This window comes from Paenibacillus sp. T2-29, from assembly GCF_052921365.1.
The window spans coordinates 55,445-111,252 of the sequence record NZ_JBREVE010000005.1 but is presented as its reverse complement, the minus strand read 5'-3'; the positions used below and the strand labels follow the sequence as shown (position 1 = coordinate 111,252).

At 40.4% G+C, this 55,808-nt stretch carries 64 protein-coding genes, 2 pseudogenes and 1 riboswitch (2 of these 67 running past the window's edge); of the genes and pseudogenes, 18 read left to right on the top strand and 48 right to left on the bottom strand.

Features of this window, described 5'->3' with window-relative positions; translation table 11 throughout:
• From ACU1JV_RS15820 to metH, 13 genes are all read right to left on the bottom strand, one after another.
• Window positions 1–728, bottom strand: partial view of a hypothetical protein gene (locus ACU1JV_RS15820; RefSeq protein ID WP_058829638.1) — the 5' portion only. 130 nt of this gene lie to the left of the window's left edge; 728 of the gene's 858 nt are visible here — the first part of the coding sequence; its start codon is at window positions 726–728; the stop codon falls past the left edge of the window.
• Window positions 725–1,438 carry a hypothetical protein gene (locus ACU1JV_RS15815; protein ID WP_058829639.1) on the bottom strand — a complete coding sequence of 238 codons (714 nt, stop codon included), beginning with the start codon at window positions 1,436–1,438 and terminating at the stop codon, window positions 725–727. Before ACU1JV_RS15815 ends, ACU1JV_RS15820 begins: the two co-directional genes overlap by 4 nt.
• 22 nt (window positions 1,439–1,460) lie before the next feature.
• A complete protein-coding gene (locus ACU1JV_RS15810) occupies window positions 1,461–2,438 on the bottom strand; it encodes an SAF domain-containing protein (RefSeq protein ID WP_025675960.1) in 978 nt (325 codons plus the stop codon).
• A 45-nt stretch (window positions 2,439–2,483) separates the two neighbouring features.
• The gene (locus ACU1JV_RS15805) at window positions 2,484–3,977 is read right to left on the bottom strand and encodes a serine/threonine protein kinase (protein WP_165080731.1); all 1,494 of its coding nucleotides are present in this window, start codon (window positions 3,975–3,977) and stop codon (window positions 2,484–2,486) included.
• Window positions 3,978–4,157: 180 nt separating this feature from the next.
• Entirely contained in the window at window positions 4,158–5,216 is a 1,059-nt protein-coding gene (locus tag ACU1JV_RS15800) for an SAM-dependent methyltransferase (RefSeq protein ID WP_090739187.1), read from the bottom strand.
• Between the two features lie 22 nt (window positions 5,217–5,238).
• A complete protein-coding gene (locus ACU1JV_RS15795; protein ID WP_025675962.1) occupies window positions 5,239–6,012 on the bottom strand; it encodes an ABC transporter ATP-binding protein in 774 nt (257 codons plus the stop codon).
• Window positions 6,009–6,323, bottom strand: coding sequence for a thioredoxin family protein (locus tag ACU1JV_RS15790; protein WP_058829641.1), 315 nt, complete (start codon window positions 6,321–6,323; stop codon window positions 6,009–6,011). The genes ACU1JV_RS15795 and ACU1JV_RS15790 overlap by 4 nt, the downstream gene beginning before the upstream one ends.
• Window positions 6,320–6,658 carry a cyclic-phosphate processing receiver domain-containing protein gene (locus tag ACU1JV_RS15785; protein WP_058829642.1) on the bottom strand — a complete coding sequence of 113 codons (339 nt, stop codon included), beginning with the start codon at window positions 6,656–6,658 and terminating at the stop codon, window positions 6,320–6,322. The genes ACU1JV_RS15790 and ACU1JV_RS15785 overlap by 4 nt, the downstream gene beginning before the upstream one ends.
• A 75-nt stretch (window positions 6,659–6,733) precedes the next feature.
• A complete protein-coding gene (locus tag ACU1JV_RS15780) occupies window positions 6,734–7,582 on the bottom strand; it encodes a deoxyribonuclease IV (RefSeq protein ID WP_172800008.1) in 849 nt (282 codons plus the stop codon).
• Complete coding sequence (locus ACU1JV_RS15775; protein WP_058829644.1) at window positions 7,572–8,390, bottom strand: Fpg/Nei family DNA glycosylase; 819 nt, start codon at window positions 8,388–8,390, stop codon at window positions 7,572–7,574. Before ACU1JV_RS15775 ends, ACU1JV_RS15780 begins: the two co-directional genes overlap by 11 nt.
• 67 nt (window positions 8,391–8,457) lie before the next feature.
• A complete protein-coding gene (locus ACU1JV_RS15770; RefSeq protein ID WP_058712056.1) occupies window positions 8,458–9,285 on the bottom strand; it encodes a TIGR01457 family HAD-type hydrolase in 828 nt (275 codons plus the stop codon).
• A 485-nt stretch (window positions 9,286–9,770) separates the two neighbouring features.
• Window positions 9,771–10,703 (bottom strand): ribonuclease Z, encoded by a 933-nt coding sequence (gene rnz, locus ACU1JV_RS15765; protein ID WP_040103578.1) that lies wholly within the window; start codon window positions 10,701–10,703, stop codon window positions 9,771–9,773.
• Window positions 10,704–10,782: 79 nt separating this feature from the next.
• The gene (gene metH / locus ACU1JV_RS15760) at window positions 10,783–14,223 is read right to left on the bottom strand and encodes a methionine synthase (protein WP_040103577.1); all 3,441 of its coding nucleotides are present in this window, start codon (window positions 14,221–14,223) and stop codon (window positions 10,783–10,785) included.
• A gap of 281 nt (window positions 14,224–14,504) precedes the next feature.
• Between metH and ACU1JV_RS15755 the strand changes: the two genes are divergently transcribed.
• Window positions 14,505–15,047: a 1,2-dihydroxy-3-keto-5-methylthiopentene dioxygenase gene (locus tag ACU1JV_RS15755; RefSeq protein WP_013371490.1), complete on the top strand. Its 543-nt coding sequence runs from the start codon at window positions 14,505–14,507 to the stop codon at window positions 15,045–15,047.
• 99 nt (window positions 15,048–15,146) lie between these two features.
• Here ACU1JV_RS15755 and ACU1JV_RS15750 read toward each other — a convergent pair whose 3' ends face one another.
• The 4 genes from ACU1JV_RS15750 to ACU1JV_RS15735 form a co-directional block, all read right to left on the bottom strand.
• Window positions 15,147–15,941, bottom strand: coding sequence for an HAD family hydrolase (locus ACU1JV_RS15750; RefSeq protein WP_172800014.1), 795 nt, complete (start codon window positions 15,939–15,941; stop codon window positions 15,147–15,149).
• Window positions 15,942–16,098: 157 nt separating this feature from the next.
• Window positions 16,099–16,608 (bottom strand): hypothetical protein, encoded by a 510-nt coding sequence (locus ACU1JV_RS15745; protein WP_413986237.1) that lies wholly within the window; start codon window positions 16,606–16,608, stop codon window positions 16,099–16,101.
• A gap of 112 nt (window positions 16,609–16,720) precedes the next feature.
• Window positions 16,721–16,927 carry a DUF896 domain-containing protein gene (locus tag ACU1JV_RS15740; RefSeq protein ID WP_413986238.1) on the bottom strand — a complete coding sequence of 69 codons (207 nt, stop codon included), beginning with the start codon at window positions 16,925–16,927 and terminating at the stop codon, window positions 16,721–16,723.
• Between the two features lie 108 nt (window positions 16,928–17,035).
• Window positions 17,036–17,404: a LysM peptidoglycan-binding domain-containing protein gene (locus tag ACU1JV_RS15735; RefSeq protein WP_264215612.1), complete on the bottom strand. Its 369-nt coding sequence runs from the start codon at window positions 17,402–17,404 to the stop codon at window positions 17,036–17,038.
• A gap of 191 nt (window positions 17,405–17,595) precedes the next feature.
• Here ACU1JV_RS15735 and lexA point away from each other — a divergent pair, with 191 nt between their 5' ends.
• The 3 genes from lexA (at window position 17,596) to ACU1JV_RS15720 (ending at window position 18,987) form a co-directional block, all read left to right on the top strand.
• A complete protein-coding gene (gene lexA / locus ACU1JV_RS15730) occupies window positions 17,596–18,222 on the top strand; it encodes a transcriptional repressor LexA (RefSeq protein ID WP_013310545.1) in 627 nt (208 codons plus the stop codon).
• 418 nt (window positions 18,223–18,640) lie between these two features.
• Window positions 18,641–18,805: a hypothetical protein gene (locus ACU1JV_RS15725; RefSeq protein WP_016821950.1), complete on the top strand. Its 165-nt coding sequence runs from the start codon at window positions 18,641–18,643 to the stop codon at window positions 18,803–18,805.
• Window positions 18,806–18,846: 41 nt separating this feature from the next.
• A complete protein-coding gene (locus ACU1JV_RS15720; RefSeq protein ID WP_013371496.1) occupies window positions 18,847–18,987 on the top strand; it encodes a hypothetical protein in 141 nt (46 codons plus the stop codon).
• 93 nt (window positions 18,988–19,080) lie between these two features.
• Here the strand turns inward: ACU1JV_RS15720 and ACU1JV_RS15715 are convergent, their stop codons facing one another.
• On the bottom strand, window positions 19,081–19,578 hold the full coding sequence (locus tag ACU1JV_RS15715) for a DUF2798 domain-containing protein (protein ID WP_413986239.1): 498 nt from the start codon (window positions 19,576–19,578) through the stop codon (window positions 19,081–19,083).
• Window positions 19,579–19,819: 241 nt separating this feature from the next.
• Between ACU1JV_RS15715 and ACU1JV_RS15710 the strand changes: the two genes are divergently transcribed.
• Window positions 19,820–20,308: a PLAT/LH2 domain-containing protein gene (locus ACU1JV_RS15710; RefSeq protein ID WP_413986240.1), complete on the top strand. Its 489-nt coding sequence runs from the start codon at window positions 19,820–19,822 to the stop codon at window positions 20,306–20,308.
• Window positions 20,309–20,458: 150 nt separating this feature from the next.
• Here the strand turns inward: ACU1JV_RS15710 and ACU1JV_RS15705 are convergent, their stop codons facing one another.
• Together ACU1JV_RS15705 and ACU1JV_RS15700 are read right to left on the bottom strand one after the other, a co-directional pair.
• Window positions 20,459–20,935, bottom strand: coding sequence for a hypothetical protein (locus ACU1JV_RS15705; RefSeq protein ID WP_337683535.1), 477 nt, complete (start codon window positions 20,933–20,935; stop codon window positions 20,459–20,461).
• A 490-nt stretch (window positions 20,936–21,425) separates the two neighbouring features.
• Window positions 21,426–21,881, bottom strand: a complete 456-nt coding sequence (locus ACU1JV_RS15700; RefSeq protein ID WP_413986241.1) for a MarR family winged helix-turn-helix transcriptional regulator — start codon at window positions 21,879–21,881, stop codon at window positions 21,426–21,428.
• A gap of 156 nt (window positions 21,882–22,037) precedes the next feature.
• On the opposite strand from ACU1JV_RS15700, the gene ACU1JV_RS15695 reads away from it, so the two are divergent.
• Window positions 22,038–22,916: an SDR family NAD(P)-dependent oxidoreductase gene (locus ACU1JV_RS15695; protein ID WP_413986242.1), complete on the top strand. Its 879-nt coding sequence runs from the start codon at window positions 22,038–22,040 to the stop codon at window positions 22,914–22,916.
• Window positions 22,917–23,311: 395 nt separating this feature from the next.
• Here ACU1JV_RS15695 and ACU1JV_RS15690 read toward each other — a convergent pair whose 3' ends face one another.
• From ACU1JV_RS15690 to ACU1JV_RS15670, 5 genes are all read right to left on the bottom strand, one after another.
• Window positions 23,312–23,692, bottom strand: a complete 381-nt coding sequence (locus tag ACU1JV_RS15690; protein WP_264215618.1) for a hypothetical protein — start codon at window positions 23,690–23,692, stop codon at window positions 23,312–23,314.
• Window positions 23,693–24,038: 346 nt separating this feature from the next.
• A complete protein-coding gene (locus ACU1JV_RS15685) occupies window positions 24,039–24,254 on the bottom strand; it encodes a hypothetical protein (RefSeq protein WP_225683649.1) in 216 nt (71 codons plus the stop codon).
• A 262-nt stretch (window positions 24,255–24,516) separates the two neighbouring features.
• Window positions 24,517–25,935 (bottom strand): transcriptional regulator, encoded by a 1,419-nt coding sequence (locus ACU1JV_RS15680; protein WP_413986243.1) that lies wholly within the window; start codon window positions 25,933–25,935, stop codon window positions 24,517–24,519.
• Window positions 25,936–26,287: 352 nt separating this feature from the next.
• Entirely contained in the window at window positions 26,288–26,389 is a 102-nt protein-coding gene (locus ACU1JV_RS15675; RefSeq protein ID WP_080683377.1) for a sporulation protein YjcZ, read from the bottom strand.
• A gap of 192 nt (window positions 26,390–26,581) precedes the next feature.
• Complete coding sequence (locus tag ACU1JV_RS15670; RefSeq protein ID WP_413986244.1) at window positions 26,582–27,463, bottom strand: glycosyltransferase family 2 protein; 882 nt, start codon at window positions 27,461–27,463, stop codon at window positions 26,582–26,584.
• A gap of 607 nt (window positions 27,464–28,070) precedes the next feature.
• On the opposite strand from ACU1JV_RS15670, the gene ACU1JV_RS15665 reads away from it, so the two are divergent.
• Entirely contained in the window at window positions 28,071–29,531 is a 1,461-nt protein-coding gene (locus ACU1JV_RS15665; protein ID WP_253806494.1) for an FAD-binding protein, read from the top strand.
• Window positions 29,532–29,735: 204 nt separating this feature from the next.
• Here ACU1JV_RS15665 and ACU1JV_RS15660 read toward each other — a convergent pair whose 3' ends face one another.
• Together ACU1JV_RS15660 and ACU1JV_RS15655 are read right to left on the bottom strand one after the other, a co-directional pair.
• A complete protein-coding gene (locus ACU1JV_RS15660; protein ID WP_016821960.1) occupies window positions 29,736–29,843 on the bottom strand; it encodes a hypothetical protein in 108 nt (35 codons plus the stop codon).
• A gap of 385 nt (window positions 29,844–30,228) precedes the next feature.
• The gene (locus ACU1JV_RS15655; RefSeq protein ID WP_225683653.1) at window positions 30,229–30,321 is read right to left on the bottom strand and encodes a YjcZ family sporulation protein; all 93 of its coding nucleotides are present in this window, start codon (window positions 30,319–30,321) and stop codon (window positions 30,229–30,231) included.
• A gap of 223 nt (window positions 30,322–30,544) precedes the next feature.
• A riboswitch (guanidine-I (ykkC/yxkD leader) is annotated at window positions 30,545–30,645 on the top strand.
• A gap of 86 nt (window positions 30,646–30,731) precedes the next feature.
• Here ACU1JV_RS15655 and ACU1JV_RS15650 point away from each other — a divergent pair.
• Complete coding sequence (locus ACU1JV_RS15650) at window positions 30,732–31,070, top strand: DMT family transporter (RefSeq protein ID WP_040103567.1); 339 nt, start codon at window positions 30,732–30,734, stop codon at window positions 31,068–31,070.
• Complete coding sequence (locus ACU1JV_RS15645; protein WP_040103566.1) at window positions 31,067–31,381, top strand: DMT family transporter; 315 nt, start codon at window positions 31,067–31,069, stop codon at window positions 31,379–31,381. Before ACU1JV_RS15650 ends, ACU1JV_RS15645 begins: the two co-directional genes overlap by 4 nt.
• 1,084 nt (window positions 31,382–32,465) lie before the next feature.
• On the opposite strand, the gene ACU1JV_RS15640 is transcribed toward ACU1JV_RS15645, so the two are convergent.
• Both ACU1JV_RS15640 and ACU1JV_RS15635 read right to left on the bottom strand, forming a co-directional pair.
• Window positions 32,466–32,864 carry a hypothetical protein gene (locus ACU1JV_RS15640; RefSeq protein ID WP_413986245.1) on the bottom strand — a complete coding sequence of 133 codons (399 nt, stop codon included), beginning with the start codon at window positions 32,862–32,864 and terminating at the stop codon, window positions 32,466–32,468.
• Window positions 32,827–33,276 (bottom strand): hypothetical protein, encoded by a 450-nt coding sequence (locus tag ACU1JV_RS15635; RefSeq protein WP_413986246.1) that lies wholly within the window; start codon window positions 33,274–33,276, stop codon window positions 32,827–32,829. The genes ACU1JV_RS15640 and ACU1JV_RS15635 overlap by 38 nt, the downstream gene beginning before the upstream one ends.
• Before the next feature lie 1,177 nt (window positions 33,277–34,453).
• On the opposite strand from ACU1JV_RS15635, the gene ACU1JV_RS15630 reads away from it, so the two are divergent.
• Window positions 34,454–34,774 carry a hypothetical protein gene (locus ACU1JV_RS15630; protein WP_413986247.1) on the top strand — a complete coding sequence of 107 codons (321 nt, stop codon included), beginning with the start codon at window positions 34,454–34,456 and terminating at the stop codon, window positions 34,772–34,774.
• Between the two features lie 57 nt (window positions 34,775–34,831).
• On the opposite strand, the gene ACU1JV_RS15625 is transcribed toward ACU1JV_RS15630, so the two are convergent.
• Both ACU1JV_RS15625 and ACU1JV_RS15620 read right to left on the bottom strand, forming a co-directional pair.
• On the bottom strand, window positions 34,832–35,641 hold the full coding sequence (locus ACU1JV_RS15625; RefSeq protein ID WP_165080745.1) for a discoidin domain-containing protein: 810 nt from the start codon (window positions 35,639–35,641) through the stop codon (window positions 34,832–34,834).
• Between the two features lie 170 nt (window positions 35,642–35,811).
• Window positions 35,812–36,066 (bottom strand): annotated as a pseudogene (locus ACU1JV_RS15620) (NucA/NucB deoxyribonuclease domain-containing protein); the annotation flags it as partial.
• A gap of 741 nt (window positions 36,067–36,807) precedes the next feature.
• Between ACU1JV_RS15620 and ACU1JV_RS15615 the strand changes: the two are divergent.
• Window positions 36,808–37,062 (top strand): annotated as a pseudogene (locus ACU1JV_RS15615) (hypothetical protein); the annotation flags it as partial.
• 177 nt (window positions 37,063–37,239) lie between these two features.
• On the opposite strand, the gene ACU1JV_RS15610 reads toward ACU1JV_RS15615, so the two are convergent.
• From ACU1JV_RS15610 to ACU1JV_RS15600, 3 genes are all read right to left on the bottom strand, one after another.
• Window positions 37,240–37,662 carry a hypothetical protein gene (locus tag ACU1JV_RS15610; protein ID WP_043885989.1) on the bottom strand — a complete coding sequence of 141 codons (423 nt, stop codon included), beginning with the start codon at window positions 37,660–37,662 and terminating at the stop codon, window positions 37,240–37,242.
• 87 nt (window positions 37,663–37,749) lie between these two features.
• The gene (locus tag ACU1JV_RS15605) at window positions 37,750–37,938 is read right to left on the bottom strand and encodes a hypothetical protein (protein WP_058829656.1); all 189 of its coding nucleotides are present in this window, start codon (window positions 37,936–37,938) and stop codon (window positions 37,750–37,752) included.
• A 151-nt stretch (window positions 37,939–38,089) separates the two neighbouring features.
• Window positions 38,090–39,505, bottom strand: coding sequence for a transcriptional regulator (locus tag ACU1JV_RS15600; RefSeq protein ID WP_413986248.1), 1,416 nt, complete (start codon window positions 39,503–39,505; stop codon window positions 38,090–38,092).
• Between the two features lie 283 nt (window positions 39,506–39,788).
• Here ACU1JV_RS15600 and ACU1JV_RS15595 point away from each other — a divergent pair, with 283 nt between their 5' ends.
• Both ACU1JV_RS15595 and ACU1JV_RS15590 read left to right on the top strand, forming a co-directional pair.
• Complete coding sequence (locus ACU1JV_RS15595; RefSeq protein WP_231124646.1) at window positions 39,789–40,604, top strand: hypothetical protein; 816 nt, start codon at window positions 39,789–39,791, stop codon at window positions 40,602–40,604.
• A 106-nt stretch (window positions 40,605–40,710) separates the two neighbouring features.
• Entirely contained in the window at window positions 40,711–41,790 is a 1,080-nt protein-coding gene (locus tag ACU1JV_RS15590) for a hypothetical protein (RefSeq protein ID WP_058829658.1), read from the top strand.
• Window positions 41,791–41,894: 104 nt separating this feature from the next.
• On the opposite strand, the gene ACU1JV_RS15585 is transcribed toward ACU1JV_RS15590, so the two are convergent.
• The 5 genes from ACU1JV_RS15585 to ACU1JV_RS15565 form a co-directional block, all read right to left on the bottom strand.
• Window positions 41,895–42,449 carry a phage holin, LLH family gene (locus tag ACU1JV_RS15585; protein ID WP_058829659.1) on the bottom strand — a complete coding sequence of 185 codons (555 nt, stop codon included), beginning with the start codon at window positions 42,447–42,449 and terminating at the stop codon, window positions 41,895–41,897.
• A gap of 36 nt (window positions 42,450–42,485) precedes the next feature.
• Window positions 42,486–42,692 (bottom strand): stalk domain-containing protein, encoded by a 207-nt coding sequence (locus tag ACU1JV_RS15580; RefSeq protein ID WP_058829660.1) that lies wholly within the window; start codon window positions 42,690–42,692, stop codon window positions 42,486–42,488.
• Entirely contained in the window at window positions 42,619–42,810 is a 192-nt protein-coding gene (locus ACU1JV_RS15575; protein WP_231124654.1) for a GH25 family lysozyme, read from the bottom strand. The genes ACU1JV_RS15580 and ACU1JV_RS15575 overlap by 74 nt, the downstream gene beginning before the upstream one ends.
• A gap of 67 nt (window positions 42,811–42,877) precedes the next feature.
• Window positions 42,878–43,381: a phage holin family protein gene (locus tag ACU1JV_RS15570; RefSeq protein ID WP_058829661.1), complete on the bottom strand. Its 504-nt coding sequence runs from the start codon at window positions 43,379–43,381 to the stop codon at window positions 42,878–42,880.
• The gene (locus ACU1JV_RS15565; protein ID WP_013371526.1) at window positions 43,356–43,577 is read right to left on the bottom strand and encodes a hypothetical protein; all 222 of its coding nucleotides are present in this window, start codon (window positions 43,575–43,577) and stop codon (window positions 43,356–43,358) included. Before ACU1JV_RS15565 ends, ACU1JV_RS15570 begins: the two co-directional genes overlap by 26 nt.
• A gap of 451 nt (window positions 43,578–44,028) precedes the next feature.
• Here ACU1JV_RS15565 and ACU1JV_RS15560 point away from each other — a divergent pair, with 451 nt between their 5' ends.
• Together ACU1JV_RS15560 and ACU1JV_RS15555 are read left to right on the top strand one after the other, a co-directional pair.
• On the top strand, window positions 44,029–44,667 hold the full coding sequence (locus tag ACU1JV_RS15560) for a hypothetical protein (RefSeq protein ID WP_165080749.1): 639 nt from the start codon (window positions 44,029–44,031) through the stop codon (window positions 44,665–44,667).
• A gap of 186 nt (window positions 44,668–44,853) precedes the next feature.
• Window positions 44,854–45,309, top strand: a complete 456-nt coding sequence (locus ACU1JV_RS15555; protein WP_081317847.1) for an AraC family transcriptional regulator — start codon at window positions 44,854–44,856, stop codon at window positions 45,307–45,309.
• Here the strand turns inward: ACU1JV_RS15555 and ACU1JV_RS15550 are convergent.
• Window positions 45,223–45,777 carry a hypothetical protein gene (locus ACU1JV_RS15550; RefSeq protein WP_058829663.1) on the bottom strand — a complete coding sequence of 185 codons (555 nt, stop codon included), beginning with the start codon at window positions 45,775–45,777 and terminating at the stop codon, window positions 45,223–45,225. The two genes, ACU1JV_RS15555 and ACU1JV_RS15550, sit on opposite strands and share 87 nt — an antisense overlap.
• The gene (locus tag ACU1JV_RS15545; RefSeq protein ID WP_165080753.1) at window positions 45,749–46,153 is read right to left on the bottom strand and encodes a hypothetical protein; all 405 of its coding nucleotides are present in this window, start codon (window positions 46,151–46,153) and stop codon (window positions 45,749–45,751) included. The genes ACU1JV_RS15550 and ACU1JV_RS15545 overlap by 29 nt, the downstream gene beginning before the upstream one ends.
• 466 nt (window positions 46,154–46,619) lie before the next feature.
• Between ACU1JV_RS15545 and abc-f the strand changes: the two genes are divergently transcribed.
• Complete coding sequence (abc-f, locus tag ACU1JV_RS15540; RefSeq protein ID WP_165080755.1) at window positions 46,620–48,107, top strand: ribosomal protection-like ABC-F family protein; 1,488 nt, start codon at window positions 46,620–46,622, stop codon at window positions 48,105–48,107.
• Window positions 48,108–49,292: 1,185 nt separating this feature from the next.
• Here the strand turns inward: abc-f and ACU1JV_RS15535 are convergent.
• The 3 genes from ACU1JV_RS15535 to ACU1JV_RS15525 form a co-directional block, all read right to left on the bottom strand.
• Window positions 49,293–50,111, bottom strand: a complete 819-nt coding sequence (locus ACU1JV_RS15535) for an alpha/beta fold hydrolase (RefSeq protein WP_413986249.1) — start codon at window positions 50,109–50,111, stop codon at window positions 49,293–49,295.
• Window positions 50,112–50,380: 269 nt separating this feature from the next.
• Window positions 50,381–50,644 (bottom strand): hypothetical protein, encoded by a 264-nt coding sequence (locus tag ACU1JV_RS15530; RefSeq protein ID WP_013371533.1) that lies wholly within the window; start codon window positions 50,642–50,644, stop codon window positions 50,381–50,383.
• A 273-nt stretch (window positions 50,645–50,917) separates the two neighbouring features.
• Window positions 50,918–51,835, bottom strand: coding sequence for a hypothetical protein (locus ACU1JV_RS15525; RefSeq protein WP_413986250.1), 918 nt, complete (start codon window positions 51,833–51,835; stop codon window positions 50,918–50,920).
• Between the two features lie 1,244 nt (window positions 51,836–53,079).
• Here ACU1JV_RS15525 and ACU1JV_RS15520 point away from each other — a divergent pair.
• On the top strand, window positions 53,080–53,271 hold the full coding sequence (locus tag ACU1JV_RS15520; protein ID WP_228392861.1) for a hypothetical protein: 192 nt from the start codon (window positions 53,080–53,082) through the stop codon (window positions 53,269–53,271).
• Between the two features lie 235 nt (window positions 53,272–53,506).
• On the top strand, window positions 53,507–53,728 hold the full coding sequence (locus ACU1JV_RS15515; RefSeq protein WP_064964227.1) for a DUF6199 family natural product biosynthesis protein: 222 nt from the start codon (window positions 53,507–53,509) through the stop codon (window positions 53,726–53,728).
• A gap of 646 nt (window positions 53,729–54,374) precedes the next feature.
• Here ACU1JV_RS15515 and ACU1JV_RS15510 read toward each other — a convergent pair.
• The 4 genes from ACU1JV_RS15510 to ACU1JV_RS15495 all read right to left on the bottom strand — a co-directional run.
• Window positions 54,375–54,578 (bottom strand): hypothetical protein, encoded by a 204-nt coding sequence (locus ACU1JV_RS15510; protein ID WP_071558640.1) that lies wholly within the window; start codon window positions 54,576–54,578, stop codon window positions 54,375–54,377.
• A 437-nt stretch (window positions 54,579–55,015) separates the two neighbouring features.
• Entirely contained in the window at window positions 55,016–55,411 is a 396-nt protein-coding gene (locus ACU1JV_RS15505) for a LytTR family transcriptional regulator DNA-binding domain-containing protein (protein ID WP_413986251.1), read from the bottom strand.
• A 15-nt stretch (window positions 55,412–55,426) separates the two neighbouring features.
• The gene (locus ACU1JV_RS15500) at window positions 55,427–55,573 is read right to left on the bottom strand and encodes a cyclic lactone autoinducer peptide (RefSeq protein WP_071558638.1); all 147 of its coding nucleotides are present in this window, start codon (window positions 55,571–55,573) and stop codon (window positions 55,427–55,429) included.
• Window positions 55,551–55,808, bottom strand: the 3' end of a protein-coding gene (locus tag ACU1JV_RS15495; RefSeq protein WP_071558637.1) for an accessory gene regulator B family protein. Its footprint extends 297 nt past the window's final position; only the last 258 of its 555 coding nucleotides appear in the window; the start codon falls outside the window, past its right edge; its stop codon occupies window positions 55,551–55,553. Before ACU1JV_RS15495 ends, ACU1JV_RS15500 begins: the two co-directional genes overlap by 23 nt.

Genomic DNA, 55,808 nt, shown 5'->3' with positions numbered 1-55,808 from the left:
CTTCGCACCTCGCGCTGCACATGGCCAATCACATCCCTGCGGTTCCATGCGTCCATAAATTCGGTGCTATAAGGAACTGTATACAAAGTACCCTTGTAGCCATATCTCCTGCGTATGTTCGCTTCATTCGCTTGTGAATGCACATCATATTTTCCAAGGACAATTAATAAGGGTAATGACGAATATGTGGATAACGGAGACACAGATTCAAAATAAGCGTCCAACTCACGCATATTCTGAGTGAGCGAAAGAACAGCCAGTTTGGCTCGTGCACATGCTTCATGCTGTACAGCCCCCCAGCCTCCCCCACTCCCTGCATCAATCAGCGTTAAATCATAATATTGATTCGCTGTATCAATTACCACCCTTACAAGATCAGGGGAAAGTAGCGGCGGTGCAGCTCCAAAGCCGGAGGTTCCCTCAAGTACATCCAGAGTGTGTTCTAACACAGGTATTGTATAGTTACGAATATTTTCTCTAGACAGCGTCCCTCTCAGAACTAAACGTGAAACAGCCTCCCAGCCCCCTTCCTGAATCTGTAGACTCGGATCGTCCATGGCGTACTCCTGTATAGGAAATCCTGATTCAATACCGGTATGCCTACGGCCTAAATGAGTCAATAATAGTCTTCCTCTATATAAATTACCTATGGTAATTGCTATTGCTGCCGCTAAAGAGCTACTCCCACTCGCTCCCTTAATTGGACTCCAAAATAAAATGGTGCTCATGCTCTCCTCCTTTCCGCACGCTTTAGCGCACGACGACTCTCTTTTATCTCCCAACTCATCCATTCTCCAATGCAACGGCACAATTCTCTCTTATATATTCTGGATAGAGGTTTTAGCAGAAGCTGTTTTTTATGCTCATTTTCCAGCTTTAGAGCAAGCTGACCCTCATCCCATGGCAGTACATACGGCTCTTGCTGCCATAAGGCAGGAAAGTGGTTCATGTATTCCCACAAATACGCTTCCTCTACACCACAATCCACTGCATGTATAAATAGCTTGTGAAATACAAGATCTTTGGGGAATCCAGCTTGGTCAAACAAATGCTCAAGCCAATTCTGTCCGTTGTGCATTAACATGTGGCTATAATCACTGACCCAAACTCGCAGTTCTGCCGTTTTCCAAACAGAAATTGGACAAAAATCAGGCAGCTCTACATCCAAAATAACAATGTCATAAGTCTGTTCTTCATTTTGATCAGCCAGCATATCGATATGCAGATCTTCCCATGCTGTAAATCCAATTGCCACATCGAATCCACAAAACTGCGTAATGGGTAGTGGTTTATCAAGCATTCCTATGCTATACCGATACCGTCCCCGCAGTGTAGCGTCCACAAGCAGTACCTGTTGACCGGAAGCTGCCAATACGCTGCTGATGTATAATAAGGTATCGCTTTTGTCACAAAGACCGGCAAATATCCATGTTTTCATACTTCCGTTCCTTTTCTCTCATTTATTTGGCATACGGGTCAGAGCTGCCGCCCTGCGTTAGAATCTTCGTTTGTTCTTTGTGATCCTGTTCCTCACTCCCTGTATCATCAATTCCGCTTGCTGCATCTTCAATAGCTGTGCCCGCATGCTGAGCTGCAACCTCCTCACTTAGAACTCTTTCCACAGGTGTTGAAATCACATTGTTTGATGAACCAATCGCATTTTCTAGAGAATCTCGTAGCTGCTTGGACAGTTTTTGTTCAGCAACACGGACTAAATTCGGATCACTATTCATTAACGCTAACACCTGCGCATTTGGCGGATAGGTCGGGATTGCCTTGGGCTGAAATTGGGGATCTACATATGTCAGAGCATAGATGGATGCTTTATGCAGATAGGCATCTACAATAGCACTCGAAAGCGATAGTATTTCCTGCTCATTCATAGTAACCCATACGATTGGGCCTTCCAGTCGGGAAATCTTCTTTTTGGATAATAGAATGTAATCCTGACCTGTTGGAAATTGAATGCGGATATCTACTTCGTCCCCTGACTTCAGGCTGCTGGGCAGTACCACCACTTTTAACTCACGGTTGCGTAGATCCTTAGGTGTCGGTTCATTAGCAGTAATCATAGCCGATGTAAGCACAGATCCTTTTTTTAGTTCTATCTTGGCTGTAGTGCCGGAAACTTCATTTTTATTTGCCAATAAATTAGACGGGGCTTGAGAACCAGGAACCTTAATTCCCTTCAAATCATTAGATGTAATCTGCTCGCCTGGTGAAATGTCACGAACAACCGCCCAGCCTGTTTTGGCGGTCCGTTGCTCTTGTTCATACAGTTTCCATTTCTGCTCTGCCTCCACCTCTGCCTGTTTCCTGATCTCACTCATTTGATGGGTATTCAGTATAAGGTAGCTCACAAAGATCATGCCTACAATTCCCGCGCCAATACAACCTGCGGATAGTTTTTGTTTGCTGCTTTTTCTTAGCTTGGACACACAGCTTCTCCCCTACCTCTTTTTGATATATACATGTCTATTTATTTAGTGCTGCCGTTTAAGGAATCCGAAACGTTTTTTCCGGGTGTCTGTAATGACTCCACGAAAAAGCTCATCCAATACCTGATCCATTTCATCATCCTGTTCGAAGGGGTCTGAGTGGAACGGCAGCGCAAATACTTTATCGTGTTCTAGCTCCTTTCGTAACCTGCGGACAGCCTCCGAGGATGCCAATGGCAAGCAGTAATTCCATTTGTGTTGCGGATGACGCTGAAGAGATCGGGCTAAGCCCGTTATATCCTGAACTCTCCATTCGGCTCCTGAGCCAACAACTAGCGGGTAATCAGCTCTCAGAAATTCTTCCAGTCGTTCATTGTCCTGCCCATTCCCCAAGTCCAGTACGATAAATCTGTAGGAGCCGCCCAGCAAAGAAATGACATCCGCACGAGATGTTTGCCGCCAATAATGGACTCCATCGACTTCAAAACGCCGACTTGAACTCGCTTGTCCAACAGGTATGCCTTCCACGACTTCTTGCAGTCGGGCGAATGCCTTAGCTGTACTATGTAGCTCAACCAAGGCTACAGAGTGGGTCCTTCGAGCCAAGTAGTGGCTCACCGCAATTGCTGTGTGCGTAGCACCGGAGCCGGAAGACACGCCCAGCACAGCCACTACCCTTGTTCCAGCATAATCCATTGAAGCATTACTCATAGATTTTCCTGGTTGAGCAGACTGAAAATCAGCACTGCGCCTCAGTTCTCCAATGACCTCCTCAGCAGACTGAAATCGTTCCTCAGGATGATGCCGCAGCAGCTTTCGAATTATCGGAATCAAATGTCGAGGCAATTCCCCACGAATATACCCTTCAACTCCTGCAGTCCACTCGCTATATTTACCACCTGTACATAGATACAATAGTAACGCCCCCAGACTGTACAAGTCCGAACGAGCATCCGTCTGTCCTGTTCCATATTGCTCTGGGGCAGCGAAGCCTACTGTGCCCAGCTTTATCGTATCCTGATCCAGCTCGGACTTATAACTCCTCGCTATCCCAAAATCGATCAGCTTAAATTCCATTTCTGGTGTCAGCATAATATTCGCCGGCTTGAGGTCCCGATAAATGACTGGTAATTGACGGGTATGCAAATAATCAAGTACATCCAATACCTGCAGAGCGAGTGGAATGATTTGTTCCTGTGGTATATAGCCTTGGTATCCCCTCATGTATGCTTCCAGCGTAATTCCTTCGATGTAGTCCATAACCAGATATACCGCACCAGATGAAGGATACTCAAAAAAATCAACAATTCTCGGTAAACGTGGATGGCTTAGCGAAATCAACATTTCGGCTTCCGTCCGTACAATCTTCATTATTTTTGGATCGGCAATCGACTCCTTCACCGCCCAATGCTTGCCCGGCAGCTTTAAATCTTCGGCCATGAACACGCGGCTCATGCCTCCCGAACCTAACGTGCGAATTATTCGGTAACGCTCACCGACAATTGACCCGAACTCTAATCGTGATGGTTGATTCATCATTCTCTTACCTCCCTTCTAAAAGCAGACAACGCAAAAAAGGGAAAGCCACCGCAAAATGAAGTCTTCATGCTGACATGAAAACAATTTTCGCGGGATGCTTTCCCTTGATTTAACACAATTATTTTTTTAAAGGAACAATTTGGCTTTATTATATAGCACACCTGTATCTATTGTAAAGAATTATTTTCCATACTTGATCATATACAGGGTAATCTCGTCTCGGTTATGGAAAAGCTGCTTAGCTCGCTGAATCTGCATGCCGGACTCCTCAAATGAAGCAATCACATCATGAATGAGCGCCAAGGGCTTTTTATGCATTAGCTTGACTGTTACGATAGCCGTACCACCACTCCGCAAACTATATAGTAAATCAGTAACGAGCCTTGCCATCTGTTTTGGGCTCCAGCTCATATCACAAACCAGCAGATCGAACGAATTTTCTTTAAATTTGACTTCACTTGCATTTTTACGCAAAAACGTCAGATTGGCGTACTTCATCAGCGATGGCTCCATCTTGGCCGGATCAACTGCTGTAACTTTCAGTCCACGCTCCAGCAAAAAGGAAGTCCATCCACCCGGTGCTGCCCCAATATCTAGTCCCTGATGGAAAGCGCTAAAATCAATACCGAACGTTGCTTCTGCTTCCAGTAGCTTGAATTTGGCACGAGAGATCTGTCCGTCTTCCTTCTGAAAACGAACTGCACCTCCACTCCAATCCGATAGGTTGTCCTGAGGATGTGATACGCCTGCGTACCACGTATCCGTATCTGCAAAAACGGACACAATAACATCGGCACCTTGTACCACCAACTCCATAGGTAGATCACTTAATTGTTCACTCAAAGCCAGCTTGAGCGCACCTGCGCTTTCAGTCCAACTGCTATTAGTTCCTTTGCGTACTTGCAAAGAAACACGTTGATCTATCAGTTCCCTGCGGTTACGGATAAATGCAACCAGACGCTCTTGCACTTGAACCAGATCCGTTCCTTCCTCCTGAAAATGAACAGGAAACAAGTGGCGAAGAAACATTGGTGGCTGGCCTGTAATCGTCCTCACTGTTTCAATTTCTCCCGCGGGTAGTGTTGCTAAAAAAATTTCACCAGGTAGAAGCATTGTACTTTTTACAGACCCAAATAATCTTCTAAGCTCCTCTTGAGCATAGGGTGCAAAACCATGGTTGGCCGTACAAACAAATCTTGATGATGACAAAGCGCATTCACTCTGTTCATCTGTATTCATGTATAGTTCTTCCAAAATAACGTTACCCTCCAGTGCACACCCGAATCCAGGGACGTTCACCATCCCATTCCAGCTCAACTGGAACTTCATAAGTGTGCATAATCAATTCTTTCGTTAAAACTTCTTTTTTCGATCCAGCAGCTGCGACTTTGCCATCCCGAATCAACGCAACATGCGTAAAAAGAGGGACAATCTCCTCAATGTGATGAGTTACATAGACCACTGATAAGTCTCGCTTGCGAAGCCGATCAATCTCGACCAACATCTTTTCCCGTTCAAATAAATCCAATCCGGCACAAGGCTCGTCCATTATCAGTAGGCGAGGTTCAGCCATCAGCGAGCGGGCCAGCATTACCTTTTTACGTTCTCCTTGCGATAATGTGCCCAACGGGTGATGAATCAGATCGCCTAAATTCATACCCTCCAGAAGAGATACGGCTTTTTCTTTTGCCTCCGTCGGAATCTCCTGATAAAAACGCAAAAAAGCATACGCACCTGTAGCCACCACTTCCCAAACGGGATCTTTTAGGGCCAGCTTTTCCAATAATGTCTGGCTAATGTATCCGATCTGCTTGCGAACTTCTCGCACATCACATTGACCATACGTTTGCCCAAGCACTTCAACCGTACCACGACTTGGAAACATATACCCTGTCATCATTTCCAACAATGTTGTTTTACCGGAACCATTGCGACCCAGAATAGCCCAGTGTTCACCTTCTCGTATTTCTAGGCTTACATCGTCCAGGATACGTTTTTCTTCCCGCTGTAATGTAATGTTCTTCATGGATATCATTCCATCACGCTCCTTATCCTGCTCAGCAAGTGTCCTACAGATTCCATTTTGTAGATGATTTCAGGATTTTTGTTTTCACCATTATATATAAGAAGCGCGGGGACGCTGGAAATCCGATACTCCTGAACCAGTTCAGGAATATAGTTAATGTTGCTCTGCACCACTGCTCCTTCGGGGAGCAAATGCTCTGCTACCTCTAACATTCTACGGGCAGCCGCGCATGTTCCGCACATGGGAGTGTATACAAACAAAGCCAGCTTGCATCCTTCCCATATGGCATGGCGCGCCTCTTTTTGTCCGATCTCTTTCATCGCTTAGACTCGTTTAGGATCTCTTGCATACGCACCTCAGGAATCGGCCCGTTATGCACAGTGACTCCCTCCGGCTTATTCGCATAAAGCAGCTCATACATGGCTCGCCGCCCCTGCGGACTGGAGGAATGCAAGTAAATTTCACGCGGATATAACTGTTTACTTGCAATAGCAGCAGCTACATCCTTTCCCGTCGGTTGGCCTGGACCCAAATCATAATCTAACGACAGGATCGATATAGGGTATTCATGAAGCAGAAGCAGACACTCATCCGCGTCCCTTGCCAGTTTAAAACCTGGAGGACAAGGTCGATAATCATCCATAAACAAATACACCAACTTCTCCTCCTTCTTCCCAAAAAAGTAAGCTTACACCATTCTCTAAGATCACTATTATCTATTTAAAATAATTCACTCCCAGCTTTGAATCATTTGAATGTCCTCCTGATGTGTCCCATCAGGTCCCGCCTCACTCTCCAATACGACGGGAATACCTCTTACAGCTTCTTGTTCTGTTATCCAGCGCATGCCCTCAGTACCAATGAAACCTTGCCCCACGCGCGCATGTCTGTCTTTTTTAGAGCCGTACGGGTATTTGGAATCATTCAAATGAACTCCGCACAGTGCTGGCCAATAGCCGAGACGGTCCCCTTTTTCAAGCAAAGCCTCGTCCATTCCACCGTTCCACAATCCTGCTGCATACGCATGACAAGTATCCAGGCAAAATCCGATGCTGCCAGGATCTCGACACAACTGGCGAATTTGAACCATTTCCTCCAGCGTGGTTCCCATGGGACCGTGATCCCCAGCCTGATTCTCAATTAATATTTTAGCATTTCCCTGCCAGCCTTCCAGCACATCATTCAGACAGTTAATAATATTACGATAGCCCTCCAGCGGGTCTGACGAATGCATATGTCCAAAATGAACAACTATCCCATTTGATCCACAGGCTTCAGCAATATCCAGATCATTGCGTAATGAAGCAACCATCAGTTCATAAAGTTCCTGACCGCGTTCGCGACCATGAGCTGGATTCACGGGATATGGCGAATGAGCAATAGATTGAAGCTGGTGCTCTGAGCAGTAGGCTTTACAAGCAGCAGCATCTATGGAACTCCATTCCTTCAGCTTGAGACTACGAGGATTTTTCGGAAAATATTGAAATGAACGTCCTCCTTGCTCTCGTGCACGTATAGCAGCTTTGGAAAAGCCACCACGCGTACTCACGTGAGAGCCGATAAGCAATTTAGGCATCATGCTGCTGCACCGGGCAATAAAATGCTTTTTTTCCCGCCAGCTCGACTCTTACAATTTTCCCACCGCTTGGAGATTCTTCTCCTTCACGGTCATATACTCGACACTGATGATCAAAGCCACCTGTTAGCGTGTCTCCCTCCATTAGAGGCATTTCCATATAACCGCCCTCCGCAGTAGCTTCACGAAGTACGGATTGAGTAGCATGATATAGCTTTTCCACTTTTTCTGGAGACTGTACAATATTTTGTACCTTGGAACCCGGTGTAAATCCGGCGATATAAGCAATTTCGTCCGAGTAGCAGTTTCCAATCCCCGAAAAAACCTGCTGATTTACCAGTGTTGTTTTCAAAATTCCCCGTCGTCCTTTTAGACGTGCTGTAAAATTCTCCAACGTCATACGACGGTCTAACGGATCTGGTCCCAGGTCTGACAAAGCTTCATCTGTTTCTTTAGCCGTCAGCAAGTGCAGATAACCTAAGCGCAGTCCGATAAAATAAAGCTTCACTCCGCTAAAATCCAATTCGATCTGAATCGTACGGTCTGGACGTTGCTCCTCCGTTCCCAGATACAACAGTCCTCCCAACATTAGATGAAGCACAAGTCGTTTACCCGTGTTTAAATGAAAAATCAAATGCTTACCCCGACGCTCTAAATATACAACGGTTGTACCCAGCAATTGCTTCTTAAAGGTTTCCACTTCAGTATTAATGGACTTTTCGCGGCTAACCGTCACTCCAGTAATCGGAATGTCCAAAATTTGTTTTGACAATAAGATTCTGTAGTTTTCCATTTCAGGAAGTTCCGGCATATCAACATCTTTCCTTTCGTAGCTACATAGCTTTTAATTCTCGCAAATTTCTAAAACATATATTTTTTTATGACTTCAGCTCTTCTTTCATCCATTCCTGCAGTTCGTCCAAATTTTCAAACATCAGGTCAGGTTTCACTCCAACGGCACGAATATGTTCATCCATATTAGCGCGAGTCGTCACGCCCGACAGAATCAAAGCTGTCTTACAACCTGCTGCTGCACCTGCCGCAATATCTGTAAGCATATTATCGCCCACAACCAGAGCTTCATCCGCTCTAATGTTCAAGCGATTCAGTGCATAATTCATTAGCACGCTTGAAGGCTTGCCGATGACGATCGGTTTGACCTGTGAAGCAGCTTCAATGGCAGCTCCAATTGTACCTGCACCTGGTGTAAGTCCGTCATGCGAAGGCAATTGTAGATCCGGATTTGTCAAAATAAATGTGGCTCCCTCACGAATCCAACGCATGGCAGCTGCCAGCGTTTCATATGTAAATTGACGATCTATCCCCTGTACCACATAATCAGGATGGTTCTGAACAAGCTGCAAGCCAGCCCCCGTGAGTGCCTCGCGTAATCCCGTTTCACCAATACAATATACATGAGCTCCAGGGCTTTGCTGTGCAACATATTGTGCAGCTGCTAACGCTGAAGTATATACTTCATGACTAGCTGCTTCAATTCCCATACCAATCAAATGCTCAGCCACCGATTCGGGTGTACGTGAAGCATTGTTTGTGACATATGCATAAGGTATCTGCTCTGAGCGTAATCGGGAAATGAACAGATCCGCACCCTTGATCATCCGATTACCATGATAAAGGGTTCCATCCAGATCAATTAGTAACGATTTTATCGTAATCCCCTCCCCCACTTCAATTTCATACATCATAACCTTGAAAATAATAATTCACCCCATGAATGGTGTTATCCTTTTTATTTAACCACCTGAATGACTCAGGTCATTAAATAATCGGTCATTTCCACTCATCTCATCTATCTTAAGTCAAAAATGCTCATGAAGTCCATGAATTGCTGGTAAACCATCCAAAATAGCGTCAACCCTCGCTAAAAGCCGTCGCTTCCCCATAGCATAAGATCATTTCTTCGTCGAATTCCATCGAAGATGCTACGTCTTCAAAGAAAATTTCCTGTATTTCCTGGGCATACTCAAGCAACTAAATCCTTTAAATTCGATATATAGAAACTCAAATATGACATACCTCCATATGTGGTAGAACAATTTCATTCATCCTCATACTGATACGTCTCACCTCTTGTCGCATCCTGCGCTTTCCCGGAAAATAATTTCTAGTGAAAAAGAAAAGCACCGGAGCAAGCCCCGGCACCTAAGCACATACCTTTCTCTCCAATCGTTTATTGACCGATATCAGGTACCGGTAACAACACATGCTGCTCCGCAAGCAATGAATTGGGGAATAGGCTTCGCGCTTCCTCCAGCAAAGGCTGAAGCTGCTCTTGATCTTTATACCTAGAACTAAAATGCGTCATAATTAACTGCCCCGCGCCTGCGGCTTTGGCAGCTTCCGCTGCCTGAAGCGCCGTACTATGATGATACTCGTACGCCGTATCCGCCAGATCATGCAGAAATGTGGCTTCATGAACGACGACAGTTGCATCTCGTGCCAGCACTACTGTATTCGGACAGGGTCTCGTGTCACCTAAAATAGTGACGATCCGCCCTTTTTTAGGTGAACCCAATACATCCTGAGGATTCAGAATAACTCCACCCTCTACTTCCACACTTTCTCCACGCTTTAATTTACCGTACACTGGGCCAGGCTTGATCCCGTATCGCTCCAACAGTTCTTGGTTGAGCTTACCGGGCTTATCCATCTCTACAATTCGGTAGCCATAACTGTCGATCCGATGATCCAGCAAAGCGGATTCCACCCGAAATTGACCATCATCGAACAGGACCCCGCCCGTATGCTCCACAATATGTAGTTGGTAATTGATACGAGATTGGCTGATCCCTAAAGATAGCTCAATATATTGTTGAAGCCCAGGCGGTCCATATACAGTCAGAGGTGCCGTACCCCCCTGATATGCCCTACTCGACAAAAGGCCCGGCAGACCAAAAAGATGATCCCCATGCAAATGAGTGATAAATATTTTTTCAAGTCTGCTCAGCTTGAGCGGCGAACGCAATACTTCCTGTTGAGTGCCTTCACCGCAGTCAAACAACCACATGCTTCTTCGTTCCTCCAGTAAACGAAGAGCAATGGATGTTACATTTCGCTGAATTGTAGGTACCCCTGCATTTGTACCGAGAAAATATAATTCCATGACATTTACCTTCTTCCTGCTGACCAGCAAAAAACCTCCGAAGCTCGGAGGGTATTTGCTATCCCATCTGATAAAGGTGTTAAACCTTTTCGACGTTAAAATACTGCGCCTGAGGGTGGCTGAACACCATGGCTGATACTGAAGCCTCCGGTTCCATCATAAACCCTTCTGTTAGCTCAACGCCAATGTCCTCAGGTTTTAACAATTGGAACAACGGTCCCTGATCCTCCAGATCCGGACATGCCGGATAACCAAAGGATACCCGTATACCTTGATATCTAGCGCCGTGCCGCTGTTTCATCGTCATATCGGCTGGGTCCGGGAAGCCCCAGCTATCCCTGATAATATGGTGAAGCCGTTCTGCTAGCCCTTCTGCCACTTCGAGCGCTACTGCTTGAAGTGCGTGTGAGCGCAGATAATCTCCTTTTTCTTTCCACTGGGTAGATAGCTTTTGTATACCATGACCAGCGGTAACAACCATGAAACCTACATAGTCCATAACCCCTGATTCCACAGATTTCAAAAAATCAGCCAGACATAGATAAGGCTCTACCTGCTGACGTGGAAACGTAAATGTGTGCAGTACCTTGCTTACATCCGACGGATCATAGATTAGAATTTGGTTTCCTTGGGACTGAGCCGGGAAGAACCGATACATAGCACTCGCCTGAATAATTCCGTCTGTAACAGCTTCAAACATAATGCTGTCCACGGTTTCCTTCAACTGAATCGCTTTCGAGTCCCTCGAAGCTAGCAGTTGCTCTACATTCCCTTTTAAGCCAAGATGATGTCCCATCAGCATCTGCATATTCACATAAGGCAGAATATAGTTCAGTGGATAGTTACGCAGTACATGGCGATCCGTATCCGGTGGGATATAGACGGGCAAATCCTGAGCAATGTTAGAGCGTACAGCCCGAGTTAGCTTAGGGAGCGGCTTGGCCTCCACTACCGTTGCCGCTTCTGCCTCCTGCTCAGCCTTCATGTCCTCGGCCATTTTTTTACGGGACTCAGGGTCCATAAGCTTATTGGCAATATCCAGGCCATCCATAGCATCTTTCGCGTAGGCTACCAGTCCATCATACTCAGGACGAATACGATTTTTAGTAAACTTACGCGTTAAGGCAGCTCCACCAACCATAATTGGAATATCAATGTTCGCATTTTTCAAATCCTGCGCGGTTAGCACCATTTGTTGTGCCGATTTAACAAGCAGACCGGACAGGCCGATCATGTCAGCCTTTTCTTCACGATAAGCCTCAATGATGCGTTCTGGTGGTACTTTTATACCCAGATTTACAATATGGTAACCATTGTTGGATAGAATAATCTCCACCAGATTTTTACCTATATCATGCACATCACCTTTGACCGTAGCCAACAAAATCTTACCTTTTACCGAGGATTCATTCTTCTCCATGAACGGCTCTAAATAAGCCACGGATGCTTTCATTACTTCAGCGCTTTGCAGAACCTCTGCAACAATCAGCTCGTTGTTGTTAAACAGACGTCCTACTTCTTCCATCCCTTTCATTAGCGGTCCGTTAATAATCTCCAGAGAAGAATATTTGGCGAGAGCTTGCTCCAGATCCGGGATCAGTCCCTCCTTACTTCCCTCCACTACATAGGAAGCCAGCCGTTCTTCGAGCGAAAGGTTTGATATCTTCTCTTTTTTCTCCACTTTCTTGTTACGAAAAGCTGCTACAAATGCAGATAAAGTATCGTCATTTGTATTATAGATCAGATCTTCCGCCAATTTCCGTTCATGCTCGGGGATAGATGCATAGCGTTCAAGCTTCTCTGTATTTACAATTGCATAATCCAGTCCCGCTTTGGTGCATTCATACAAATAGACAGAATTGAGCACTTCACGACCCGCTTCCGGTAAACCAAAGGATACGTTACTGATGCCCAATATGGTATGAACCCCAGGAAGGGCTTCTTTAATGATACGTATGCCCTCAATCGTTTCCTTAGCCGAACCGATATATTGTTCATCCCCTGTTCCTACTGGGAATACGAGCGTATCAAAAATGATATCCTCCGCTGCCAGACCGTAACGGTTCACCAACAGATCATAAGAACGTTTAGCTACCTCAAGCTTATCCTCACGCGCAATTGCCTGTCCACGTTCATCAATCGTTCCGACAACAACAGCAGCGCCGTATTTATGAATAATAGGAGCCATTTTCTCAAATTTTTCTTCACCATCCTCCAAATTAATGGAGTTAATAATTGCCTTACCTTGCGAATATTGAAGTGCTTTATCGATAACTTTAATATCCGTGGTATCAATCACCAATGGTACTTTCACCTTGTTTACAACCAGTTTCAAGAACGCTTCCATATCAATCATTTCATCCCGGTCCGGATCTTGCACACAAATATCAATGACATGTGCTCCGCTTTTTACCTGAGCGCGGGCAATTTCAGACGCCTCTTCATATTTGCCTTCTACGATCAAACGCTTGAATTTCCGGGAACCCAGAACATTTGTTCGCTCACCAACCATATACGGACGATTATCCTGTTCAATATATACTGGTTCAATGCCTGATACGGCAGGAGGATGATGACCTACGAGCTGGCGAGGCTCAAACTGCGCCATACTTTCACTCATTACTCTTATATGCTCTGGTGTAGTACCGCAACAGCCTCCTGCAATATTCAACCAGCCTTTTTCAGCGAAAGCAGCCATTTTACGAGCTAATGAATCCGGCGATTCATGGTATTGACCATTTTCATCGGGCAAGCCCGCATTTGGATAACAACTAATAGCTGCAGAGGACATTTCAGACAAAGAACGAATATGATCACGCATAAACTCTGGACCTGTAGCACAATTCAGTCCAATCGAGATTGGGTTTAAATGTTCGAGTGATATGCAGAAGGATTCGATATTTTGTCCGGCCAACGTTGTTCCCATCGGTTCAATCGTGCCAGAAATCATTAACGGAAGCTCAATCCCTGTCTGCTCAAAAGCCTGACGAATTCCAATGCTGCCTGCCTTAACGTTAAGCGTATCCTGTGAGGTCTCCAACAGAAGAACATCCACCCCGCCTTCAATAAGCGCCAAAGCCTGCTCCTGATAGCTTTCAATCAGCTCTACAAATGTAACACCGCCTGTGACAGACAAGGTTTTCGTGGTTGGACCCATAGCTCCTACAACAAAACGAGGCTTGTCCGCAGTGCTGTATTTATCCACCGCGTTACGTGCCAGTTTGGCCGCCACCAGATTAATTTCACGGGCACGTTCTGGTATATCGTAATCCGCCAAAACGACGGATGTTGCTCCAAATGTATTCGTTTCAATCAGGTCTGCCCCGGCCTCCAAGTATGCTTCATGAATCCCTTGAATGACATCCGGTCTCGTTAAGACCAACATCTCGTTGCAGCCTTCCAACTCTTCTCCACCAAAATCAGCGGGAGAAAGGTCTTCCTGCTGAATCATAGTACCCATAGCCCCATCAAGAAGGAGTATTCTTCGTTGTAACGCATCCTGCAAGCTAACTTTATCCAAAATTTCTTCACCCCCGCAAAACGTTAAATCCTAGTTTAGCAGAAACCGTATCATTTAGATAGATTGAAGTAAAAACATACGTTTTATGCAGGCTATTCTTCTTCATAAACGACTTAGCTGATCTATTTTTGTAGTATGCATCGTTATAGACGAACGTCTTTAAACTGTATCGTTTAGCTATAGTCGTTCCCATATAAATGTTTCAGCCTGTATTGTGCAACTGGATAAGACATGGTATTCTTTATACAACATTAATCCAAGTGGAAAAGAGGGATTTATATATGGCAGAAATTTTTATACGCAATACGAATGAGCGAATTAGTGGTGAAGAACAAGTACGTGAATTTTTGGAGAGCCACCAAGTATTGTATGAACACTGGGATGCTTCCAAGCTGCCAAGGGAGCTGCAAGAAAACTTTACTCTGACAGATGATCAAAAAGCCGCTGTTCTTAAAACATTTGAACCTGAAATCAAGGATTTAGCCGCACGTCGCGGATATAAAATATGGGACGTTATCACCTTATCTGAAGCAACGCCGAAACTGGACGAGCTGCTGGCCAAGTTCGAGCAAATTCACACCCATACCGAGGATGAGATCCGTGCCATTGTTGCTGGTAAAGGCATTTTCATCATTAAAGGCTCTGAAGAGATCGGCTATTTTAATGTAGAGCTTTCACCAGGTGACGTTATTTCCGTACCTGAAAATACACCTCACTTCTTCACTTTAATGGAAAATCAAAAGATCGTCGCAGTCCGCTTGTTCATCGAAGAAAATGGCTGGATTGCCGAACCGTTCGAAGATCCAACATTCACTACAGCATAATTAAGATCTATGGTGTCAATAAGGAAAACTCCCTCCGCTCTGTAGCATATCGAGCGAAGGGAGTTTTCTTGATACTTGTTTTAGAAAACTGTAGATTTCTCACTTTAAAGATTGAATAATTCCATGCAACTCAGACAAATGCTTGATTTGGAACTTCGGCTTGATTTCTGTAGTATTGGTTTTAGCGTTCCGATTCACCCACACCGAATGTACACCAGCTGCCAAAGCCCCTTGAATATCAGTCGTCAGCTTATCTCCTACCATTAAAGCTTGTCCAGGTTCAATTCCTAGAAGGCCCAAAGCATGCTGGAATATAGAAGGATCAGGCTTGCCCCGACCAAAAGAACCTGAAATAACAACATGATCAAAAAAAGGAGCCAATTGAGGAACTCCATCCAGCTTCTCCTGTTGTAGATCAGGGGAACCATTTGTCAGCAATAACAGCTTGTATTGCCCCTTCAATTGTTCCAGAATCTCAAACGTTTCTTCATATACATGTGCACGTGCACGTCTTTCCGAAGCAAATTGGGCAGCTAGCTTTTCCGCCAACTCCTCATTATCTATCCCCAGTTGCTGAAGCCCTCTGCGCCATGATTCCTTACGATAAGCAGGAGCCAACTGTTCCAATTGGCGGAATTCAGGTTGCTCACCTGCTGTAAAATTCGCCCACAGTCCTTCAAACGGATTAATGCCAATCATTTGAGTAAAACTAAAGGTTTCATAGGACTCATACAAAGCGCGCGCTTCCTTGCGTACGGCTTCTTCCAGCGTTTTCGGATCAGCGCCTGTTTCTCGGGAGCCTGTTTGACACGCTGCATCAAATGCCTCTTCTACACTACGTTCATCCCACAGAAGGGTATCATCAAGATCAAACATTATCGCCTGAATCGTCATATGAATTATCCACTCTCTTTCCACTGTATATGTAAGCTTGTCTGTTTGGTCACGAATCAGATCGTTATGTGTGCCCATATTAAGCAAGTGGCCGCACCATGTTATATGAAAAAATAACATCATACGGCCTTACTTACAGAGCTACAGGCTAAATCGGTTATTTTTTATCTACCTGTATCTGATTGGATAGTGCAAACTTTTCAAGACGCTCTGCGATGGCATCCGTATCGTAGCGTCCCAGTGATTTTGTAAAAATAAAATTACCGCCCTTCCCTTTTCTTTCAACGGTAACGTAACCCTTTTCAATTTTGATGGCTTTCATGTCCCCTGCCGTCATCGGCCGTTCTCTGCCACCTTTTAACATATAGAGGGTATCTTTTCCCACTTTTAAATAAGGACGGCGAATGTAGAAGATTACAGCCAGCATCAAGTACAAGCCAAATACCAGCCAGTCCATTCCCCGCATGCCCGTCTTAGTCAAAAAGTAACTCATAAGCATGTACAATACAGCAAGACCAGCCAGCATGATTGGCACAGTAATATTACGGCCACGGAAAATGTCCATTGCTGAACCTGCGCCGTTAATGGTTTGAATGCCTTGTTTCTTGCGCGTTTTATTTAAACGCGCTGTGTTTTTACGTACTTTTCTTTCAAATGATCGGGCCATCTCTCAATTCCCTTCCCAATAAATATTACATTAAAACAACTGCCTTAAAGCTGATCTATATAGATACCAGGAAAGATACCTAAAACAAGGCAAATGATGCAGGCTTTAGACATTAATGCTTCAGCCCGCCATTTCCCTTCGACGTATCATCGTCCACAAATTCAATGGTTTCAAGCTGCTGCCGAAAATTACGGCGAATGTTGCCTAAATAAATTTCCCGAAGGTTGGCGCGCTCTGTGGTTTCCTCTTCTGTCAATCCTTCGGTTTTTGCTTTGCGCGCTAATTCATTAATGCGCTGTACCAAGCTGTCTATATCCAAATTGTGTCCCCTCCATAAAAGCAAAGATATAATACACTTTGACATGTAGAAAAGAGCTTGTCAAGGCTCCCGCAATGCGCTCCTTGACAAGCTCTATAGTCTTATAGATCAGAAGTGTGGAAGCTTAAGCACCTGACCTGCCTGCACTCCCCGATCCTCCAAAGCGTTAATACGCATAATTCCTTCAATATATACCCGTGTATCCATTCGTTCCGGTTTATGATTCACAGCAATCTTCCATAACGTATCTCCAGGTTGTACGGTCAGCTTAATCACCTCTTTATTAGAAACTGAAGGTGCTGCGAAAACCGTAAGTACACCTGCCCCTGCAACCCAAACGATAATTACTAGAATAAGAAGCTTGAGTAAAAGAGTATTGGTAATAACCTGTAACAAACGCACCTTACTCTCTTTTCGGGTCTCCTGTAAATTCTCTAAGTTCATCGGGAAAATACTTTGATAAGTGCTATATTTCATAATTGGCCGCGTCCTCCAAACATTTGTTCTTATGTTTTTTTCACAATATAACACGAACATTTGTTTTGTTCAATAGAAAACAGAACAAAAGTTCGTAAATATTTTTAGGGATTATTTAGAACTTATGTTTGTACGAACGGAGGTTCTATGCTATAATTTTCCCAAACGTTACTAAATGGGGTTGATACGGTATGTCTAAGATTTCGAGCCGCCAGCAGGCCATTCTTGAATTTATCCGCAATGAAGTGCGTCTAAAGGGATACCCCCCTTCTGTGCGCGAAATAGGCGAGGCAGTCGGATTGGCCTCCAGTTCTACGGTTCACGGTCATTTGGATCGTTTGGAGAAAAAAGGACTCATTCGCCGCGATCCTACGAAACCACGGGCTATTGAATTACTTGGTCAAGACGAATCGGATAACAGCAACTTGATTAATTACTCCATTAGTCGTGTTCCCGTCGTCGGCAAAGTAACCGCTGGTCTTCCTATTACGGCGACAGAAAATATTGAAGATTACTTTCCTCTTCCCCAACACTTTGTTGGTGAGGATAAAATATTCATGTTATCTGTTGTAGGCGAAAGCATGATTGAAGCTGGTATTGCTAACGGAGACTATGTAATCGTACGTCAGCAGCAGACCGCTGATAACGGAGACATTGTAGTAGCTATGACAGATGAAGACGAGGCTACAGTTAAAACCTTTTACAAAGAAAAAGATCATATCCGGCTTCAACCTGAAAATCCAGCCTTTGAACCGCTTCGCCTGACACACGTCAGCATATTGGGCAAGGTTGTTGGACTCTTCCGGGACTTCCACTGATTTATCGTGCTTTCTTCCCCGCTATACTACCACGAATATAAAACCGGCCGCCTAGGCGAGCCGGTTTTATATTGTTATTATGTTTACTATGTGTGTCTCACAACTATTCTTTCCTTTTCAGAAACCTATATTGTCTCTACTATTATATCCCCCCCATTATCCGAAATAGTCCCCTCTGATCTTGAACTGTTTACTTTTATTAGCTAAACAAATGGAAATTTGACTCATGTGAACCTACTGTAGCCTTCCCCTATAACGTAAAGTTGGGAAGGCGAACGCAGGCTAGCATGAGTTTTTTTAAAAAACATTTAGGAACATAGGTACTAGCTTCTTTTTGTCTTTAGTAGATTTATGCTGATACATTACTAGCACAATTGACATATGTATATAGCAGACCTAAAGTAAAGGAGTTATGCAGATGATCAGAAATAGAGTTAAAACGTATAAGCATCGCATCGGGAAAAACAGATATCTGGTCGTTAAAGTCTTTCAAGCCGCAGCTGCTAAAACAGGAAGCGGAAATGCACTCGCAACTAACGCATTAAATATCAAAATTTCCAAGCGTAAGCATAAACATCATTAAGATTTAACCGTACCTTCATTTCTTTGAAGGGAGGTGATATTATGAGCAGAAGACACAGCAACCGTGAATTGAGAAGAAGAAGATTAAACATCCGTTCCAACCAAAGAGCCACTGCGCGTGCAAGAGGTAACGCACTGGCTGTCAATCTGTTTAGCGTGAATGATGGACAACGCAGACGTTAATAATTATTTTCAAGCAAAAAGCAGGAAGAATTCTTCCTGCTTTTTTTGTGTTAAATGATCACCAAACTACCAATCCCGCCAGTTATAGCTTCCTCAAACTTGTATCAGCTTTGGTCCTGCTTGCCCGCATTTCTTTATAAATTTTATAAACAAGGCTCGAACAGCTGGACCTATAACCAATAATTGTAATGGATAGGCCACAACAAAGTTCTTTATAAAAATTTCTAAATATGCTTCAAATAATGAATGATCGCTAATAGCATGGCTAAGAATTGAAGTTAATAAACCGTAGAAAGACATAGAACAGGCCATTCCGAACACCATACATGTTGAAATCGTGATAACTAAAAATATTTTTTTGGATTTATCAAAAGGTAGACTCAAAGCAACTTTTTTGGCTATAGGACCCACGATATATAGATCTAATACGAGCGCTATAATAAATCCAATTAGAAATTCAACAGCAATGGTAATCAAGCTAATTTTTCCAATCAATCCGTTAATCAAAAGATTATAGAAGGTCATAATAATGACCATTCCAAAACACATAATAACCCCAAAGTAAAAGCTTTCCTTTTTAGTTGTTGGCATTAAATTCAACCTTTCATTTTTGATGTGATTATTTTAGCTGCAACAAAATTTTCATGTAAGTGAACTTTTTATGAACATATCATTCTGAAATTAATTAAAAATAAGAATATCTGACATATACAGATAAAATCCAACAAACAAAGACAAGTAAAGCAATATTCTTCACAACCAATGAACTATGTACAAACCCATTACACATGTATAACATTAAATACAAATACTAGAAAGGTGGAACATATTAATGAACAAAGTATCTTTGCTAGCATCAGCACTTCTTATCTCATCTGCAGCTTTCGCATCACCTTCTTTTGCAGATCAGGTCACAACTGACACTTATAGCTCATTACAAGACTCTAATAGAAGTATAGAGTCAGTTACACCTTTTGCTAATGTTGAATATGTTGTTACTGTAAATACAGCCAAACTTAAAGATGCTGGAACTGATTCTAATATCTCTATTACTTTGTATGGTTCAAATGGAGATTATGCTACCGCTACACTCAATGGAAGTTTTGAACAAGGAGATTCGGATACAACAAGAATTAGCACCAGCAACCTTGGTGACATCAGAAAAATTACGATCAGGACTGATGGATCTGGACATAAACCAGGTTGGAAAATCGCTAATATAAAAATTACTGGAAACGGGAAAACTTTTTCATTTGCAGGCCCTAACCGTTGGCTTGGTGATGGCGGTTCCCCAGATTCCGAAACACTTTTCCCTTCTTAAGAAAATCACTTTCAACAATTACAATTTCTCTAAAAGACTCTGTCAATATTTGATGGAGTCTTTTTTTTGAAAAATCCCCACTACCTTAGCTGGTCGGGTGGGGATTTCGCTTATTTAGAATATTCACTTACACTACACATTAGGAATTTTCTAATATTTGATTATAGCTGATCCTGCTTTAGCCCACTCTTTGGATTCTAATTGAATCCATCCATATACTGGTGAGTCAGAGTTGATTTTTTGTTTTATCAGTGAAAGGTTTTCATAGTTGCTGGAACTGTAAAGCGACCCTGTTTTTGGCGCAACTTTTACTGTCAGTATATTTTTTATATTTGGTTCTTCATCAGTACTAGTCCAGACTAATCGATTATAATAATTAGCGTTAAATGGATTTTCTAAACCACTAATCGAAAATTTCACTCTTTTCCCGACAATAGATACATCTGTATATGCTGTGTCATCTTTAAAAATTACTAATTGAGATGAAACTAATTCTTGATTAAAAGAGTTTGTATAGGTGTCATGGGTAACACTTGCTACATCTGCCGAAGCTGATAGCGGGGACAAAACTGAAAATAAGAGAGCAATTGTGGAGAAAGTAGTTTTCCTTCCTAATTTCATACTCATTATTTTCATCCTTTCCTTCCTATTTATCTTCATCCATAAACATACGGCTTATTGATTGTCAAAGTAAGGGGAGCTTTGTCTGACATAAAAAATACACATTCGGGTAGATTCCATTGTCCACTTCTACTCTATATTCATACTGCTTACAAAAGAATAAGAGCCGATAATCTTAATTGGCTTCGTTGTAATCTTCCCAACTCTCTTCCGCAGACTGTCCAAGCCGCTCATGATAACATTTTCTTCTTGTTATCTGAAATTAAAATAAGCGTCCCACTGGCTCGTATCTTAAATTGGTTCTGTGCAATACCATTAAGTTAACTGGTAAAACAGTTTAATGAAACAGACAATATATTTGGCTTTTTTTTGCTACATACATTTTTACAGTCATATTGAGCTAACGTTCTCCATTAGCTCAATACATTCTTTGGAAAGTGACGATATTGTTTGCAAGTATTTACATTCGGGACACTTCTTAAGGTTGCGTTCCGTGTCAATTGAGTCCATTAAATTGCCTAAGCATTTGGATGAAATCATGAAGCTCTGTATCTTTCCAGTCCAAAATTCGTTCATAAAAAACGGACTCCTTTTCCTTTAGCGCATCAATTAATTGTTGTTGTCCATGCTCGGTAAGAGATAATACAATTCCCCGTCCATCACTTTGGGAGGCCTCTCTGTTCAAATACCCCAAAGACTGGAGCTGTTTGAGAAGACGACTTACTGAACTTCGATCCATCGCAGTTGATTCTGCTAAAGTGGCGGCATTAGTTGGTCCATAAGAATACAGCCAACGAACAATGTGGAAGGCCGCAGGTTGTAAGGAGGAGTCAAATTTCGCAGCAGCTCTGACATTCAAGGCGTGTGAAGCACTGATAAGTGCGTTAAGCTGCTCGCCCAACTCAATCTCCAATTTTTCCCTTGGTCTATTTTTGACTTCATTATATTTCATCCTCAATCACCTTTCTCTCGATCAAAAACCCATAATAAATCGAATTTGATTGACATATATCAACTAAATTATTATAGTGGACATATGTCAATCAAAGGCGTTAAATCGCCGGATTGGAACTCCAATAAAATTGTAACACATGAAGGAGAAATGACGATGCCTAAAAATGCTACTATTGTCATAACAGGTGCCACCAGTGGTCTTGGACAGCTAGTCGCAATTGAATTGGGAAGACGCGGCTGTTTTGACCTTGTTTTGACTGCCAGGAGTAAGGAACGTGCTGAAGCTACAAGAAAACAGATTGAGGTGTTTAGCCCATCAGCGAAGGTTGACTTTTTTTATGGAAATTTATCAGTACTAAAGGATGTTAAACGGATCGGGTGTGAAATAGCCGCCGCATACCCTAAAATTGATGTGCTGTTAAATAATGCGGGTATCCATGCTTTTGAGCAACGTATCACTTCCGAGGGGTTTCCTGAAATGATTGCCATAAATTATTTATCGCCATGGCTGTTAACACATACACTAAAACCGTGTCTGCAGAACGTAGACAAGGCTAGAGTTGTCAATGTTGCCTCCGAAGCTTCACGCCGTCATGGAGTTTTGAAGCTCCCCGAAGATTTAACGGATACAACTGCCTTTACCGCTCGTGGCTCATCGCCCATTTATGGAAAAACCAAATTATTGAATATTATGTTCACTGCTGAACTGGCAAGACGATGGTCGGATACGGGAATCAGTGTAAATGCACTAAATCCAGGATTCAATGTTACCGGATTGGGACGAGAACTTTGGTTTGCCCCTCTATTAGAACGATTGTTGAAGTTCCTTCGTCTTGGAGATCCGCGAAGAGGAGCAGATATCATCACCCGATTGATTGTAGAGCCGGAATATCATAAAAAAACGGGTGGATACTTTAACGTCGGAACCGGGAAATCTATTGAACCGGTCTCACCCGGAGAAGATCCCAAGATGCAGCAAAAACTATGGAAGGCCACAGAGGATTTGCTGGAACAGAAGGGATTCCTTTCATAAGAACTGATTGAAGAAGGAATAAGACGGCAATAAGTGAAGCGCCAACCATCAATAGAACAAATAACCTTTTGTCTTTCGATCTGCTTCGATCTTTGGTCCTACTGCTAGCTAGTTTTTTAGCCATTGTCATACACCAAGTATTCATTTCCTTTCTAACGCAATCAAAAAAGAAAAAAAAGTTTCCTGACCTTCTTCCTTACAAGAGTTATCTTTTTTAGTACATAAAAAATAAGCCTCAGATTTAATCTGAGGCTCAGAGTTCCATATAGTATCTATTTACACTCCAGGCGACGTAACACGATCCTTTGGGTCACGACTCAAGCTCACTGTAATTGCGATATGCCTTGTGTCACTCTTGTCATTTCATACAAAATATTATATTCCTCTATAGTAATTTATTTTTTGTCGTCTATTCTCCCGTATGCTTCTGCAGTTTCATCACCAGTAATAACTACGTAGAAATACCCCCCACTAGGTACGTCGACATAATCAGTAAATGATCTCCCACTCATAAAAGTATCAAAACTATATGTACCTATTGGGCCATACCTAGATGTGCCGTCAACAGAGTACATAAACATTATTGTAGCTTTACCTGGACCAGTATAACCACCACGTAATCTAACTTTTCCACCATTTGTATGAATAATGTCACTTTGGGCGTAGGTTTCGTTTTTCCACTTAGTTGTGGTTACGTAGCTGGAAGCTGAAACGCTTGTAGCAAACATTAAAAAAGCAGCAATCATGACTAGAAACATCGGTTTGAACTTCTTCATTGAGTATCCCCTCTCAGAATATTGGTATGATTACATAATAAATCTACTATTCTAAGTGTGTCGAAGTAAGGAAAAAATTGTTGTAGATAAAAAAACTCTCCGGCTGCTTACGAAACAAATAGAGACCGTTAATCAACGATTGGAGTTACTCTCAATAGAGAAATTATTGTTGTTGGCTATACCATTTCCGAAGTTGATTTATATTTGCTTGGTGATACCGGCTATGATCAGATATGTGCCAGATTCCAATAAATTAATCACAAAGTTATAATCCGCTAAGAGATCCTTAAGTGAATATCCCTACTTTGCGTAATATTATTATGTTTATCAACCATAGGACCATAGTTTACTCAAGATATTCAGGAATATCTTCTCCTTTAATTCTGTAAACCCATTTCAAGTCTACATATGACAAATGCCTAATCAACTGGGAAGTGCTGTTATACTTATGATCTGGCCCTTTATAATCTAACTCGCTTTGCTTCATATCTTGAACGATGGATTTTAATCGGTTGTAATTACCCTCCACCATTGAATAAAAGATGCCCACCTGCGGTGTCATAGATTCAGACCCTCTTAGATCAAAAATCATTAAAAAACCTCATTTCATGGGAAGATATAATTTGTCATAACTTTGTGCCATCAAAATATTTATATGTATGCTTTAAAACTGAACACTCAGTGACTCATTCGGGGCATGTGTAACAATTCCTTTAACTAAAAAGCTCTACCAACCATAAGGTTAGTAGAGCCTTTGCATTTAAGAACCTCCAACCTGTACAAGGATCTGAATATGTTGCGTCAGGACGGGAAAAAACAAAAAGCTACTTGCAACGATTAACAGTGTCATTTTTTTCAACATTGTCTAACCACACCTTTTCTGATAGTTTAAAATACTCTTCTCTGGCCTCTGGAGACGCGTATGCTTGGAAATGTGCAAAGAGACCCGTACAGTTTATAAAGTATGTTTCATTGTTTAGTATATGTGCTTTTACCATAGCACATAATAATTGTTTAAAACCATCATTGTACTTCCCCCTGTTTAAATAATAGTAGGCCACTTCGTAACAAAACCATGCAATATAGTCAGGTACCACTTGTTGGGTGTACATATCAGTAGATAGCGGAAGTTGGGTAAAGGCATCAATGTCTATCTTAAATCGTGATAGTACATCATCTACATTCAAATTATATCGGTTAGCCGCTATCATAACGTTCAACAACTTTGAGAGTTTTTCATCCTCCACAGTATGTGCTGTTTCAGCTATGTATTCAACATAATCTGCAAGCACACTTGTATCTCCAGATAGGAGTTTATTAACGTAAATATTGCATCGTGCCCAGTCTTGATACATTTCTACCCAATATAGGGTATCATCATCAGTCTCTCTAACCCACTCCAAGTCTGCATAGGCATATGTATATTGTAGAGCTTGTTGATAATCGCCTTGGGCATCACAGACACTTGCACACAACAGGTCAGCATAGGTAATATATACAAACATGGGGCGACTTAAACTATTTTTAGACTCGTCATCCTTTAGTTTCTTCTGTTGATGTTTCAAAGTGTATTGGATTTCCGCTTTAGCTCTCATTTTTATCGCCATTTCCTTAACCTTATCCCATTTACGCAAAGACCTGTACACATTAGCTAAGTCCTTCAATGCATCAAGTTGTTCTATTTCATCTAGGCGCTCGACATAAGGCTCGAAAAGTATGGCTGCCCTAAGATTGCGGCTTTGATCGTCATCAATCTGAATCGTGAAAATCCGATATTGACAGATGGCCAAGCGTTCAGAATGTTGATATTTTTCCACTTCTGCTACACTTTCATAGAGCAATAGTGCAGCATCATATCGTCCCTGCGCTAACAATTCTTCTGCAATGTCAAATAGCTTGGGTGAGTAGAGTAGATTGTCCATGATAGCTCCCACCACTCGACGGATCGCATCCAACTTGTCCAACTCTGCACAGCGATACAAAAATGGTTCGATTCGCCTCATATTAGGGGGAATGTCGATAATATAGTTTTCTACATATAAGTCGTAAAAATAGCCTTCTGGTAAACCCATAGCCTCAGTGATTCTATCAATTTGGTTAACAGACATAGAACTATTTCCTGTTACAATGCCACTTACTATCCCCCTATTAATGCCTGCGATATGCCCGAATTGCGTTAGGTTCAGACCCTCTTGTTTTAGGTATCTATCTAATTCCGCCCGAATCGTAGGTGTATGCTTCATGTCATATCCACCCTTCACATAAAAATTCCAAAATTTTTATATTATTGTTATCTATTTTTCTCTAAAATTGACCATATGTCAATATATTATGCGAATAATGTGAGATTTCATTTTTAACATAAAATGAAATAAAAAAACTTCGGTAAGTAAGGTTTATGCTGATCACTGACAGTAGAACCCAATAAGCGCAACCACCTATTATGGCAGGGTTTCCCAAGTAGGCTGTAAAAACTTAGTTAACCAAAAGGAAGAGAATACTATGGTTACTGCCAAATAACCTATGCGCCATTGGGTTCAACTTTTACCATCTTAAAAAAAAGTGAAGTGTGTTACATTATAATTTTTCACAAAATTAAATCCAAAATGCTTTAGTAATTATAACCAAGAGGATAAAAAGCACCAAAATTGCCGCTGTAGAAGTCCACACACCGTAGCCACCTTCACATGCACCCATGGTTTTAACCTCCTTTAATTGTTGTACTTCTAATATATGTATAGATACGTTTTGTGACAGGGCATACAGACAAACAAAACAAAGGCTCAACCAGCTAAACCGGCTGAGCCTAATCACCTTTTTGTAAAAACATTACAAGCTTGTGCCACTAGAGTATCATCGGTCCAACAGGATCACTTGCTTATCTCTCTGTCAATAAGGAATATGGGATATACACCTTGAAAACGCTATATTTAACATTTCCTGGTTATAAACTAAATACTTACTGTTTTGGTCTATCACCCAGTTGGCAAAACCTAATGCTCTGGTGTAACTACCATAATCGTAGGGATTAACTTTAAACTCAAGAATGTCCAGCATAATCTGGTTCTCTTCATCTGATAATTCCAAGCCCAACTTACTAAACTGTCTTTGACGAATTCTCCGAGCAGTAGCATCTTGTATAGCTTTGTGCTGATTGGACACTTGTCCATTATGTTGACGATAATATAATACGTTTATGGGGAGGTTCGCCATTTGTACTTGGAAAGCTAGTCGGTTCCACAATTCGTAGTCTTCGGCATGGGGATAATTACTATCATATTGAATGCCAAGCCGACGGATCATGCTATTGCGCATTATTACAGCCGGATGGCAGATACAACAGTGAAATAGCAACCATGTTTTTATTTCGTCATGACTGGCCGGATTTACCTTTATTGATCCTCCACTAGATGAAGTAAAAGCAGCACCGCATACATCAATCAATGGATTTTGATCCATAAATGCGATTTGAATAGCTAGTCGATCTGGCGTAGAAATATCATCGCTATCCATACGAACGATATATTCACCATTGGCCCTTTTTAATCCTTCGTTTAAAGAAGCGATCAACCCTCGATTGGTATTATGGAAGATTTTTATCACTCTAGGGTCTGATATTTGTGAAATAAGAAAGGTAGATCCATCTGTCGAACCATCATCAATAACAATTAATTCAAAATCCGAATAAGTTTGAGCTAAAATACTGTGTATTGCTTCCAAGACAAAAGCCGCATTATTGTAAACTGGCAGTATGACCGAAGCTCGTGGCACAATATTCCCTCCCTTTCATATTTTAAAAATAGAAGCAATAATAAAATCACAAAGCAGCTCCCCTATTTTTGATAGCTGTTCCTTCTATATTCTTATGTTCTAAGATATGTTCTGAAATATATTTCGAAGCGGCTTCCCGGTAATATAATATGCCCTTTTGAAAATTTAGAAGCTCTCCACTCCTAGAAAGCCAATCTTCTTATCAAAAAGACACCTCCGTATAATTAATTAACAAAAAAAGATTCGCTAGTGCCATCAAAGATTGAATGGTTTGAATATTCCTGCTTCAAAGTCGACTTAATTACTTCTAAGATAACATTGACAAAATAAGTAATAAATTTGTACAATTAGGAAAAATATATTACTTAGATTCCATTCTTCATCGGTAATAAACCTATTATAATATCAGTAATATTTTCTTAAAAATGGGTATAACAACTCTTTTTTGCCTCTCCTTTTTGCAAATGTGCCTGTAATTAATTTAACGTAACGATATTTGTCAGATATCACGGCTGCATATACTACTGTATATCAATATCTAAGTGGAAAACGGACTGTGAGATTAAGCCGAAGATCATATCTGCATCTTAAAAAGGGAGATTGAATGATGGAACGAAATGTAACATCCGTAGAACACTACACTCCAATTTTGATTGTCGGTACGGGTATCTCGGGGCTTGCTGTCGCTTATTATTTATCGAAAAACAATATCAAGTATACCATTACAACAAAAAAGAATGCGCCCAAACAAAGCAACTCCTTTCTTGCAGCCGCAAATACACGTGTTCCATCGGAGAATGATATTAACAATATTATTAATCTTACGATTAATAAATGTGGAGCAGATCGATCGGTTATTGAAACGCTATATAGAAACTCCAACATAGTTATAAATTTTTTCGAGGAATTAGGAATCTCTTATGAGAAAACATCCTTTGGTATCATGCCTGAATGTTTGATTAAATCACAGGGAGGAAAAAAATTAATTAATTGTCTGTTACAACATATTGAACAACCGCTGTGTAATAAAATTTTGATTGATTTGGAAAAGTCTGATGATGGAATTATCGCATTATTTTATGACATTCAATTAGATCAATTTATCAGGATATATACTAATTATTTGGTATTAGCTACAGGAGGATATGCGGGACAATTTAATTACAATGATAATTCACCGGGTTCGACTGGAGAAACGCTTATCCTAGCTAAAAAAATAGGTGCAAGATTAAAGGGAATGTCTACTGTAATGTCTCATCCTTGGTCAATATATAATGGAAGACAAATTTTATTGGGCGGAGTTGTATCTTTAAGTCAAGGGAAAATAGTAGATGAGAAAGGAATTCAACTATTAAAAGATGAGTATATTTGTGATGCTATTGCTCGAGATGATTACCACGAAATGATTGACGAGATTTTACATTTTGAACTAGATTGCATCAAGCAAAAAAAGGATATGTACTTGGATATGAGCCATGCTGATGAAAATATATTGAATGAAAGATTTAAAAAATATGGGTTTAGCACTAAGGTGGTTAAAAATAAAAAAATCAAAATCACACCAACAATGCACTATTCTTCAGGAGGAATCGAAATCAATGCTACTGCTGAAGTTATAAACTTGAATCGTGTTTTTGCTACTGGAGAAGCTCAATTTAATGGTGATCTAGGTATGGGAAGAATCCCTGGGCAAGCATTTGCAGCGGGTATCGTTTTCGGTAAATTAATTGCTGACAAAATAGCTAATGAAGGTGTCTTCAATACTCAATACCCGATTACATTTAAAGATACACCTGAACCTATGCAACTGTACTCAAAAGAAAATAATGACTTTCCAATTGAAGAGTTTCAGAAAAAGTTGTCAACTCTAATGGTGGATCTGATCGCTCCTGATTCATCTATGGTTTCTCTATCACTTCATAAAAGAGAAATCCAAGAAAGTCAAAACATAATATTAAGTAGCGCAAGAGGATCAGGAAAGCGATATGAGGATATTTTAACATTATTTTTTGGATATTTTGTTGCGTTAGAAATTATAGAAGATCTTGAAAAAAAGCATTCGGTATAGGCTAATAAACCCTTCAATGAGAACGTTCCCCTTTCCGACGAAACCCAATAAGCGCAAAACTATTATGGCAGAAATTCAGCAAGCACCCACCAAAAGAACAGCGAATGCTGTGGCTATTGCCAAATAGCTTATGCGCTTATTGGAATCAACCTTCTTTTACATTCCATGAGTGAAGTGATATTATCCAACAGTTCTTTTCACAAATTAAACCCAAAGTGATTTAGTGATGATAACTAAGAGAATAAAGAGCACTAAAATCGCCGCTGTAGAAGTCCATACACCGCCGCCGCCATTACCTTCATATGCACCCATGCCTTTTAACCTCCTTTATCTGTCGTCATTTTAATATATGTAAGAATACATTCTGTGATAGGGCATGCTGGTAATTAAATAACACCACAGAAACATTTTTCCCTTTATTTTGAATATATCCACTCTTATTCCCGTTTTCATTAACATTGGATACTACCTTTCCGTTAGAGCAGGCACCATTGATCAAAATACCATTGACGCATGAAAGTGGATCATAGCGCTTCTGAGTTATTAAAGCTAATCAAGAAAATGCTCAAATAAAACAAGCTCTACTAACCTTAATCGGTCGGCAGAGCTTGTTATCTAATCTGATTTCGGGCAGATTACCAAAGAAATAAGGGTATTGAACTTGTTGATGGGGCACTATACAATTTTCTTCACAAAATTAAACCCAACACGATTTAAGGATGATAACCAAAAGGATATAAAGCACCAAAATTGCCGCTGTAGAAGTCCACACACCTGCACATCCACTCATAGCTTTAGCCCTCCTTTAATTGTTTTCACCTTAATATATGTATAGCTACGACTCCGTGACCGGGCATTCAGTTAAATGGAAAATACACCCAACCAGGCGAATCCAGTGAAGATGCAGTTGTAGACTAAGCATCGGCGTTAAAGTAACTGGCAGGTTAGTGGTGGAGTTGTAAATTGACTCATGTTACATCGCGTGTTAGTATGATTTTAGCCAATAACTGAATAAAAACGTTTTCTAGGGTTCCGCAATCGCAAGATTGGTCTGGTCCAAGAGAAAACGCACAGCCAAGTGGCTGTGACACGGAGGGATAAAAGCCTGGGAGATAACCGCATTGTGCGGTTTATTTTCCGGGCTTTTATCTTTTTCTTTTTTGCCCAATTTTTAATAAGAAGTTTAAGGAGGAGCGTGTTATGAACAAAACGTGGTTTTCAGTCATTGTGGCCGCTATATTCGAGGTTGCTTGGGTCAGTGGGTTAAAGCATGCGGATAGTTTTTGGGAATGGAGTGGTACATTAATCGCAATTTACATCAGCTTTTATTTGATGATCAAGGCGGCTCGTTCATTAGCGGTTGGAACTGTATACGCTGTATTTGTCGGGCTAGGGACAGCTGGAACTGTAGTAGCTGAAATTCTATTGTTTGGCGCAGACATAAGTGTTTCGAAAGTAGCTTTAATCGGGCTGCTACTTATTGGAGTAATTGGACTAAAAATGCTTAGTAAGAAGAAAGAGGAGGTGAGTGGACTATGAATTGGGTGTATTTGATCTTAGCGGGCATTTTTGAAATGATCGGGGTTCTGCTTATAAACAGGTTCAATCAAACCCGCAGTTGGAAATCGCTGACTCTTTTGATTACTGGTTTTGGCCTAAGTTTTATATTTTTATCGTTGGCAATGCAAACACTCCCGATGGGGACAGCTTACGCTGTATGGACTGGAATTGGCGCTTCTGGAGGCGCTATCCTCGGCATGATCCTTTATAGTGAGCCCCGCGGTTTAATGCGCATTTTGTGTATAGGGTTGGTCCTTAGCTCTGCTGTGGGGCTGAAACTAGCTAGTTAAAAATATATATTGATGCAGCTCTAAAGTTCGTTTCCTGAGCAAGCTAACGATGAATGTTAATTTTAATAAAGCTACGGCAGTCTAGGATTATATTTCCTCTTCCAAGGCTGCCGTTGAAATAAAATTCTACGAGAGTTTAGAACTGAAATTGCAGAAACCAACCTCAGTGTCATCTTTAAAACGCAATTGATCAAAATTATGAAGTCGACAAAATATATTAGGCAAATCTCTAATATTAAGAGTCAACATTTTGGCTTGTATATACTTTTGATAAAGTTCTTCTTGTTGCATATAGGATTTGTGAACAAGCTAGAACTCCCTTGCTACCATATTTGCTTATAATATCCACTACTTTTCCATCAATTTATTGAATATCTCTCTATCTTTGGAAGTAAAGTCGGAAATCCGTTTCTTTTGCTCGTACGTGTTGGTACTTGAATCCAATTTAATGAAGCTATTTTCACCAACCACGTATACGATATTTTTTTTTATCTTATATGACACAATATTATCAACAGTATTTTCCAGTGAATCAGCAAGATGATTATAAAGAATTAAAGGGTCGTGCGGCCCCCCTCTATAAATTTGAAAAGTCCCGTCACCAAAATATTCTACGGTATCTTTGCCTGATGGGTATTTATACTTCGTATTATCCCCCAAATTCACTAAAAAAATTATAGTAGTAGTTATAACTAGTAGAGAGAGCAAGACCAAAATAAAGATATATCTACGCTTCATCCGCAATTCACACCTCACTTCCAAGCTTTTTTTGTATCAGTTACTGTTACATAAGACGTATACTCATTTAGTGTTCCCTATGATTCCATTAAATTTGTTAGGTTTGCTGCAGCCCAACCAAGTTTGTTGTTCCCAGTAAACATTTGTTTAAAATTATATTCAAAATTATAGACATCAGAATACGTTGTAGTAATTTTCCATTGCCCGTTTACATATGTTCCATCTATTTTGTACTTCATTTTGTGAAAAGCATTATATAAATCTCTATCACTTTCTAATTGCTCAGATCCATTATAAGAAAAACTTTTAACTTTTTTAGCATTAGCTTTTTTGACTTCATCATTAACTATTGCGATGTGCTCTTTAGATTTTTAACTTGCTGCGCCTCATATGACCACTCGTTAAAGTGTAAATTTCCTGGTTTGTAGTCAAGTAAATGTTGAAGTAAATTGGCTGTGATGTCCCCGTACTTCCTTCGAGCTATAGGAACAGCTACTAATGCAAATGCTTTACGATCAGGATAATGTATTACAGTATCTGTTGAATTCTTTACCTTCTCTACGCCTCGCACCCAAGTCTTTTCTAGTTCTACCATCGGATTTTCAAACGGAAAAGTATTATTTCCTGCATACACTAACATATTCTTACTATATGCGCCTTCCAGTACTTTTTGCGAGGCATCAGACTGATTCTTTTCTCTTTTTTCCTTAGGTTCTAACTGAGGACTGTATTGAATTTTTCCCAATTGATCTTCTTTTTATTTTAAAAACAAGTTCAAACTCAAGGATCTCTTTGCTGGTATCAATCTGTTCTTGATACTCATCTACGTAAGCGTGTGTAAACGTAATATCTCGGATTGTATTTTCATTTCTAACGATTTGGATATTACATTTGCGATAGTAATCCTCAGTATCAGGTTTATATTCTGTGTTTGCCCATGTATACAGCATGTTGGAATTATCCGCATTGTCTACAACTGAAGGAAGCGAATGAAGCGGAATTTTGCTTTGAATATGTAGCGAATGATTCAAGTTTGGAGACTTAGCTGAAAGCTTTATGGAACTATTATTCTTATAAGTAAAGCCAATGATTTCACCTTTTACAAACTCGATTGGTTCACCACCGGATTTGCGTTCTATTCTTATTGAAATGCTCATTGAAATAATCTCCTCTGTTAATTCAATCTAGTTTTGTAGGAAAAAATTGTGAAAAAACTAATTTCCAAATATTAATATATACGAAAAATATTAAATAGTAAACATATTTTCAACGTGCTAAAGGACGTAAAAAAAGCCCCGGTTACCTATGGCCTTTTATGTACTGCAGAAATAATATCCTCCAACTTAACCCAGCTAAAATCATCTTCATCGTGTGGCAACCGTACGTGAGTTGTAGGAATTTATTAGCGCTTGCTTGATTAGCTGCACTTTCTGATCATCCAATTCTGGCTTGCCACGCCGTTAACTGTCGTTCATGAGTTTTAGATACGCTTCCTTATATTCCGGTATGATGCGGCTGCTTTCCCCTAATCCATTACCTTCGAGTCTTATTGACATGATATGTATGCAGCCTCCTGATGTGTTATGGACAAATTATATTCTGAGTACAGAAAAATAAACTTCAGATCATTGGAGGTTTAATACCGTATAATGGCTATTTCCAAACGAGAAATGTAATGATCTTTTGGCACCATCCCAGCCCTCTATGATTACAATATAGAGCGTATCCGTCTTCGCTCAGCAGAATAATGTAGAGTATTGGTGGTAGCGTTCGATATCAGGTAACAAAGCATTCAACTTCTTTGTTACCCGGCGTTTCTGTATACTATACAGATCAAAACAATAAACGACGAAAGCGGACACAACTATTATGCAACAATTACGGAATAGACGTTACCAAAGTTACACTAAACTTTTGCAGAAGTTTAAGATGGCGCACGTGAAGCCATGGAAAGATTATGGGGGCGATATTCCTGAGCCAGTAGGATAAATCAAGAACAGCAGTAAATTTAATGTGTGTATTCCTAAAAGCCTACGTCGTCCATTGCCAAAAGGGGCTACCGAAAATTCTCCCTTGAACTAGCATTGCCTTTACAAATTGAGCAAATGAGGGATTTACAATAAAGTTCGTCCCCCCTATTACCCCAGTCTAAACAGACGCATCGCAGTTCGTGCCAACCTCAAACGGCAAGTCATTCACCGCATTGGTGCCAAGATGCCAAAGGCTAAGAATAGCTGCGAGTTCCCAAAAAACAGTTATCAATAAAGCGTACAATCACAGCACGTTGATACATTTAAACTAATCAGGAAATTATCCAAGTAGGAGGAAATAACCATGCCATTTGAAGGTTATGGAGAAGACAAGCGAGAACATTGGTTTGACTGGCCATTCCCCTTGTCGGTATCAATACTGTATGTAGATGCGGATGTAGATGAAACAGAAACGAAATGGTACCTCATTGACGAACAAGAAAAACACTTGATCCGAATTAGGGATGAAAAGCAAATTGAACTCCTTCATCACTGCATGTATGGAGTCTTGTTAAATGACGAGAAGATCAACTGGATTATTGATAAAAATGGCGGTAGATTTACCTATCACGATAGTGTGCAAGATTTTATCAATTTCCAGAAAGAATACCTTGATACACTATAAGTGGCGTGAACAGCTAAAAGCTCTACCGACCAATTAAGGTTAGCAGAGCTTTTAAATTTATTTAGAATATTCACTTACTTCAAATGTTAGGATACGATCATACAGCATGTAGTCCTTACGGCTACTGAACGGGCCTTTATTGTTATCGTGCTTATTAATGGCGTACGAAGCCGATCCAGAACCTGCTTGTTTAGCCTCATACCACGCAATAAAGTCATTGACATCTTTCATACTCAAATCAAATTCCTTCTCCAAGCCAGTTGTCATGGTGACTACTAGAATAGCACGATCCCCGTTTGAAGTTTGGTCCGGGTCCTCTGTTCCTGGATTAGGAGTGGAACTCGATACTTTAGACATCATCTCTAATTCGCTAAGAGCTAGATACTGACTTCCATTATTGCCTGTAATATTAATTCTATAATCTTTGTACGAATTAGGGTTAGAGAAAGTGAATTTTTTAGGAGTGCTATCTACCCATCCAGTGATATTTGACTGAGTGTCTAGCACATTCCAAGTAACCCCATCATTTGAGCCTTCGAAAGTCCAATCTTTAGGGGCACGGTCAGTTGCCGTTGTCTGTGGATATATCACATATTGCTCAATAACTTCGGCTTTAGGAAAGTCATATCTTAGCCAAGCAGAAGCTGTACTTGATGTCCACGCACTAGCAATAGTAGCAAATTCTTTGTTAAACGCCTCATATGCGTATGAATATTCATTACTAGCACTTGCTACTCCAGATGGAAAAATGTTAGTTGTCATATGTGGAACTAGATTTTCTGAATACTCTGCTTCAGCTGCAAAAACATTCGACAAGGGAAGAGATAAAAGAACTAAAAATAAAACTGTTATACATGCTTTCTTCATTAAATAATCCTCCAATATTTTTAATAGAACTAAGAATAATTTAATTGAGGAAATGTGTCTAAACATAAACTTGCTTATCTATAAATATGTTCTATATTTTTGCATATTTATTTTTTATTGGACATTAAAAAAGACTCATACCAGCTTCTATACTGGTTGAGTCCTTGTTTTTATTTCACATACCTTACCTTTGTGCCATCAGCATACTTATCTAACTGATGACTTACCCAACTACCTGCTCTCCGGTTATCACTAGGGGTTATGTATTCTTATATCAGCACCTGCGCCACCTTCTGCACACATTGCCATTGGCCATTCATCAAGGTCATATCCTTTTTTAGTTGGATAGCCCTTGAGTGACTCCTCTTTCTGTTTTCTTCGGCTCTATCTCTGTCAATCGTACATACAGCAGAATGTCCGGCTGCTGCTTGTTGGTTGATTGCTGTCGGTTCAGCCTAAACGCCTTGAACGGAAAAAATAGCAGCTAGTAAAAATACGATTAATCCTCTTGCAATCCCTTTATCATACGACACCTCCATAGTATTTAAACTTTCTCTATACTAATTGAAGAGTCATGTCGGAGTATCGCATAGCTTGTCGCAAAACAAAAAAAGGCCCTTCAGTTATGGTTAACTTGAGAGAGTATGAATTAAAATCTATTATCAAACTTTATTTTGAATATATATACATAAATGTTTATACATCCCTCTTTATTATTTGTATGCTTACTAAGCAAATAAAACAAAAGGAGATTTATTCATGAAAAGAAAGCTTAATCTAATTTCGTGCTTCGCCTTACTTATTACCATTTTTATTCCATGGTTACAGATAATAATGAAGAAACAAGTTACTCAATGCCTGCTGGTAAAATGATTGTAATTGATTTAGGAGAAATCAAAAATATCGATTCTTTTAAACTTAAAAGCGATGCCAAAGTATCTAGGTTACAACAAAATGTTAGATTCGTCTCTTTTATGGGGTTATCAAAAGAAACAATTAACATCAGGGAAATCGACTTTTTTAACAGTAAAGACATAGTAACAGCACCCGAACCTTCTCCAACGCCAGATCCTAAACCGACAACTGAACCAACACCGACGCCAAATCCAACACCAATTCCTGAGCCTAATCCGTCTGAACCTACGGAGCCAACTGAACCAACCGAACCATCACAACCAACTGGTGACCACGCTATTTTGACTGTAACAATGGATAATGGATTTGATAAGGAATTCGACCTGAGTAAAAAAGAACTGACTGCTTTCATTGCTTGGTATGATGCTAAAGATGCAGGTAGAGGCCCTTCATTCTTTGCGATCGATAAACATAATAACAACAAAGGCCCATTCAGCAACCGTAAAAACTACGTAATCTTCAACAAAGTCCTTACGTTTGAAATAAGTAAGTATTCAACTAAATAAACAACAAAGGACTCCATACTGGTTACATACCACCAGAGTCCTTTTTCACATCTACTCTAAATTCAAATTGATCAACGAAAAAAGCTCTCCCGACCAATTAAGGGGATTAATTCACTTGCTGACTTGAACAAACACATAGTTAACCTTCCTAGAAGACAAGTTGTATTCCTAGGGAATTTAGAGGTTTCCAGGCTGTGAATCAGCTACTCCCCATGTTTCTCCGTCAACTTTATAATCGCTGCCTCTCCACTGAAGTATGTAGTCTCCAGAACGCAAACCGTCGCTAAAACCTTGGTCAGTAGATTTCCAAGTCACTGTATCATGAGGAGCGATTACTAATGCTTCAATATATAGTTTGTTTGAACCGCTGTGAGTTAAACTTACTCTTACTGGATGATCAGAGTGATTCTTCATACAAAGTTTAACATGACCCCATCCTTTAGGGACACTAAAGGCTTCTTTTACAGTTGCGCTTCCGCCCGATCTTTGAGAAATTATGTTGTTTCCACTAGTTTTACTGGGTGAAGCTGAAGCTGCACCTATCGTAGTGGCTATAGATAAAGATAAAATCAAGAACAGAAATATTCTTTTCTTCATCATTTTCCCCTCCTATTTTTGATATGGTCTACCTTTAAGGGACACCGTCTACAATCTGGTAGGTTCTTTCACTTCTACTCTAAATTCAAACTACTTGCGAAAGAAGTAAGATCCGTTAATCTTGATCGACTCCGGTGTGTATTTTTCGACCGGTCCGCCGTAGTCCACGATATCTATCAAATCCTCACCCAACGGCTGAACAACATATACTCTTACCTGATTTAAGGCAGCTGCAAACAACTCTATATCCGACTTTAACACTTTATATATATGGTTCATGCTGATCACTTCAAATAGTTATTCTGCCGTATGTATGGTAATTCCTGCACTAAAGAAAGCTCTGCCAACCTGAGGTTAGCAGAGCCTTTTTTAGAATCCACCAATCTGTACAAGAATTTGAATACCAGGTACGACCAAAAAAAACAAAAAACTACTCGAAATGATTGACAGTGTTATTTTCTTTAACATTACTCAACCACACCTTTTCAATTAGATTGGAAAACTCCGTTTGAATTGCAGGAGCCGCATGGTCCTGGAAACGCATAAATAGGCCTATACAGTTTATAAAGTATGTTTCATTATTTATTATATGTGACTTTACCATTGCATTCATCAAAAATTTAAAGCCATCAGTGTACTTTCCTCGATGTAAATAATAATGAGCCATCTCGAAACCAAACCATGCGAAATAGTCTGGTATTACTTGTTGAGTGTACATATCAGCAACAGTCGGTAATTTAGCAAAGGAATGAATGTCCATTTCAAAACGCGAGAGGACATCATCCACATTTATTTGATATCTATTAGCCGCTATCATAATGTTCAGCAGCTTTGAGAGCTTCTCATTCTCGTTAGCGTTTGATGTTGCTGCAATATATTCAACATAGTCTGGCAGTACGCCAACATCTCCAGACAGAAGCTTATTTACATATATATTACCTTCTGCCCACTGACTGAACAAATTTACCCAGTGTTTTGTATCCTCGTCATCCTCTTTAACCCATTCTAAATCCGCATAGGCGTATGTATATTGTAGAGCTTGCTGGTAATCGCCCCGGGCTTCACAAACACTAGCACATAACAGGTCAGCATAGGCAATGTATCCAAATAGTGGACCTCTTGTTCTCTTTTCAATATCTCGTAACTCACGTTTTTCTTGGTGTTTTAAACTATACTGGATTTCCGCTTTAGCTCTCATTTGCCTTGCCATTTCGTCTACCTTGTCCCATTTACGCAAAGACCTGTACACGTTTGCCAAATCCTTTAATGCGTCAAGTTGGTCTATTTCATCTAGGCGTTCGACAAAAGCTTCAAACACCGCTGCCGCCCTGATGTTACGACTTTGATCGTCTCCAACTTGAATCGTAAATATACGATATTGGCAGACTGCCAAACGTTCAGAATGTTGATATCTCTCCGCTTCAGCTACCCCCTCATAGAGCAGCAATGCAGCCTCATGTCGTCCCTGCGACAATAATTCTTCCGCTATTTCAAATAGCTTGGGTGAATACAGCAGATTGTCCATGATGGCTCCCACCACTCGACGGATTGCATCCAACTTGTCCAACTCCGCACAGCGAAACAAAAAGGGCTCGATTCGCCTCATATTCGGAGGATGGTCGATGATGTAGTTTTCTATAAATAGATCATAAAAGTGACCCTCTGGTAAATCCATAGCCTCAGTGATTAAGTCAAGCTGGTTAACAGACATAGACTTATTCCCCGTCACAATAGCACTTATTATTCCCCTATTCATGCCTGCAAGTTGTCCAAATTGCGCTAAGCTCAAACCCTCTTGTTGTAGGTATCTGTCTAATTCTGCTCGAATCGTAGGTGTATGCTTCATGTCATATCCACCTTTCATACAGAAATTCCAAAACTTTTATATTATTGCATTCTATTGTTGTCCATAATTTAACAGTTGTCAATAACCTTCATTTCTTTTGCATTTTATTAAAGAACTTCGGCATAATCGGTGGCATAAAATGACGTAAAGAACACTCTCCGCAGCCTATACCCATCTTAAAAAATATTAAATATATTCATAAATGCCATAAAAAGGTTGACAATATTAGTAGATTCCTTTACGCTGGTTTTGTATTTACAAATTTTTCAAGGAGGTACTTTGTATGAAAGTAAAATTTCTCCTACAAGCTTTTCTAGCTGCATCGTTACTCATCTCTTGGGGAGTCGTCAGTCCAGCAATCTCCCATGCTGAGAAAGGAGAAAAAATCCCTGACCAAATGTTAGCGGGTACCATTATCCAATATGATGAGAACAATAACATGGTTGTATTGGAAAAAGGAACTCCGGTACCTGAACCGCAAAAATCTCTAGCTGCTATTGCCCCACTTACTGCTGAACAACAGGTTGAGCTGGAAAAAGAAAAACAACGGGATAAAGAGATCGTAGAAGAAACCAAGTCACTGCCGGTATATCATATTGATAACCCTGACCCTCAGCCTGGTTTAAAAGTAATTTATGATGGCGAAGGTTACATCAAGGATATTATCTTGCCTGATCAAAAAGAAAATGCGATTACTACTAATAATGTTTCACTTCAAGCATTACCACGCGGTACACGCAAATCACCTGGGACTTATACATATGGAGCACATGATAATGAAATTAAAATTAGCGGAACATCTAGTGGCTATGTTCGAGGCACAGGGAGAGGAACAAACTTCACAGACACGTATGGGGAAAATTCCAATATACTCGGCAAAGGTGACTGTGCAACAAAAGGAGCAATTGATAATCCCAAGTTTGGGACAGAAATTCGGGTAAGGAATACCGATAATAATATCGCAGCTAATTTTTATAAAGCTGATAATGGGAGTCTTCCAGATGCAGTCATTGATATTTGGAAAACGGGTGTAGAGAAGGTAGGTTTAAGTTGGGCTTCTTACGTCTCATTTTCAGCAAGATATTCCTATGATTTTTAATATCTTTATACCAAAAAAAAGGATAGGATCTCGCGTCCTATCCTTTTCCCTTTTCGTTATCATATTCAGTTTGATTCATCACTTATCTCAGAAAGGATGCTTCGTTTTGAGAACAAGCAGCTACAAATTCTTTAGACTCCTTATACTTTCCTTGCTCGTTCCAACTCTGTTATCTTCCTGCTCTCCATCTTCTACTCCAGCAGCAGAATCAATTCCATCGAAACAAATCCAATCAGACGAAAAGTCAGCTCCAGTCGAACAAGGTCAATATCTATCCATGACTTATACAGAGTATGTGAATGGGAAGAACACAGATCAAGGCATGGTTATGCGAGTTATGACATACGACTTAAACAGTAAAAAATTGACCAAACTGGCCGATGTTCCTTATACCTCTCAATACCCGCTTTCTGTAGTGTCCTTGCCTGATCACAAAATTTATTACTCTGCCGATGTTGGTGATAAGGGAGACCAATTATTTTCGTACGACTTGAATACAAAAAAAACCGAACAGCTTACCGATAATTTGTTTGCCATCAATGATATCGTACCAACTACTCCGGATGGCCCCCTCGTTCTGGTTGCGGTCAAAAAAGGAGAGCGGACACTTAAAACTATTTTCTACAATAAATCAACGCGTACCATGAAATTTATGCATGATGAAAACCAAGATAAAATCACTTGGTCTATAGCCTATAATTCAGCAAAAAATACAATTTACAATTCACAGTATTCGGAGAGGGAGCGAGATAAACAAAGTGACATTTCAGACCGAACACAGACCATTATGGTCCCCCCGGACAACAAGGTTATAGAAATCAATAGCGTCACCAAGCAAGAGCGTTCTATAATCACACTGAAAAAAGAAAAGATATCTTCAATGTCCAGCAGTAATGATAAACTGCTCCTCGTAACTAGTCGGTTAACTAATTTCGGCACTACTGAGTATAGTCTGGTTGATATTACAACAGGTAAACGCACCAAAATAGAGTTGCCTATTTTATCCCGCCAATTTGTCTATATGTCCTCAGACGGCAAGGGAGTTTATTATTTAGGTAGCACCTCCCTGAAAAATCAGGACGAAGGACGTGGCGTGTACTATTATGACTTCACTTCGAAAACCCAAACCCCGATCTTCATACAGAAAGAGGGTTTTATCAATAACTTCATGCTGCTGAACAAGTAATTGTTCTGATTAGCGATATGCCAAAAATCCGGAAAGAAGCAAGCTTACGCTATCTTTCCGGATTTCTTTATCTGCTTAGTGTTTACTTTGTAACTATAGCCGTATTAGTCTTGCTCCGTAGCAGGCACTTGTACTGATTCTGTTGGTTCTTGAATAGACTCAGTTGCTGTCTGAACCTGACCGGATGATACCTCTGCTGTAGCCTGTGCCAAGAAATCATTAAGCTTTGCAGCAAGCCCCGATACAGCTTCCTTAGCTGCGGCCTGTGCCGCATCCTCGTTTGGCTGCGCTTCAGTAGCCAGTACCGCTTTTGTTTTGGCCTTATACTCCAGATATGCCTTCTCAATCGCGGATTTTAGCTCTACTTTGGATACTACGATACCTTGGCTGGAAAGAGTAAGTGAAGCATACTGCAAAGCCTCCTGAAGCTTACGTTCTCCTCCAGCTTCTTTAAATGCTGTTTGAGCAAAGGCAAAGCCTTCTCCTGCTATCTTATGAATAACTTCCCTTTGTGCTGCCGTTGTACGCGCTTCTAGCCACACGTTAACCTTAGTCTTGAGTTTGTTCAGACCTCCTAAAACAAACGCTGTAAGCACACCCGCAGTGGCTGTGACAATGGTATTTACATAAGGCTGTACAGTTTCGATAATTGTTTGCATGATTACTTTTCCCCTTTCGTTTTAAACGATGCGATTTTATTTTTTGAATCCCAAGACACTACCGCCCCCATAAGCATCAGCAATTGGTCTGAGCTGCACATACGCTATACCCTCTACAAGTTGGACAGTTTGCAGCTTGGCTCCGTTTAAATGCGCTTCCTTACGGGCGTTATCCCAGTGATAGGATAAGCCCAAGGCATTTGCCAAAGACTGCAGCGGTACATAGGTTCTGGAGCCATGCACCTAAAAAATGATAGGCGCCCAACAACAAGCCTGCTGCCCTGGCCCCTTTTACATTTGCAATGAATGTCGGATCAACATAACGTTGTCCCTGACTTGCTTTAACAAAGGCAAATGAAATACCATCTGCCTTGATTGCCTTCCAATCAATCTTTCCTTAATAACGGGATACGTCAATTCCTTGAGCATTACGGCTGTTTCGTTGTTGCATCCTCTTTCTCTCCTTCCTGATTACCACTTTTACTTTTCAAAACTTCGACTGCCTGTCGGATCACTGGTGGGATAGATGCGCCGAGTCTACCGCCATTCTCCAGAATCGAAAGCAGCTCATTTGCCATATAAAAATAGGCGACCGCATCCCGGAATAGGTGCGAATCGCCTAAGACTCCATCAATCAGATGGGATACTGCTACCATTGCAAAAATAAATACCTTTCGAGCGATACCGATAAGACCAATCTTGCTTTTTAAACCGGGCCCGGTTCCCTTCTTACCTTCTACGCCAGCGGTAAATAATCCAGTCACATAATCAATAATGACCAGAGCAAGTAACACCCCCAATACTCCCGACCACCCACCGTAAAAATACGTCACAGCGCTGCTTCCTAAAGCAGTACTGAACTTAAAAACCTCCCACTTATCCACCTTGCTTCCCCCGTCTCTCCGTTCAGGAAACTTTTCCTGAGCTATCATCGTCTACTTTCTGTTCCTTTTCTTCCTGGGCCTGTATCTCTGCTAATGCATTTCCTACTGCTATATCCAACCCCTCAAGTATTTCTTTACGTTTATGTGGCTGTGAAGCAATTACAGCAGAAATGATCTCAGTTAAATCCTCAACAGGTCTGGTTAGATCCAGTTGTATGTCCAATGTGGATTTTATCTTTGCCATGGGTTTCGTCACCCCCTCAAGACGCAAAATAAGCCCCTGATTTATCAGAGGCTTTCATACTTATATCTTAAATTGGTTTTATTACTATAACGGTGCGGATTTTAAACAGAAATATTGCTCAGCAAAAATAAGGTTGTAGAGTGACTATACATCTTTAAGCTAACAGGAAGTAAAGTTCCAATTATGGTAATATGGAGGATGACCAAATCTTCTGTTTGAGTTAGGAGCGAGTTACCTATGGATCTACTCATAATTATTTTAGTGATCGGTTTTATAACCATAGTAAGTTATCTCAGAGCAATTCATATTTCTCTTCAACGAATTATAGAATATAAAGGTAAAGAAAATGACTAGCTATTTTCAAATATGCCCAGTTTCAATATTTTGTAATATATTGGCGTATAGCTACATTATAACTATTCGACTGTCTTAACTTAGGAGGTTCTAAAGAATGCCTTATCCAATGGTCCATTTTGCTATAGCTTTAGAACTTTGCTCGCGTACTCTATCTTCTAGTTTCTTAATTGGGAGTATTGCTCCAGATGCTGTCCATGTAAGGGGAGATGTGACAAGAAGCGAAAAGGGTATTACACATTTTGTTTGTGAAGATAGATTCCCTAGTAGTGAGGTACTTAAGGAAAGATGCCAGTATTATTTAAACCTTAATGTTGAGACTAACTGGACAGATTACATACTAGGGTATTTTGCCCATATCTATGCGGACATAAGATGGACGGAAACAGTCTATTCGAATTTTGAACGTGAGTATCAAGGAGAAAAAGATGAAATAAGAAAAATCTATAATATGGAAGCAAACCAAGTAGAATTTAATTTAATCAAAAGAGAAGAATGGGCAGAAGATGTTCTCAACAAGCTCTGTGTAGGAAATGCCTATAGTATTGAACCATTGTTAACACAAATTGAAGTAAATCAGTACCGAGATATAAAACTACAATGGCTACGTAATAAGGACAATGAACCCCAGATAACCCCAATTTATTTAAAGGTAGATGTGGTTAAGAGTTTTGTTACAAAGACATCGCATGAGCTTAACGACTTATATAAAGAATGGGGAATCGAGTCTCTATAAGTAAGACTTGTTTAGCTATCGGGACACAGCAGTTTAATATCACACATCGTTGAGCAGGCACATAAGTCTGCTCTTTGGGTATTAGACACTAATTTGATTATTTTTAAAGTGGAGTTGTTTATCATTTTAAAGCATTATAAGATGGTTTCAGACATCGATGTACTTTAAAAAGAAAGAGAAGAAAATATGAAGGCTGAAATTGAAAAAATACCTTCTTGTAGAATTGCATACATGAGACAGATTGGTCCGTATGGAATTGCAAATTCACAACTAATGGAGAAATTTAAATACTGGGTTGAATCGAATAAATTATTTAATAATAAGTCTATTATCCTCGGCATTGCCCAAGATAATCCTGCATTTGTGAAGCCGGAAAATTGTCGCTACGATGCATGTTTGGTTATTCCTGATGGTTACTGTGTTAATACTGATGAAGTAAGTCTAAGCAATATTAGTGGAGGAAGATACGCTGTTTTTAAGATAAATCATACAGCAGAAGCTGTTCAAAAGGCTTGGGGCGAAATATTTCTAGAGTTGAAAAACCAAAAGTTCAGATTAGATGAAACCAAACCTATCTTGGAGCGCTATACAATTGAACTTATTAATAATCATCGTTGCGAAATTTGCGTTCCGATTCAATAAACGTGTTAAGATACCTATTATTAAAGGTAGTCTAATACTAATCCCTCTCATAAAAGTAAAAGCCCTCTGTTTAAGAGGGCTTTTTGTCACGGTGACGCTTTTTTCAATGCGCTCAATAAGTTTTTGATCGTCCCCTGCCGCACCTATTCTTCTATCGATGTCAGTCAATGACTTTTCAGATTTTGTAATATCATTATTAAGTATTTCGATCAATTCCTCCACAGTCCCAAAGTGCTTTACAATTAGTTCCTTGGACCAATTGGTATATGGGTTATTCTTCAAAGCCATTGCTTGTGACTGCTCTTCAACAACCATATATGAAGAAGGGGTTCCTGTTGTAATTTCAATAGTTTTCCCCTTCACCGCTGGGTTCGTCCCCAAAGATTCTGAAATCGGGCGCAAAGGTACATAAGCTGTACCATCGACGGCAATAGCGTTTTCAAACAATGTTCTTCCATTTACGCTCATATTGTATTCCCCTAAAACCCTCTTTATTTCTTGATGATGGATCAAATGTAGCGTTCACAATTACATCATCGTACATATCACCTCTTAATGAAGCAACATCGTTTCTCAACTCTCTGATTGTTTCCCCGAGATTTTCAATAAAATCTTCAATTCCGAGCTTAAGCCCACTTACAGTAGCTTCAGTAAAATTAACCTCATTTTGAAAATAAACCATATCATCCGTAGAATTAATATATCCCCCACCCATATTATCTACATGAAATGAATTCAAGTCCCCAAAAATACGCCTACCCTCTTTTGCTGTACAGAATAAGGCACCTGTAATAATATCGCCCTCTATCTCATTACCAATTAACTTACTGGCTCTAATAATCATCTTGGGCCCGTATCGCTGCTAATGCATTTCCTATCCTATATCCAAACCTTTAAGTATTTCTTTCCGGCGTGCTGGTTGCGAAGCAATGATATGCAGAAGATAGTTGAATAACAGTAATCAATCTAAGGAGCATGTCGACCTACGCGAGGCTTCATCCTAAATGAAACTAACGCAGGTTGTAGTTAAATTACTATTGTGATAAACTGGATGTAATTTAATGATGGGAGTTGAACGGATACATGTAGAACTTTCTTGCTTCGAGATCACGAAAAGAACGGACTCAGCAATTGGCTAGGGTCGTTTTATTTCGTCTCTGCAAGAAAGGTCTGCGTTTCGTTTGCGCTCCCTCTCCGGACAGTCATATGGCCCCCTTGTAATGGGGTCTTATTTCCTCGTATGGATTAGAGCCGCAAGAAAGCACCTTTCTTGCGGCTCTTTTTTATTTCCAAACGAAAGGATGATTGCCATGCCCGCCATTCAGGTAACCAATCTTACTTTTGCCTATCCAGGCAGCTATGACCCTATATTCGAAAATGTTCATTTTCAAATTGATACAGACTGGAAGTTGGGCTTTACAGGACGAAACGGTCGGGGTAAAACGACGTTCTTAAACCTGCTGCAGGGGAAGTACGAATACAGCGGTACGATATCCACACCAGTCGCCTTTGATTATTTTCCGTTTCCCGTCGAACATCCGGAGTATTTGACTTTAGATGTCGTCGAAGAGATCGTGCCAAGCTATGAGAACTGGAAGCTGATGCGTGAACTGAACCTCCTTAAGGTTTCAGAAGACGTGTTGTACCGACCATTCGAATCGCTGTCCCAAGGAGAACAGACGAAGGTACTGCTGGCTGTGCTATTCATCCAAGACAATCGATTTCTGCTCATCGACGAGCCGACCAATCATCTCGATTTGCACGCACGCAAGCTTGTCGCCGATTATCTGAAAACGAAGCGTGGTTTTATTCTTGTTTCACACGACCGTGCTTTTCTCGACCGCTGCGTGGATCATATTCTGTCGATCAACAAAACGAATATTGAAATCCAAAAAGGCAACTTCTCCAGCTGGTGGACGAACAAAACTCGCCAGGATACATTCGAAATGGCACAAAACGAAAAGCTGTACAAAGACATACAGCGTTTATCAGCTTCCGCTAAACGTACTAGTAGCTGGTCTTTCGAGACCGAAAAATCGAAAAACGGCACACGAAATTCCGGTTCCAAACTTGACAAGGGGTACGTCGGACATAAGGCAGCCAAAATGATGAAACGCTCAAAATCCATCGAACAGCGGCAACACACTGCTTTAGAGGAAAAATCGAAACTGCTCCGAAATATCGAACAGTCAGAAAGCCTTGCGATCTCTCAGCTCGTGTATCCCAAATCGGAATTGGCGATACTGGATCATGTTACGATTTACTACGGGGAAAGAGCAGTATGCAAGAACGTTAGTCTGACGATTGAACCAGGAGATCGGATTGCAATCTCAGGTCCAAATGGTTCAGGTAAGTCTAGCTTGCTTCACCTGCTCAACGCTGAGGAGCTATACTATACAGGTACGTTTCAACGGGATCCGCAGCTTCGCGTTTCCTATGTATCCCAGAATACTTCTCATTTGCAAGGTACGCTTTCCGATTATGCAGCAGAGCACAGAATTGACGAAAGCTTATTTAAAGCCGTGTTGCGTAAGCTAGATTTCGCCCGCATCCAGTTTGAGAAGGATATATCGGCGTTTAGCGGCGGGCAGAAGAAGAAAGTTCTGATCGCGAGAAGCCTATGTGAGGAGGCTCATCTGCATATTTGGGACGAACCGCTCAACTTTGTCGACGTGATTTCCCGGATGCAAATTGAGGATCTGCTGCTTGAATACACGCCCACCATTGTATTCGTAGAGCATGATCGGGAATTTCATGACCGGGTCGCCACGAAAACGATTGAACTCGGTGGGGATTAGAATTTTACAAATTGAATTGGATTAAGACATGATTTCAACGATAGAAAGCTTTGTTCAACAACTTTTATGAAAAGGAAAAAGATTGAACTAAAGGCACACGATAGTTCAATCGAACATCGGCAGTCTAGGATTTTATTTTTTCGTCCATGGCTGCCGATGTTTTTATTGAAGACAGTTTAATAGTTATCTCACTAAGACTAAGAAGCTTATATTATTTTACAGTGGGTTTTGCTTCTTCTACTCTACTCTCACTGTCCATTTTGGGAAATTCCGCTTCAAATGCTATTGCAAAACGGACAATTGGATCAATAAAATTTGATCAAAAAAGTATAAGCCAACTTGTTTTAGCTGTTTGTGACTTTTACCAGCAACCGAGATTACAATGTCGCCAAAGTAATATAAGTTTGGTAATCCCCCAATTGAAAGAAAAAATATTGAGCGAGTTGAATTTGTATTTGCTTAAGAGTGTAGAAAACTTATATATACAGATATGGAGAAAGATTTATTCATACTATTTATGCGAACGTAATCTATGAGGCTGGTTATTTATGGGCTTCCGGAAAAGTAAAATTAAACAAAGAAGAAATAGCTAAGAAAATTTCGTTATTCGTATTAGGTGGGCAGAACTCTCTTTAATGCTGCTTTTGCTCACTTTCTTAATATTGCTCATCCTCCTCCCAACGGATAAGAAACAATAAAAAAACACAAGCAATTACGCTTGTGTTTTGATGCAGCCTATATCAGATCACTCTCAAAGAGACAAGACCCTGAAACTGTACCACGTAAGGCTTCAAGCTCATCCAGAGCTTTCTTTAAATCACCGTCCATCGCTCATATCCTATTTTCATTAAGCACATTCCCCTCTGTACAATTCATGATTACTTTAGAATAATCCGCAAAAACGTTGCGCTTGCCATGCAGGTCCAGTCGCGAAACAGCCCCGGCAATTTCCGTAACTCACCGTGTGGAAAACGACACCCCCATTGAAAAGGATGCCTCAACACTATGAATAAAGTAACAAATTTCAGGATAAAAAATCATAGTTCCTAATGTCAGAAGAAGCCAAAGTATTAGACTGACCTTAGAAATTGAAACAGCGACAACTAAGACGAGGAAATAGGGTCCTTGACTGTCGCTATTGCATTGAACTAACGTATCCCGTTAGTTCAATGCAATAATATACAACTAAAATCCAAACTCTGTTACTCTTTCAAGCCACTCACGCATAAGTGGCTCAAATAATAGAGTCTGTTCAATCTGAAGATTATGGCCTGCTCGATCTAGAACGGCAAAGGTTGCTCTAGGATAATTGTCTAAAATTCTAAAAGCATCTATGTAACCAACAACTGCATCTTGTCGCCCAAGAGTAAATACTGTTGGTTTATCGAAAACTAATTCATCTATATTGGTGGAAAATCCATAGTTTCTTTGAATCTTGTTAAGAAAATCAAAGTCAGCGATCTTACAACCTGACACGATCTCTTCTGAATACCTTTTCCAATTATATTCATTGAGGACGACTTGATTTGCGCTAAAATCGCTTATTTGCTCTTCACTTAAGGTGTCCATAAACTCGCGATCACAATGAACAACAAAATGCTCGGGAAGTATTCTTCTTTTGTGTTCAGGAATAATTAATGGACAAATCAGTGCAGCCCCACCAATACGATCTTTATGTCTATTAATTATTCCTCTTGTAATATATCCACCGTATGATTCGCCTGCTATGAGATAATCTTGGTTTGGGACAAGAGTTTCAATAAAATTTATAACTGTTTCTAGCATATCATCTGAATTACATATTTGATCGTAATCCTTTGTTTGTCCCATTCCAGGCAGGTCAAGATAGATACGACGCCAATTGGAATTATTTTCAAATATCGGTTCCATGCACCCACTCATTAACCGATGGTCTGGTGTAAAACCATGGATCATTATAATTGGTTTGCCTTTACCAATTTCCTCGTAATATATATTGGCATTCTTGACTTTACAATATGGCATACAGACTCCTCCAAAATTGAGTTATTATTATAATATTCTTACACTAAAGAAGAATCTACATGTTTTATCAAGCAAACCAGATCTCCTTTCCGTTTCGTTTTGATTATATACGCATATATAATATATGTAAAGAACACTTGTTCCCTATTCTTGTTTTCGGAGTTAAACTAACCTGCCCGTTACTTCAATGAAAAAAAGCAGCCCCTCATGAACTGCCCTACTGCTAGTCACTTCAACAATAGGATGAGTTCATTCAAGGGCTACCCCATTTACCATGTAATCCAACCGCTCGTTCGTTTGTAACTGTGTAGGATCTCGTATTCCTCACTACGCATCAGTCGTTTCATTTTTGTTCTATACAGCCGATAATCATCTTTTCTTGCTACTTTACATTCTTTGTTGTAATGAACACTCTTGATTCCTTTACGGAAATCCTTAAGCTTCTCTTTTCTTGGATCTTTGGGCTTATTATTGATCTCCAGACTACGCTGTTTCTCATCTTCCCAGGATTGAATCTCTTCCCGTGTAAACATCTTCATCCCCGTTGTGCCGGGTTAGATTTTGGCATTTGAAGCCATGACCTTAGACACAACTAATAGAAGAAGATCTTCGGATTGAACATTAAATCACCTCTGAATTTATTCGCCCTTATTTTATCATATTTATAACTATCCTTCCCGTTTTACGCCTTCAATCAGTGTTTAGACAATCATTTTACATATTTGAAATTTGCAACTTTCCCCTCTAAACCTTCCTCATCCTGGTCCCTTCCTCTTCCACCATGAGCTCCCTTCTAAAGGAAGTCTTTATGCATAGGTATACTCCGGTCCCAATCGTTCGATAACTCGATCTAACTGTCTGGTTAGATAAGGCGAAACGTCACCAATGCCAGACACTGCTTCTAACAAGGGAAAGGATTGCCCACCCCACGGGCCTTGTGGATCAAAGACTTGTCTACCGATTCGCAAGCCTTCTGTTTCCCTGAAGATGTTCAATCGTTCCAATCCTTCAATAAGCAACCCGACCGGCAGCGTTTTGTTCCTACGTCGGGACCATTCTGCCAAGAAGGACATGCCACGTAATATATCATATTCAAAAAACCTCGGAAAACAAGGCTTCAGCCATTCCATATCGATGACGCTTCTATTTTGTTTAGAACATACAAGACGATGCTCAATTAAATAACGTGCGCCTTCATCTAAGAAAACGGCTTCCTGTTCAGTAAATTCACGGTCAGTATGCCATAAGATAGCTTCAAGCGGAGGAAGTGTTGAAACAATAGAGCTCTTTTTTGAATGAATATAAGCTTCAGGGTCGCAGTTCAGCCCGCCATCAGGTAACTGATGCTTTAAGAGCCATTCACGAATCCAAGGCAGTTCCTTGTCCAAATCACAGCCATACGCCATTAGAATCATATAGTATACGGCAAGTTCACAATGGCAGCAATCCATCTGCATCTTATCGCTTTCACTTGTTGGATGGTCATCGGGGGATATGATGAAGGTCGGCCAAACCTGAGTTTCGAGTAAATATTTTGCTCCAGTAATAGCAGTCTCGGGAATTAGTTTCACCTCTCCCATTTCATAAAGAGCAGCCATATGCCACCAAGCTCCATCCCATTTTCGACGGCTGCACTCGCCGTGAGTCATCCCCAAATGCGGAGTAGATTCAAGGAACTGTATAGATTCTTCGATTGCTAAACGAATATTTTGATTTGCTTCCATCTGGGTATCTCCTTTTTGATTACCTCTACTTCACACTTCAGTTAAGCAACGCCTCACCTCGTATACCCTTCCACTCTTAAAAAATTCGATATGTTATTAAACTATCCTGCCCGTTAGCTTAATGAGGCATCGTCAGAATATTACTTTATTTTTCAGTTTAGAACTTTATTTTCTTCTGACACCTATAATAAAGACCGCAAAGGCTTAAGCCCTTTGCTTCTGGCATTCTAAGTCCAATTTCTCCTTCTTGGTTTCGCCCCCGACCATAGTCGATCATCACAAAATCCAATGTTCGGTTGACAGACTTTTTGCTAAATTTTCTTTGACCTTGCGTCTTTTGTCAGCGAATGTTGTGGCTGATATACCATGAATACCTTTTTTATACTCTGCTCATATACTGTTGAGCTTTTAGATACAAAAGCTTTGCAGCAAGCCTTTCATGCACATCTCTAATGTTAGAGATTGCAAAACGGATATTGTTTGTAATGAGGAAATAGAACTTGTAATGAGCTGTTACTCTTTAGAGCTATCCACATCCAGAATGCCACCCAAGGGTGAGCCATCATCCAATCAGCTTATGGTCATGAGCGGCCACGCTCCACGGAATCGCTTATACTCTTCTGTTCTTTTAGGCTGTAATAGCTGAGCTCATGTTCAGGTTGCACACACTTTGACCTTTTATTGTCGTGATAACCGTAGACCTTCAACAGACTTCTTGAGCCTGGCTATCTCGTTATCCTTTTGTTGCATAAGGGTTTCAACGGCGATTAAATCATCGTTCTAGCCCTTAGCCACCTGTTGAAATCTCTATACCCCCTTTCTATATCTAGCTGCTGTGGTGGGTCTGGATCAATCCTTCCACTATTGAATGGTTGTTGCTCCACATCTCATTTATATGTTTTTCCACACTCATCCGCCGTCTCGGCTCCATCCACTCTTTGCAGCATCAAATGGCATTTTACAGTCATATACAATTAAAAATCCCTTTCCGCATTACTGTAAGTACACTGTCCGAATGCGTACACGCCTCTTCTTTCATCCGTAGGAGTATTTTTAAAATCGAAATCAACATTTTCAGTGAGGAAGAAACCTCTACATCTGGCATCATTACAACGATGCTTCGACAGACATTGTATAAGGCTGTTTTCTCTTTCTTTACTCCCTATGAGCTAAAATATGATATATCCTTACTGCCCTCAACAATGAATATGTTCTGCATAAACTATCAAAAAGGAGATGAGAACATGACTAGATTGTTAGATGCTCGAACATCTCAAAACGCAAGTTACGGTAATACGATCTCAATTCCCTTGCCAGCCAATACTGCTGGTGCCATCGCGGAGCTTGGTTTAGATGTAACGGAATGCCCTTTACTCTGTGAGTGTCTCCGAAACAAACCCAAACGCTGTACAAGTCGTCACCATCAATGCTTCTGATTACAATATCCCTCTACCACCATCAAATGAATTGGTATATACCTTATATATATTTTGCACAGCAGATGCTACCCGAATAGGAATAGAAAGTTTTAATGCTGTTGCCTACTCGGATTAAAATTCACCGTAACACGGAGAACAAAGCCCTCTTATTTTTGTTTCATCTGCTCTTGGAGACAATAATTTCTATCTGTCGTTCATTTTTTGGTATAATTTACTTAAAGGGGGTGATCAAATGGGAATTATGCTTATTCTTATTGCTATTATTTTTTTCGCGCTTGGTATTTTAAGTAAACGGAAACCCACTTGGGGATGGCGTGCAAACGAAGCCTGGAAAATCAAAGGTGACTCAGAACCAAGCGACGCTTACATTGATGACATGAAATTTAGGGGCTCTGTATCTATTCTCTTTGGGTTCTTCTTCTTAGCATGTGGACTTTTGGTTATCTTCCTGTAAGCGCACTTCCTTAAACTTCAAAGCTCGACCAGCGAATGTAGTAGCAGTTCCATAACTAGCTTCATAGATTTCATACTTTTCTTTTTTTGTTTCTAAACACTTCTTCGCGCCCTGCTGGCGTTTGTATTCTTCCCAGTCTACTTTATGAAACCAAAAGTATTTTCCGTAGCTATCCCTATAGGTCTCTATACAGAATTGAAGAAGTTCCTTCATTGATTTGTATGTATCTGCTCATGGCATGGATCGAACATGCACAAGGCATTTATCTTTACACCGTGTCCGCTTCTAACTATTTAAAACCTAATTCAATAATTTTTTGTGGGGAAATTGTGGGGAGTACTGCGTAGTCCAAGAAAATGAAGCATTATCCTCAAACAAAAAAATCCCTCAACGCTTAGAGCGCCAAGGGATTCCACATTTTAGTAAAGCGTCAGATATTGATCACGTTCCCATTGATGTACTTGGGTTCTGTACAAAAGCACTCAGTATTCCTTTGGGTTTCAACATATTTTCTCTCTTGAGTATACTGCAAAATATATTATGTTCAGATTATCAATATACTTTCAAATACACTTAAATCTTTAAAAAGCGCGGTCAAAATGCGGTCAAGAAAATAGCTTTAGTGGTCATATGCTAAAGCTATTTTTTATCCTTGTGATGCAAGAACTTTTATGTGATTTAGTATTTTTATGAGTTGTTCGTGTGATATTTCTTTCCCGCCATATCTCCAAACTTCATTCACTATTGACTGTACTTGTACTTCCTTAATACCTCCGTTTTCAACAGAATAAGTAAAAGTATCATTTCCTTTGATTTTCATCTGGTTTTCTTCATTTAATAAAATTACCATAATAAACCTCTCCTAAATCGTATAATTAAATCGTTGTTTACTGACAAGCTAAAATCTTATTTACTTCCTTCTAAAACAGAAAAGTTGGATCCCAACGGAATATGTGCGAAGATCTACTGACCACAGCGCATTATTTCTCACTTCTAAGAAATGACGGTAATAAAATCTAAAAGATATGTACACGCTGCTCAATTCTTCGGTTGTAGGATGAAAGATCTATACGAATGGGTAGTAATTAGTAATCACTTTTCCCATATTATAGTTTTTTCGGAGCAATAACATTCATCATTCCTCTACTTTATTCCTTGTTTAAGAATTATATCCACTAACATATATTAAATCCCATTATTAGGTTCTTTGGCAACATAAATTCAGGCGCTGGATGTGTATCATTTTTCGACATTTAAATACAATATTTTCAACAAAAAAAAGAGTTGCTATCTAGTAGCAACTCCCGTGAATATTATGTCTGAATTAATGAAACCCATCTCTTTTATAACCTCGTCAAACCGATGATACGCAATAGGGCACCTTTTTGAGGTTTTTGTTATATCACACTCAAAGTAAGCATCTTTGAAAATACCATTAACGATTTTTACTTTTTCTACATTAAGAGTGTTACTTCTGTCCACATTCAAAAAACGGAATCCGTTACTGTTCAAAAAGTTTTCCCAATGTCTAAGGGTTCCAATCATGTAGTAAGTCTTTTCAATTGTGTGAACTAAAATCTGGTCTCTCTTACGCCCTTTAGATATAAAAAGAACCTTATCCACTTGTACGTTTTCGCCTTGATCAATACCTCCAGGGTCTGCCGATACTGTTAAACTTAGCATTTTGTCATTCCTCGCTTATTTCAACAATTCTTTCGGTGGCTCGGGGCTATGAATCCAAGAAAGACTTGCTGTGCTAACTGACGCAACAGCAAGTGTTGTTAGCATTGCAGCAATATTGTAATACATACCAGCCTTTACTTTACTCAGTTTGTTTTTCTTCATTTCTCACACCTCCTCCTATTAGTGTTAAACTCTGAACAAAAAAGCTAGCGCCTACTACCGGTAAAGCCAACCACAAATTAAGTGCAATAATTGCAACTCCCGAAAATTTTAGCAATGGGTAGTGTCGCTTTGATATGCGTGTCTTCCCCTCTAGCCGTGATGGTGCGTAAACCAAGACAAGTACAATACTTATTATCGAAGTAATGACGATCCAATTGTAATTAAAACTTGCAAA

Excerpts from the sequence above, each read along its gene's own strand:
- ACU1JV_RS15700 (WP_413986241.1), bottom strand. The coding sequence starts at position 21,881 with ATGAAATATAATGAAGTCAAAAATAGACCAAGGGAAAAATTGGAGATT.
- ACU1JV_RS15695 (WP_413986242.1), top strand. The coding sequence starts at position 22,038 with ATGCCTAAAAATGCTACTATTGTCATAACAGGTGCCACCAGTGGTCTT.
- ACU1JV_RS15710 (WP_413986240.1), top strand. The coding sequence starts at position 19,820 with ATGAACAAAGTATCTTTGCTAGCATCAGCACTTCTTATCTCATCTGCA.
- ACU1JV_RS15660 (WP_016821960.1), bottom strand. The coding sequence starts at position 29,843 with ATGGGTGCATATGAAGGTAATGGCGGCGGCGGTGTATGGACTTCTACA.
- ACU1JV_RS15745 (WP_413986237.1), bottom strand. The coding sequence starts at position 16,608 with ATGGCCCGATCATTTGAAAGAAAAGTACGTAAAAACACAGCGCGTTTA.
- ACU1JV_RS15725 (WP_016821950.1), top strand. The coding sequence starts at position 18,641 with ATGATCAGAAATAGAGTTAAAACGTATAAGCATCGCATCGGGAAAAAC.
- ACU1JV_RS15525 (WP_413986250.1), bottom strand. The coding sequence starts at position 51,835 with ATGGAAGCAAATCAAAATATTCGTTTAGCAATCGAAGAATCTATACAG.
- ACU1JV_RS15805 (WP_165080731.1), bottom strand. The coding sequence starts at position 3,977 with ATGATGAATCAACCATCACGATTAGAGTTCGGGTCAATTGTCGGTGAG.
- ACU1JV_RS15585 (WP_058829659.1), bottom strand. The coding sequence starts at position 42,449 with ATGCAAACAATTATCGAAACTGTACAGCCTTATGTAAATACCATTGTC.
- ACU1JV_RS15770 (WP_058712056.1), bottom strand. The coding sequence starts at position 9,285 with ATGATGTATGAAATTGAAGTGGGGGAGGGGATTACGATAAAATCGTTA.
- ACU1JV_RS15755 (WP_013371490.1), top strand. The coding sequence starts at position 14,505 with ATGGCAGAAATTTTTATACGCAATACGAATGAGCGAATTAGTGGTGAA.
- ACU1JV_RS15535 (WP_413986249.1), bottom strand. The coding sequence starts at position 50,111 with ATGCCATATTGTAAAGTCAAGAATGCCAATATATATTACGAGGAAATT.
- ACU1JV_RS15705 (WP_337683535.1), bottom strand. The coding sequence starts at position 20,935 with ATGAGTATGAAATTAGGAAGGAAAACTACTTTCTCCACAATTGCTCTC.
- ACU1JV_RS15735 (WP_264215612.1), bottom strand. The coding sequence starts at position 17,404 with ATGAAATATAGCACTTATCAAAGTATTTTCCCGATGAACTTAGAGAAT.
- ACU1JV_RS15570 (WP_058829661.1), bottom strand. The coding sequence starts at position 43,381 with ATGATAGCTCAGGAAAAGTTTCCTGAACGGAGAGACGGGGGAAGCAAG.
- ACU1JV_RS15750 (WP_172800014.1), bottom strand. The coding sequence starts at position 15,941 with ATGACGATTCAGGCGATAATGTTTGATCTTGATGATACCCTTCTGTGG.
- ACU1JV_RS15720 (WP_013371496.1), top strand. The coding sequence starts at position 18,847 with ATGAGCAGAAGACACAGCAACCGTGAATTGAGAAGAAGAAGATTAAAC.
- ACU1JV_RS15655 (WP_225683653.1), bottom strand. The coding sequence starts at position 30,321 with ATGAGTGGATGTGCAGGTGTGTGGACTTCTACAGCGGCAATTTTGGTG.
- ACU1JV_RS15650 (WP_040103567.1), top strand. The coding sequence starts at position 30,732 with ATGAACAAAACGTGGTTTTCAGTCATTGTGGCCGCTATATTCGAGGTT.
- ACU1JV_RS15505 (WP_413986251.1), bottom strand. The coding sequence starts at position 55,411 with ATGCTAAGTTTAACAGTATCGGCAGACCCTGGAGGTATTGATCAAGGC.
- ACU1JV_RS15645 (WP_040103566.1), top strand. The coding sequence starts at position 31,067 with ATGAATTGGGTGTATTTGATCTTAGCGGGCATTTTTGAAATGATCGGG.
- rnz (WP_040103578.1), bottom strand. The coding sequence starts at position 10,703 with ATGGAATTATATTTTCTCGGTACAAATGCAGGGGTACCTACAATTCAG.
- ACU1JV_RS15610 (WP_043885989.1), bottom strand. The coding sequence starts at position 37,662 with ATGATGAAGAAAAGAATATTTCTGTTCTTGATTTTATCTTTATCTATA.
- ACU1JV_RS15600 (WP_413986248.1), bottom strand. The coding sequence starts at position 39,505 with ATGAAGCATACACCTACGATTCGAGCAGAATTAGACAGATACCTACAA.
- lexA (WP_013310545.1), top strand. The coding sequence starts at position 17,596 with ATGTCTAAGATTTCGAGCCGCCAGCAGGCCATTCTTGAATTTATCCGC.
- ACU1JV_RS15595 (WP_231124646.1), top strand. The coding sequence starts at position 39,789 with ATGAAAGTAAAATTTCTCCTACAAGCTTTTCTAGCTGCATCGTTACTC.
- ACU1JV_RS15800 (WP_090739187.1), bottom strand. The coding sequence starts at position 5,216 with ATGAATACAGATGAACAGAGTGAATGCGCTTTGTCATCATCAAGATTT.
- ACU1JV_RS15795 (WP_025675962.1), bottom strand. The coding sequence starts at position 6,012 with ATGATATCCATGAAGAACATTACATTACAGCGGGAAGAAAAACGTATC.
- ACU1JV_RS15520 (WP_228392861.1), top strand. The coding sequence starts at position 53,080 with ATGACTAGATTGTTAGATGCTCGAACATCTCAAAACGCAAGTTACGGT.
- abc-f (WP_165080755.1), top strand. The coding sequence starts at position 46,620 with ATGCCCGCCATTCAGGTAACCAATCTTACTTTTGCCTATCCAGGCAGC.
- ACU1JV_RS15530 (WP_013371533.1), bottom strand. The coding sequence starts at position 50,644 with ATGTTTACACGGGAAGAGATTCAATCCTGGGAAGATGAGAAACAGCGT.
- ACU1JV_RS15775 (WP_058829644.1), bottom strand. The coding sequence starts at position 8,390 with ATGCCGGAACTTCCTGAAATGGAAAACTACAGAATCTTATTGTCAAAA.
- ACU1JV_RS15680 (WP_413986243.1), bottom strand. The coding sequence starts at position 25,935 with ATGAAGCATACACCTACGATTCGGGCGGAATTAGATAGATACCTAAAA.
- ACU1JV_RS15515 (WP_064964227.1), top strand. The coding sequence starts at position 53,507 with ATGGGAATTATGCTTATTCTTATTGCTATTATTTTTTTCGCGCTTGGT.
- ACU1JV_RS15675 (WP_080683377.1), bottom strand. The coding sequence starts at position 26,389 with ATGGGTGCATGTGAAGGTGGCTACGGTGTGTGGACTTCTACAGCGGCA.
- ACU1JV_RS15690 (WP_264215618.1), bottom strand. The coding sequence starts at position 23,692 with ATGAAGAAGTTCAAACCGATGTTTCTAGTCATGATTGCTGCTTTTTTA.
- ACU1JV_RS15790 (WP_058829641.1), bottom strand. The coding sequence starts at position 6,323 with ATGAAAGAGATCGGACAAAAAGAGGCGCGCCATGCCATATGGGAAGGA.
- ACU1JV_RS15510 (WP_071558640.1), bottom strand. The coding sequence starts at position 54,578 with ATGGTAATTTTATTAAATGAAGAAAACCAGATGAAAATCAAAGGAAAT.
- ACU1JV_RS15605 (WP_058829656.1), bottom strand. The coding sequence starts at position 37,938 with ATGAACCATATATATAAAGTGTTAAAGTCGGATATAGAGTTGTTTGCA.
- ACU1JV_RS15780 (WP_172800008.1), bottom strand. The coding sequence starts at position 7,582 with ATGATGCCTAAATTGCTTATCGGCTCTCACGTGAGTACGCGTGGTGGC.
- ACU1JV_RS15565 (WP_013371526.1), bottom strand. The coding sequence starts at position 43,577 with ATGGCAAAGATAAAATCCACATTGGACATACAACTGGATCTAACCAGA.
- ACU1JV_RS15685 (WP_225683649.1), bottom strand. The coding sequence starts at position 24,254 with ATGACACCGCAGGTGGGCATCTTTTATTCAATGGTGGAGGGTAATTAC.
- ACU1JV_RS15555 (WP_081317847.1), top strand. The coding sequence starts at position 44,854 with ATGAAGGCTGAAATTGAAAAAATACCTTCTTGTAGAATTGCATACATG.
- ACU1JV_RS15665 (WP_253806494.1), top strand. The coding sequence starts at position 28,071 with ATGGAACGAAATGTAACATCCGTAGAACACTACACTCCAATTTTGATT.
- ACU1JV_RS15550 (WP_058829663.1), bottom strand. The coding sequence starts at position 45,777 with ATGAGCGTAAATGGAAGAACATTGTTTGAAAACGCTATTGCCGTCGAT.
- ACU1JV_RS15630 (WP_413986247.1), top strand. The coding sequence starts at position 34,454 with ATGCCATTTGAAGGTTATGGAGAAGACAAGCGAGAACATTGGTTTGAC.
- ACU1JV_RS15715 (WP_413986239.1), bottom strand. The coding sequence starts at position 19,578 with ATGCCAACAACTAAAAAGGAAAGCTTTTACTTTGGGGTTATTATGTGT.
- ACU1JV_RS15625 (WP_165080745.1), bottom strand. The coding sequence starts at position 35,641 with ATGAAGAAAGCATGTATAACAGTTTTATTTTTAGTTCTTTTATCTCTT.
- ACU1JV_RS15545 (WP_165080753.1), bottom strand. The coding sequence starts at position 46,153 with ATGATTATTAGAGCCAGTAAGTTAATTGGTAATGAGATAGAGGGCGAT.
- ACU1JV_RS15815 (WP_058829639.1), bottom strand. The coding sequence starts at position 1,438 with ATGAAAACATGGATATTTGCCGGTCTTTGTGACAAAAGCGATACCTTA.
- ACU1JV_RS15635 (WP_413986246.1), bottom strand. The coding sequence starts at position 33,276 with ATGAGCATTTCAATAAGAATAGAACGCAAATCCGGTGGTGAACCAATC.
- ACU1JV_RS15500 (WP_071558638.1), bottom strand. The coding sequence starts at position 55,573 with ATGAAGAAAAACAAACTGAGTAAAGTAAAGGCTGGTATGTATTACAAT.
- ACU1JV_RS15560 (WP_165080749.1), top strand. The coding sequence starts at position 44,029 with ATGCCTTATCCAATGGTCCATTTTGCTATAGCTTTAGAACTTTGCTCG.